Source organism: Streptomyces kunmingensis, from assembly GCF_039533535.1.
Classification (GTDB): domain Bacteria; phylum Actinomycetota; class Actinomycetes; order Streptomycetales; family Streptomycetaceae; genus Streptomyces; species Streptomyces kunmingensis.
Map to the genome: position 1 here is coordinate 1 of NZ_BAAATS010000051.1, position 44,128 is coordinate 44,128.

Annotated in this window: 38 protein-coding genes, 1 pseudogene and 2 CRISPR repeat arrays; of the genes and pseudogenes, 27 read left to right on the forward strand and 12 right to left on the reverse strand. The window is 68.6% G+C overall.

What is annotated here, in order from left to right; translation table 11 throughout:
* Window positions 1–202: 202 nt before the first annotated feature.
* Window positions 203–934, forward strand: a complete 732-nt coding sequence (locus ABD366_RS39930) for an HD domain-containing protein (protein WP_324775540.1) — start codon at window positions 203–205, stop codon at window positions 932–934.
* On the opposite strand, the gene ABD366_RS39935 is transcribed toward ABD366_RS39930, so the two are convergent.
* Window positions 848–1,741, reverse strand: a complete 894-nt coding sequence (locus ABD366_RS39935) for an HD domain-containing protein (RefSeq protein WP_411293871.1) — start codon at window positions 1,739–1,741, stop codon at window positions 848–850. The genes ABD366_RS39930 and ABD366_RS39935 overlap by 87 nt on opposite strands.
* A gap of 325 nt (window positions 1,742–2,066) precedes the next feature.
* Here ABD366_RS39935 and casA point away from each other — a divergent pair, with 325 nt between their 5' ends.
* From casA to ABD366_RS39970, 8 genes are read left to right on the forward strand one after another with little or no spacing between them, the layout of a single operon-like run.
* Complete coding sequence (casA, locus tag ABD366_RS39940; protein WP_324775544.1) at window positions 2,067–3,725, forward strand: type I-E CRISPR-associated protein Cse1/CasA; 1,659 nt, start codon at window positions 2,067–2,069, stop codon at window positions 3,723–3,725.
* Complete coding sequence (gene casB / locus ABD366_RS39945) at window positions 3,722–4,285, forward strand: type I-E CRISPR-associated protein Cse2/CasB (RefSeq protein ID WP_324775546.1); 564 nt, start codon at window positions 3,722–3,724, stop codon at window positions 4,283–4,285. Before casA ends, casB begins: the two co-directional genes overlap by 4 nt.
* A complete protein-coding gene (locus tag ABD366_RS39950) occupies window positions 4,282–5,598 on the forward strand; it encodes a type I-E CRISPR-associated protein Cas7/Cse4/CasC (RefSeq protein ID WP_324775548.1) in 1,317 nt (438 codons plus the stop codon). Before casB ends, ABD366_RS39950 begins: the two co-directional genes overlap by 4 nt.
* On the forward strand, window positions 5,595–6,470 hold the full coding sequence (gene cas5e, locus ABD366_RS39955; RefSeq protein WP_324775550.1) for a type I-E CRISPR-associated protein Cas5/CasD: 876 nt from the start codon (window positions 5,595–5,597) through the stop codon (window positions 6,468–6,470). Before ABD366_RS39950 ends, cas5e begins: the two co-directional genes overlap by 4 nt.
* Entirely contained in the window at window positions 6,467–7,198 is a 732-nt protein-coding gene (locus tag ABD366_RS39960) for a type I-E CRISPR-associated protein Cas6/Cse3/CasE (protein WP_324775552.1), read from the forward strand. Before cas5e ends, ABD366_RS39960 begins: the two co-directional genes overlap by 4 nt.
* A 56-nt stretch (window positions 7,199–7,254) precedes the next feature.
* On the forward strand, window positions 7,255–7,842 hold the full coding sequence (locus ABD366_RS43715; RefSeq protein ID WP_411293872.1) for a S1 family peptidase: 588 nt from the start codon (window positions 7,255–7,257) through the stop codon (window positions 7,840–7,842).
* Window positions 7,725–9,083, forward strand: a complete 1,359-nt coding sequence (locus ABD366_RS39965) for a caspase family protein (RefSeq protein ID WP_324775554.1) — start codon at window positions 7,725–7,727, stop codon at window positions 9,081–9,083. Before ABD366_RS43715 ends, ABD366_RS39965 begins: the two co-directional genes overlap by 118 nt.
* Window positions 9,080–9,502, forward strand: coding sequence for an effector-associated constant component EACC1 (locus ABD366_RS39970; protein ID WP_324775556.1), 423 nt, complete (start codon window positions 9,080–9,082; stop codon window positions 9,500–9,502). Before ABD366_RS39965 ends, ABD366_RS39970 begins: the two co-directional genes overlap by 4 nt.
* A gap of 250 nt (window positions 9,503–9,752) precedes the next feature.
* Window positions 9,753–10,269: direct repeats of the CRISPR family, unit length 29 nt; unit sequence CTGCTCCCCGCACCCGCGGGGATGGTCCC.
* A gap of 227 nt (window positions 10,270–10,496) precedes the next feature.
* Here ABD366_RS39970 and ABD366_RS39975 read toward each other — a convergent pair.
* The 3 genes from ABD366_RS39975 to ABD366_RS39985 are packed head-to-tail and all read right to left on the reverse strand — an operon-like array spanning window position 10,497 to window position 12,780.
* Window positions 10,497–11,585 (reverse strand): methyltransferase domain-containing protein, encoded by a 1,089-nt coding sequence (locus tag ABD366_RS39975; protein WP_324775558.1) that lies wholly within the window; start codon window positions 11,583–11,585, stop codon window positions 10,497–10,499.
* Window positions 11,582–12,559, reverse strand: a complete 978-nt coding sequence (tgmB, locus tag ABD366_RS39980) for an ATP-grasp ribosomal peptide maturase (protein WP_324775560.1) — start codon at window positions 12,557–12,559, stop codon at window positions 11,582–11,584. The genes ABD366_RS39975 and tgmB overlap by 4 nt, the downstream gene beginning before the upstream one ends.
* Entirely contained in the window at window positions 12,556–12,780 is a 225-nt protein-coding gene (locus ABD366_RS39985) for a hypothetical protein (protein WP_324775562.1), read from the reverse strand. Before ABD366_RS39985 ends, tgmB begins: the two co-directional genes overlap by 4 nt.
* Before the next feature lie 693 nt (window positions 12,781–13,473).
* On the opposite strand from ABD366_RS39985, the gene ABD366_RS39990 reads away from it, so the two are divergent.
* On the forward strand, window positions 13,474–14,763 hold the full coding sequence (locus ABD366_RS39990; RefSeq protein ID WP_324775564.1) for an NsdA family TPR-like regulatory protein: 1,290 nt from the start codon (window positions 13,474–13,476) through the stop codon (window positions 14,761–14,763).
* Here ABD366_RS39990 and cutA read toward each other — a convergent pair.
* Window positions 14,760–15,077, reverse strand: coding sequence for a divalent-cation tolerance protein CutA (gene cutA, locus ABD366_RS39995; RefSeq protein ID WP_324775567.1), 318 nt, complete (start codon window positions 15,075–15,077; stop codon window positions 14,760–14,762). The genes ABD366_RS39990 and cutA overlap by 4 nt on opposite strands.
* 443 nt (window positions 15,078–15,520) lie before the next feature.
* Window positions 15,521–16,342: a CRISPR direct-repeat array (repeat unit 29 nt; unit sequence CTGCTCCCCGCACCCGCGGGGATGGTCCC).
* Between the two features lie 226 nt (window positions 16,343–16,568).
* Between cutA and ABD366_RS40000 the strand changes: the two genes are divergently transcribed.
* On the forward strand, window positions 16,569–16,940 hold the full coding sequence (locus ABD366_RS40000; protein WP_324775569.1) for a hypothetical protein: 372 nt from the start codon (window positions 16,569–16,571) through the stop codon (window positions 16,938–16,940).
* A gap of 777 nt (window positions 16,941–17,717) precedes the next feature.
* A complete protein-coding gene (locus tag ABD366_RS40005; RefSeq protein WP_324775571.1) occupies window positions 17,718–18,734 on the forward strand; it encodes an NAD-dependent epimerase/dehydratase family protein in 1,017 nt (338 codons plus the stop codon).
* A gap of 1 nt (window position 18,735) precedes the next feature.
* Here the strand turns inward: ABD366_RS40005 and ABD366_RS40010 are convergent, their stop codons facing one another.
* A complete protein-coding gene (locus tag ABD366_RS40010) occupies window positions 18,736–20,061 on the reverse strand; it encodes a DNA-binding protein (RefSeq protein ID WP_324775572.1) in 1,326 nt (441 codons plus the stop codon).
* 426 nt (window positions 20,062–20,487) lie between these two features.
* Here ABD366_RS40010 and ABD366_RS40015 point away from each other — a divergent pair, with 426 nt between their 5' ends.
* The 6 genes from ABD366_RS40015 (at window position 20,488) to fxlM (ending at window position 27,334) form a co-directional block, all read left to right on the forward strand.
* On the forward strand, window positions 20,488–20,832 hold the full coding sequence (locus ABD366_RS40015) for an ATP-binding protein (protein WP_324775574.1): 345 nt from the start codon (window positions 20,488–20,490) through the stop codon (window positions 20,830–20,832).
* 148 nt (window positions 20,833–20,980) lie between these two features.
* Entirely contained in the window at window positions 20,981–21,427 is a 447-nt protein-coding gene (locus ABD366_RS40020) for a hypothetical protein (RefSeq protein WP_324775576.1), read from the forward strand.
* A 284-nt stretch (window positions 21,428–21,711) separates the two neighbouring features.
* Complete coding sequence (locus ABD366_RS40025; RefSeq protein WP_324775578.1) at window positions 21,712–21,888, forward strand: FxLD family lantipeptide; 177 nt, start codon at window positions 21,712–21,714, stop codon at window positions 21,886–21,888.
* Between the two features lie 75 nt (window positions 21,889–21,963).
* A complete protein-coding gene (locus ABD366_RS40030; protein WP_324775579.1) occupies window positions 21,964–24,987 on the forward strand; it encodes a lantibiotic dehydratase in 3,024 nt (1,007 codons plus the stop codon).
* The gene (locus tag ABD366_RS40035; protein WP_324775580.1) at window positions 24,984–26,126 is read left to right on the forward strand and encodes a lanthionine synthetase C family protein; all 1,143 of its coding nucleotides are present in this window, start codon (window positions 24,984–24,986) and stop codon (window positions 26,124–26,126) included. Before ABD366_RS40030 ends, ABD366_RS40035 begins: the two co-directional genes overlap by 4 nt.
* Window positions 26,127–26,140: 14 nt before the next feature.
* The gene (gene fxlM, locus ABD366_RS40040; protein WP_324775582.1) at window positions 26,141–27,334 is read left to right on the forward strand and encodes a methyltransferase, FxLD system; all 1,194 of its coding nucleotides are present in this window, start codon (window positions 26,141–26,143) and stop codon (window positions 27,332–27,334) included.
* A 210-nt stretch (window positions 27,335–27,544) separates the two neighbouring features.
* On the opposite strand, the gene ABD366_RS40045 is transcribed toward fxlM, so the two are convergent.
* A complete protein-coding gene (locus ABD366_RS40045) occupies window positions 27,545–29,332 on the reverse strand; it encodes a hypothetical protein (RefSeq protein ID WP_324775584.1) in 1,788 nt (595 codons plus the stop codon).
* A 213-nt stretch (window positions 29,333–29,545) separates the two neighbouring features.
* Between ABD366_RS40045 and ABD366_RS40050 the strand changes: the two genes are divergently transcribed.
* Window positions 29,546–29,698, forward strand: a complete 153-nt coding sequence (locus ABD366_RS40050) for a hypothetical protein (protein WP_324775585.1) — start codon at window positions 29,546–29,548, stop codon at window positions 29,696–29,698.
* 159 nt (window positions 29,699–29,857) lie between these two features.
* Here ABD366_RS40050 and ABD366_RS40055 read toward each other — a convergent pair whose 3' ends face one another.
* Window positions 29,858–30,817, reverse strand: a complete 960-nt coding sequence (locus ABD366_RS40055; protein WP_324775587.1) for a hypothetical protein — start codon at window positions 30,815–30,817, stop codon at window positions 29,858–29,860.
* Window positions 30,818–33,288: 2,471 nt separating this feature from the next.
* Between ABD366_RS40055 and ABD366_RS40060 the strand changes: the two genes are divergently transcribed.
* Window positions 33,289–34,356 carry a hypothetical protein gene (locus ABD366_RS40060; protein ID WP_324775589.1) on the forward strand — a complete coding sequence of 356 codons (1,068 nt, stop codon included), beginning with the start codon at window positions 33,289–33,291 and terminating at the stop codon, window positions 34,354–34,356.
* A 97-nt stretch (window positions 34,357–34,453) separates the two neighbouring features.
* Here ABD366_RS40060 and ABD366_RS40065 read toward each other — a convergent pair whose 3' ends face one another.
* The 4 genes and pseudogenes from ABD366_RS40065 to ABD366_RS40080 all read right to left on the reverse strand — a co-directional run bounded on the left by ABD366_RS40065 (window position 34,454) and on the right by ABD366_RS40080 (window position 39,234).
* Window positions 34,454–37,423 carry a helix-turn-helix domain-containing protein gene (locus tag ABD366_RS40065; protein WP_324775591.1) on the reverse strand — a complete coding sequence of 990 codons (2,970 nt, stop codon included), beginning with the start codon at window positions 37,421–37,423 and terminating at the stop codon, window positions 34,454–34,456.
* Between the two features lie 341 nt (window positions 37,424–37,764).
* Window positions 37,765–38,556 (reverse strand): hypothetical protein, encoded by a 792-nt coding sequence (locus tag ABD366_RS40070; protein WP_324775595.1) that lies wholly within the window; start codon window positions 38,554–38,556, stop codon window positions 37,765–37,767.
* 2 nt (window positions 38,557–38,558) lie between these two features.
* Window positions 38,559–39,005 (reverse strand): annotated as a pseudogene (locus ABD366_RS40075) (protein kinase domain-containing protein); the annotation flags it as partial.
* The gene (locus ABD366_RS40080) at window positions 38,902–39,234 is read right to left on the reverse strand and encodes a hypothetical protein (RefSeq protein WP_344443446.1); all 333 of its coding nucleotides are present in this window, start codon (window positions 39,232–39,234) and stop codon (window positions 38,902–38,904) included. The pseudogene ABD366_RS40075 and the gene ABD366_RS40080, both read right to left, overlap by 104 nt.
* Before the next feature lie 584 nt (window positions 39,235–39,818).
* Here ABD366_RS40080 and ABD366_RS40085 point away from each other — a divergent pair.
* The 7 genes from ABD366_RS40085 to ABD366_RS40115 all read left to right on the forward strand — a co-directional run bounded on the left by ABD366_RS40085 (window position 39,819) and on the right by ABD366_RS40115 (window position 43,678).
* Complete coding sequence (locus ABD366_RS40085; RefSeq protein ID WP_324771214.1) at window positions 39,819–40,319, forward strand: hypothetical protein; 501 nt, start codon at window positions 39,819–39,821, stop codon at window positions 40,317–40,319.
* Entirely contained in the window at window positions 40,316–40,666 is a 351-nt protein-coding gene (locus ABD366_RS40090) for a hypothetical protein (RefSeq protein WP_324771213.1), read from the forward strand. Before ABD366_RS40085 ends, ABD366_RS40090 begins: the two co-directional genes overlap by 4 nt.
* 92 nt (window positions 40,667–40,758) lie before the next feature.
* Window positions 40,759–40,989, forward strand: a complete 231-nt coding sequence (locus tag ABD366_RS40095; protein ID WP_324771212.1) for a hypothetical protein — start codon at window positions 40,759–40,761, stop codon at window positions 40,987–40,989.
* Window positions 40,990–41,723: 734 nt separating this feature from the next.
* Window positions 41,724–42,116: a DUF3846 domain-containing protein gene (locus tag ABD366_RS40100; RefSeq protein WP_324770792.1), complete on the forward strand. Its 393-nt coding sequence runs from the start codon at window positions 41,724–41,726 to the stop codon at window positions 42,114–42,116.
* Window positions 42,117–42,192: 76 nt separating this feature from the next.
* Window positions 42,193–42,624 carry a DUF6573 family protein gene (locus ABD366_RS40105; protein ID WP_324770793.1) on the forward strand — a complete coding sequence of 144 codons (432 nt, stop codon included), beginning with the start codon at window positions 42,193–42,195 and terminating at the stop codon, window positions 42,622–42,624.
* 5 nt (window positions 42,625–42,629) lie between these two features.
* Window positions 42,630–42,914, forward strand: coding sequence for a hypothetical protein (locus tag ABD366_RS40110; RefSeq protein WP_324770794.1), 285 nt, complete (start codon window positions 42,630–42,632; stop codon window positions 42,912–42,914).
* Window positions 42,915–43,099: 185 nt separating this feature from the next.
* Window positions 43,100–43,678 carry a DUF7178 family protein gene (locus tag ABD366_RS40115; RefSeq protein ID WP_324770795.1) on the forward strand — a complete coding sequence of 193 codons (579 nt, stop codon included), beginning with the start codon at window positions 43,100–43,102 and terminating at the stop codon, window positions 43,676–43,678.
* Window positions 43,679–44,128: the final 450 nt, after the last annotated feature.

Below are 44,128 nucleotides of genomic sequence, written 5' to 3' on the forward strand. Positions count from 1 at the left end.
AGCCGGACTACGAACTCACTGCCTGATCACATCATTCCCTTGAAAGGAACTGCACCCTTCTTCGGTGCGGGGCATGGTGAGCGCAGGGATCACCGCAGGTTAATGCCGCTTCGGGTAGGCAGCGCTTGTGGGTGTCGGCAGCGGACGGGTGCGTTCGCTTGTTTTGGTGTGGTGCGTCTGATTTCTGTGATCGTTACTGTGCATGATCGGTGGGGGTTCCGGGCGGACGCCGTTGTCGCGGCTGAGTGGTGCGGCGCGGTCGGCGTGGGCCAAGCATGACTGTGACGGCGACGGCTGGATGCCGTTGTGGCGTCACATGGCGGTCAGCGCGGCTGTTGCGGGTCTGCTGTTGGATAATTGGCTGCCTGCCAGTGTGCGCAGGGTGGTTGCCGCTGTTCTGCCTGGTGGTGACGCGGATGGGCGTGCGCTGGTGGTGTGGCTGGCGGGGGTGCATGACATCGGGAAGGTCATGCCGGCGTTGGTCTGCCAGGTGGAGCAGTTTACTGATGTGATGCGCGCGACCGGGCTGCGGACGCGGTCGCGTCGGGCAATGGGGTCCGATCGGCGGGTTGTGCCGCACGGTCTGGCCGGTCAGGTGCTGCTGGGGGAGTGGCTGGAGCAGTGGTGCGGCTGGGTGGCGCGGCAGGCGGGGCAGTTCACGGTGATGGTGGGCGGGCACGACTGGGCGCCGCCGGAGCCCGGTCAGGTGAAGGCGCTGTTCGAGCATGAGGAGTTGCTGCGGACGCCGGGCCGAAGCGGCGGACTGTGGTGGCAGGTGCAGTCGGAATTGCTCGATGCGTGCGCGGAGCGGGGGAGCGGCTGGCGTATCGGTAGGGGAGCGTTCCTGTCATGCCGGTCGGGCTTGATGAGCCACCACGGTGCGGGCGATGCGGTGCGCGCGGTGGGACAGCGTCTCCAACGGATCGTCTGGTAGTGCGTATCCGTAGGAGGGGTCACCGACCGGTAGGCGGGCGACTGTCCCGGTGAAGTGCCGAAGTCTCTTGAGGGATCTCACCCCTTCCCCGGGCTGGATCAGGTCCGGGACTCGGCCCGGTTCCAGTCCTACGTGACGGGCGACGTCGTTGACCAGCGCCTTTCTGATGGCGGGCCAGGGGCCGCGCCCGGCGGCGCGTGCCGCTACGGCGACCGTATCGCTGTGCCGTTCGTTGCCGTCTTCGAGGAGCATGGAGTGCACCGCGAGGTTGAGTCCGTGATGTGTGGGCGTCGTGCATCGCTCGCCGTCCTCGACTTCCGGGCAGTCGCATCCGAGCAGGCGGGGCAGCACCGCAGCTCCGATCCTCTCCACCGGCTCGGCGGGAAAACGCGATCGCAGTACGGAAGCGGTGAGACCCGATCGCTCCGCACCGCGCTGCCAGGACGGCCGTGCTATCTCCAGTGCGGGGGAGTGGACGCGGGAGCCGAGGCCGTTCATGTGCATCGGGCTTGCCTCACCCACCCGCCTGACCCCGGCCAGCAGCGCAAGGACTTGTCGCGCTGCCTGTTCCCCATCACAGCCCAACTCATCGGCAAATTGCGAACGGTGGGCGGCCGACAGCATCCGATCCCAGAGTTCGTGTGCCACCGAGGCATGGCACAGCATGTCGGCGATGAGCGGATTCCAGGCCGGCTCGCCTCGCCTGAGCAGAACTCCGTCGAAGTCCACGGAGCCCCAGCACCAGCGGTGTGTCATGTACGCGGAGTTGTTTGCCGGTTTCTCCATGCGCCTTCTGTAGCCCTTCATCCTGTGAAGTCCCGCAGCCCCGTCGTTCCCATGGGAGGGGCCGGCGTTTTTTGTGACCGGTGCCGAGAATGCCAGCCTCCGGCATGGTGACGTGAAACCGGGAGGTGTGTAGCAGGGCCCAGTTCGGAAAGGCCGTTACACGACCGTGCGAGGGTAGCGGCCCGGCCAAGCGGCGGCTGTCAGCTGCCCCCCGACATCGTCAACGCGGCGGCCAGAGCGCAGAGTTGACCGTTCCTGTCTGACCTGCCCCCACCTCGTGTTACGTTCCTGCTCCGGCCTTAGGGCCGACTGCACTGGGTACTGGTCGGGTTTATGGGGGAGTGCGGTGACAGCAGGCACCGAAAAGGGAGACGGCTTATCACTGCCGGCCCCCCGGATTAGCTGGGACCCGCGGAAGAACGAGTGCGTACCCGTCGTCCGGATCGACAGCTCGTACGACAAGGTCACGCTCGTCGAAGCCTTACGCGAGGCAGACGACCTGGCCGAAGTCGCCGGCAGTACGCCCGGCGAGACGGTTGCTCTGCTGGAGTACCTTCTGGCGATCCTCTACAGCCTCGGGGCGCAGCCGGAGGACTCCCGGCAGTGGGTCGAGCATGTGGCATCGGAACGCTCCTTCGTCGAATTCGCGGATCGGTTGGAGCAGTGCTGCGACAAGACAGCCGCGCAGGGGTGTGAGCATTGGGATCTCTTCCATCCCACCGCTCCTCTTGGCCAGAACGCTCTTCTGGCTCCCTACCTCGAGGAGTACGGTGCCGGCCCGGCTCAGCTGGTGATCGAACGGGTCGGTGACTACCACCAGTTCTTCGACCACCATCACCTGGAACACAGCACCCCGCTGCCCGCCGACGCCGCGTTCCGCGCGATGCTTACCCAGCATGCCTATGGTCCCGGCGGGCGGGCCCGTATCGCCGGCAGGGCCACGCTGGGTCCCGCGCTGACCAATCTCGCCCGCGGCCGACTTGCCGGACGCATTCGCGTCCTCGCTCTCGGCCAGACCCTGGGCGACACGTTGCGGCTCAACCTCATTCCGTGCGCCAAGAACGCCCTCGGCTCTGATCACTTCAACCGGACCTGGACCGTCTCGCCCGAGCCGCGCCGGACGTTCACGACCAAGCCGCCCGGGCGCACCCCCGCGGGGCCGGCCGACCTCCATTCCGTACTGGGCCGGTCCGTCCTGCTGCGCCCCGCGGTCACCGCGAGCGGGGACATCGTGGTGGACCGGGTCCTGCTCGCGGCAGGGGAGCTGCTCGAGGAGCTGGACCCGCACCACATCCCGGATGCGGTGTACGCCGTATCCGGCAAGAACGGCGAGGTGCGCCCCATACGGGCCACGGAGGCCAAGGAGTTCTGGCGGGAGGCGCATGCCCTGTACGCGGCCGTCGCCGACCGCCAGGTGGTGCCCGGTGGCCGGCCGGGTAGCGCGGCCGGCCTCTACGACCGCATCGCCCGGCTGCCCGGGCGCCACCTGCGGCTGATGGCGGTGGGACTGATAACCCGCCAGACCACCGTGGTCAGCTGGGTCTGTGACACCTTCCCCTTCGTGCCTGGCCGTGAGCAGGATCTGCGCTACGCCGCCGAGCGGGGCTCGGCCCTCGCCGAGTACGTGGCCGGTGCCTTGTCCAAGGCCGCATACGCCGCCTGGACGGTCGCCTACACCAACCCCAAACCGGCTGACAAGAAAGACCAGATCGCACGATTCGACGCAGGCCGGGAACACTGGGCCCATACAGCCGAGCACTTTCACACGCTCCTGGACAAGACGATCGCCGCAGCCGACGACGAGAAGCGACTGGACGCGGCCCTGCTGGAGTACGCCGCGGAACTGGCCGCAGCCGCCCGCCGTTTTCTGCTCCACCGCCTGGACTCCCTGCCCGCCAATGCACAGGGCAACCGCGCCAGAGCCCGCGCACTGCACCGACTGAAGTTTCTGCTGCACGAGGACACGAAGGCTCCCCTGGAGCTGGCGAAGGGCGACCAGTCATGACGGCTTCACCGGACGCACGCCCCACCGCGAGCGCGGGTGAGCAGCTCACCGCCTGGCTCATCTCCCTGGTCCGCTCGCGCGAAGTAGGCAAACTGGCCGATCTGCGCCGCCCGCACGCGGAGACCGAGGCCAGGATCATGGCTGGCTGGGTGGACCCCGCCAACCGGGAGACCCTGGAGCTCGTCGCCTTTCTCTTCGCCGTCTACCACCGTGGCAGCTCCCGGCCGTCGTACGGCAGCGGCAGCCTGGGCACGGCGCTGCGCAGGATCGGCAGCGGGGACCACCGCGGGCCCGCCGATCCCGGCGCTGCACGGTTGATGGAGCGTATCGCCGCCAGCCGTCGCCTGCCGGTGCGTCATCTCCAGCATGCTGTCGCCCGGCTGCGCTCCTGTGAACAGAAACCACCGGCTTGGTCACAGCTCACGGATGACCTGATCCGCTGGAACGACCGCCGCAGCAGAATCCGTTACGGCTGGGCGGTCGACTTCTACGAGCCGGCCCGGCAGTCTTCCCGCCGCGCCTTCACCCCACCGACCGACGCGGAGGACGACGCGCAGTGACCAGCCCCCTCACCCTGTCCGGGCCCCAGTACCTTTCCCTGCACCTGCTGGAGACGCTCGCTGCCGTTCTGCCGGTCCGAGACGAGAACGGCATGCCGAAGACCATCGTCTACGGCGGTGTCGAACGCCACATGATCACCAGTCAGGCGCGGCGCCGTGCCGAACGCGTCCATTCCCGCAACCGCGCCAACCGGGGTGAGGGCGCCCTGGCCGGCCGCACCATGGGGGTGCGGACCCGCGAGTGGGCGGTGTTCACCGCCAGGGCCCTGCAGTCCTTACACGGCTGGGAGTACGACGAGGCACTCCGCATGGCCCGAGGCGTTCTGGAAGGAACCGGGCTGAAGTTCAGCGACCGGGACAAGAAGACCGTCGCCCACCTCACCAAGGTCCTTGTTTTTGCGCCGCGCGACGCCGGCGAGCGGATCGCCGCGCACGTCGAGTCCGTACGCGGTGAGCTGGAGGACTGGCTCGGAACGTTCCTTGCCGCGCAGGAAGCGGCAGCGAAGAAGGCCAAGAGCAAGCGCGCCAAGGCCGCGGCCGACGACACAGCGGATGGCGAGAGCAAGCTGCCGGCGCTGCCGGGGGCCACCCGAGACGCTGTTCTCGCCGCTCTCGCACCCCGAGATGCCATCGACATCGCGCTGTACGGCCGCTTTCTTGCCGAGATCGCCGACTCGCCCAACGTCGACGGAGCCATCCAGTCCGCCCACGCCTTCACCGTCCACGAAGCCGAGCAGACCGACGACTTCTACGCCGCGGCCGACGACGCCAAGATCGACCGCAAGGCGAACGCGCTGGACTTCCTGGACGCCGCCGAAGCCGCCGAGCACGGGGGCGCCGGCATGACCGGCTACCAGTCGCTGATCTCCGGCACGTTCTACCGCCATGCAGTACTGGACCGGCTGCGGCTGCGCACCAACCTCAAGGCCGCAGGATTCGGCGAGGACGAGCTCGCGGAGGTTGCCGCCGGAGCCGAGGCCGAGTTCGTCACGGCGTTCGTCGACGCGTTCCCCGAAGCGAAGAGGAACTCCACCGCATCCACCGGGTCGCTGCCCGTCCTCGTCCTCGCTTTCGACGGCGACCGTCCCTTCAACTACGCCTCCGCCTTCCAGAAAGCCATCGACGAATCCGTCGAGAAGGCCCCCGCAGGCGAAGTCGCGGCCCGCCGTCTCCTCGCCCACCATGACTTCGTCCGGGCCCGGCGTACGGATCTTTCCGCCGTCCGCGCCCTCACCTACGACCTGGTCGTCCACGGCGTACTCCAGGAGCTTGGCATCAAGGACGTCACCTCCGTCGAAGGACTCACCGCGTGAGCACCCCGCACGTCCTGCTCGTACGGCTCGCAGGGCCCCTGCAGTCCTGGGGGACGGGTTCCCATTTCGGGGTCCGCAGGGATACGCACACCCGGCCCACCAAGTCCGGGGTGATCGGACTGTGTGCCGCGGCGCTCGGCCTGGACCGCAGCGAGAAGCTCGGGGAGTTGGCCCGGATCCGCTTCGGTGTACGGGCCGACCGCCCCGGCACGCCAGTCCTCGACTACCACACCGTCGGCCACGGCACCTACCCCCTGCGCCCCCGCGACCTCATCACCGACCACCGTCGCGCCAAGGCGGTGGCCGCCTCCCTCGACGCGGCCACCGGGCCGGCGTTCGGCCACCATGAACTGGCCGGATGGTACGGAGCGCCCAAGTACATCGAGACCGACGCCACCTCCGGCGTCCTGGTCTCCAAACAGCTCTCCCGCAACGCCATGATCACCGAACGCTGGTACCTGGCCGACGCCGCCTTCGTCGCAGGCCTCCAACACCCCGACCCCACGGTGCTCACCGAGATCGCCACTGCCCTCGAAACCCCACGGCAACTCCTGTGGCTCGGTCGCAAGTCCTGCCCGCCCACCGGCACCCTCGCCGGGCCCCTGTTGCACGCCACCATCGAAGACGCTTTCGCCCGCACCGCCCTGCTGCCTGACGAAGGAGCGGACGACGAGGAGACGACCGCGGCCGGCGGCCCGCCGTGTCCCGTCGCTTGGATCGAGGCCCCGCCCGGCACACCCGGTGCCCTACGCGTCAACGACCAGCCCATCAGCTTCGACAGCGAGACCCGCTCTCACGCCCCGCGCTACGAGAAGCGCCTGCGCATCACCATCAGCGACGCCAACAACCCTTGGGAAGGAGTCCTGCCGTGAGCTCCGCACCCGCCACCGTGACCAGCTCCCGTTTCGTCGCCACCCACAGCGTTCTCACTTTGAACGCGGCCCACCCCTACGTTGCCAAGTCCCTCGTCGACGCACACGAGATGCACCGCACCGTGATGAGCGGCTTTCGCGGGTGGGTCCCCGACGGCGAGCGCGACGCCCGCTCTCAAACGGGTGTCCTGTCCACCTGGACCGTGGACCTCAAAAACGCCCGTCTCGTCCTGGTCGTTCAATCACGCGTCCCCGCCGACTGGTCCCACATCCCGAACGCCGCACTTGCCGACAAGCCTCACACCCTCACCATCGACCGCACTCTGCGTACCGGCGACACCCTCACCTTCAGGACCGTGATCAACCCCGTCTACACCCGGCCCCGACGGGACCCCGAGACAGGCCGGACCATCGAGCGGGGCCGCCGCATCGCGCACACCCGCCCCGACCACGTCAAAGGCTGGTTCACCCGCCGCCTCCAGGCCATGGACGAACCCCGTAACGCGTCCGACGGGCTGCCCCGTATCGGCGCCACCGCGGACCCCGCCACCCTCGGCATCCGCATGCTGCCCACCGTGACCAGCGCCTCCGCCAAAGGACTTCGCGTGGTGCGGGCGGAGATCCGCGGCAGCCTCACGGTCACCGATCCGCAGGCGCTCTCCGCAGTGCTGGCCCAGGGGCTGGGGCATGCACGTGCGTACAGCTGCGGACTGATCTTGACGCGGTAGAGGAAGAGGGGGCGGTCAAGATGCTGGAGCGGCGCGCGCTGAGCGCACTCGCCGAGATGGCGACCGTTGTGGTGAGAAGCGCAGACGGCGCCGGCCCGGACCAAGGATTCCGAGGGACGGGCTTTTACGTGGCTCCGCGTACGGTGCTGACGGCCGCTCACGTGGTGCGTGGACAGACGGATCTGGCGGTGCATTCCGTGGCACGCGAGGAGACCGGGATCTGGAAAGCCCGCGTGCGCAGCGCCCTCGACACGCAGGAACCGCCGCAAGGAATCATCCCCGTCGAACAGGACCTGGCCCTGCTCGAACTCGTCGACGATCCCGGCGACCACGAATGTGCCTGGCTGACCGATCGGGCTGCCTGGCACGGTGGCCGTCTGGCCGGATACGCCTGCGTGAGCGAACCGAGCACCCGGCAGCCCGTCCTGTGGAGCGCGACGCTCGAGGTGAACGCCCGCACCGGCCCCTACGGCTGCGTTTCGCCCCCGCCGTTGACATCCCACCGGGCAGCAGCGGAGGACCCCTGGTGGATCCCAGCACCGGGGATGTCGTCGGCATGCTCAAGGCCCGCCGACAGGGCGGCGGCGGCCTCGGAGTCCTCCTCGCAGCCCTCCGAGGCTTCGGCCCCGAGTACCAGCGCATGATCACCGAGCACGACCGCTGGCACGGCACCCGCCCACTCCAGGTGACCACCACCACCTGGACCCGCGAACAGCAGCTCATGGTCCCAGCCGCCAACAGCCGGTTCCATTCCGACGGGTGGACCCCACAGGACCGGCGAACCGCGCTCCACCTGCTGGCCGAACTCCCGCACCCCGAGAACTCCGCCACCGTCGCCGAACTCGTCCTGAAGGCAATGGACGGGCAGCCAGCCCTGCCTGGCCCCACCGGCAACACTCCTGCCCTGCTGACCTGGCGCGACGGGCACGGGCTGCTCGGCGAAAGCACCGTGCCCCGCCCCGCCGCACTCCACCTGCGTTACCTCTGGCTCGTCGCCCAACACCTCAGAGCCTGCAGCGGCGCAGAAGCACTGCTCGACTGGATCGACCAGCGTGCCCAGTCCCTCGACGACCTCGGACTCCTGCGCCGCCTCCAGGGCCGCACCGTGCGACCTCGTGCTGCACATCCGGCCGAGGCACCTGCCCCCCAACCGTGCTGGACCTCGGGTGCTGCAGTGCTCATCGGCGTCTCCTCCTACACCCACCTCCCCGACGTCCCCTCCATCCGCAACAACCTCGACGATCTCGCGGCCCTGCTCACCGCGCCCGAGTTCGGCATCCCCGAGGACCGGGTCAAAGTGATCGCCGACCCCGCCAACGACATGGAAATCCACGACGTCATCGAGGACCTTGTCGAACAGGTCGACCCGTCCCACGGCGCTTTCCTGCTCTACTACGCCGGCCACGGCCGCAGCCACCCCGAGAACGGCAGACTCCTGCTCTCTCTCACCGGCTCCCGCCAGCACAGAGCCCACTCCTACTGGGCCTTCGACAAGATCCGCGATCACATCTCCGAATGCGGGCTGCCCATTCGCCTGGTCCTGCTCGACAGCTGCTACAGCGGTTCCGCCCTCGACACCCTCTCCGGACTGACCGACTCCTCGATCGCCATTCGCGGCACCTACGTCATGACCTCCTCCGGCCCCACGGAGCCCTCGGCAGTAACCGCCGGCCGGAACACCGCCTTCACCGCAGGCCTTCTTACCGTCCTCCGCGACGGTGTCGCCACAGCCGGCCCGGTTCTGGACGCCGAGACCGTGTACGAAGCCATCCGCACCTACTGCGCGAACCGAAACCTGCCACACCCCGACCGACAGATCCGTTACGACGGAGACCGCATCCCGCTCATGCCCAACAGAGCTCACCACCCCCAGGAGTCACGGTGACCGATCGCCCGGCCCTCACCCTCACCACCGTCGACGGCGCCCCCGCCCCCGACGCGCTGCGCCGTTTCCTCACCCGTGACCCCGCCCTCCAGCGCGTCGGCCGCACCACCTGGCAGCCCCTCGCCCCGCCCGACCCCGGACAACTCGACGCGGGTCTCGACATCCTCACCCTTGTGATCACCAGCGCACTCGCGCTGCCCTCCGCCCTCGACACCATCCGGCGCTGGTGCACCTCAACGGGCAGCGACGACACCGCGATCTCCGTCAGCGGAGGAGGCATCTCAGTCACCGTCAGCGGGGCCACGACGCCGGAACAAGCAGTTGCCCTGGCCGCGGCGTTGACCTCAGCCCTCCAGCCGGTGCCGGACCAGGCAGGAACGGTGACCGACGCGGACCCGACGTCAGGGGCAGAGGCCTGACAGTCACCCGCGAAACGTGATGGGCTTGGCGTGCCCTCGCATCCAATAAATCCGTGCCGCGATGCGCAAACGGCACTTTGCGGTAGACGATTGCTAGGAGCCGGACGGCAACGTCTCCCGCGCCGAGGCTGTCCCCACCTCCGTGAGAGACGGCCGGGTGAATCCAACGATGCGGCCTGGGAGTTCTCCTGCTGCCGTGAACTTGCGGGAATGGTCCGCGGTGACGAATGGCGAGCTTGTCCGGTGACTCCTGCTCCCCGCACCCGCGGGGATGGTCCCGTTGCGCTGCACGCGCTATCCATCGACATGGACTGCTCCCCGCACCCGCGGGGATGGTCCCGAACTTGTCATATCCCGGGCCGCCCAACGAGGCTGCTCCCCGCACCCGCGGGGATGGTCCCTCCGCCGCCGCGCCGGATGCCACCGGCCGACGCTGCTCCCCGCACCCGCGGGGATGGTCCCCTCCGGCGATGGACAGTGGGCCGCCGGGCACCCTGCTCCCCGCACCCGCGGGGATGGTCCCGCCACCACTCCTTCGACGAACCCGCCGCGGATCTGCTCCCCGCACCCGCGGGGATGGTCCCGGGCCGGGCCACACGGTCGGGGTCTTCAGCATCTGCTCCCCGCACTCGCGGGGATGGTCCCACCTCGGTCGGCATCGTCATCACCGATCACCACTGCTCCCCGCACCCGCGGGGATGGTCCCCGCGCCGTCACCGACCAGGTGCCCGGCGCACCCTGCTCCCCGCACCCGCGGGGATGGTCTGGCGGCCAGGGTGGTGCCGGGCGGGGTGAAGCGCTCGCGCGGGACCTTGCATCACGGCCTCGACCTTGCGGGTGGTGATCCAGTCCTCCGTCACAGAGCTGGTCGATCGTCGTGTTGCACAGGCGGGTGGGTGCGCGGCGTGGAGGCAACCACGTCTGGTCCGATACCGCGCGCGGTCAACGATCGCCGCGGCGGCGAGGATGAGGCCGCAGCTGGGCAGGGGGTGTCTCAGTGGGCGGGGGTCGGCAGGTGCCAGCTCGGTCCGTTGACTCCGCTGTAGGTGACGTGCTGTCCGGTCGGGTTGATGGTCAGCTCGAAGTCCTCGCGGGCGATCTGGTCGGGCAGCACGCTGGACACCGTCTCCACGGTGTTCCAGATCCGGCGCGGTCCGCTCTGACGCACTTCGCCGGATGCGTGCGCGATCGCGGTTGCGCCGTCGGGCGTCCAGATCCCCACCGCTTCAAGGCGCCCGGCCTTGTCCTTCCACGAGCACGTCGTGTGTCCCGGTAGCGCGAGTGAGAGGACGAACTTGAGCCGCTCCAGTACTTGGTGGGGCGCGACACTGGTTGGTTCGGGCGGTGCTGCGCGCACCTTGTCGAAGGCTGGCGCAGTGTCCGGGCCGCGTACGGACATGAAGAACGCTGGGATCGGCAGGAACTGGCCCACCGCGTGCTGGGGGTCCGTGACCGTCAGGGTGATGATCCCGTAGCCCAGCGGGGCGACGATGCGGGTACCGGCATGGCTCTGCTCCAGCAGGGCGGGCGGGATGTGGGTCAGGCCCACGGTGGCGATGATCCGGTCGTAGGGAGCGCGGGCAAGATAGCCGAGCATGCCGTCACCCGGACGGATCAGGGGGCGTTGCCCGGTCAGTTGCAGGCGCCGGATCGCGGCCTGGACAAGGTCCGCATCGGGCTCGATGCTCACCAGTTCCCTGTCACCGAGCTGGTCGCACAACAACGCGAGGTTGTAGCCGGTGCCCGTGCCCAGCTCCAGGACACGGTGCCCGGTGCGTACGTCAAGGGCTTCCAGCATCGCCAGCATGATCGACGGCTGGCTCGACGAACTGGTGGGCACTCCCTGGGCGTCGAGTTGCGTGGTCAGCGCCTCATCGCTGTAGACGCGCTCCAGATAGCCGCGATCGCCCCGGTTCACCGGCTCCCACGCTCCGTCGGCCTGCTGTGTGTAAAAGCGCGGTACGAACACGTGGCGCGGCATGCGGACGAACGGCTTATGCCAGGGCGCGTCGGCATCGGGGAGAAGCGCGTCGGCGAATTTCTGACGCAGGCCCACTGCGATATCGGTGTCGGGCCGGTTCACGAGGGTGCTCCTTGGAGGTAGTCGGCGTGCGCGGCGGCAATCGGCAGCCCGGTGCGGTTCTCCACCCACCCCCAGGTGCCGGCCGGGTTGTTCTCGAAGAACACCCACTCGCCCTCCGGCGTGACGGCGAAGTCGAAGCTGCCGAACACGATGCCGTAGGAGGCCAAAAAGCGCCGTACGGCCGTGGCGACGTGCTCGGGCACTGTGCACGTGTCGTAGGTGATGTGCTCGTAGTCGGTGCGCCAGTCGACGCCGGCCTTCTCGGAGCTGGTGTGCAGCGTCCCGCCGAAGATTCGGTCGCCGACCGCGACCAGGCGCACCTCGTGGGCCTTGTCGATACGCTCCTGGAAAAAGTGCGCGGTGAGGCGGATCGAGTCGTCGAAGGCGGCCGGGTCCACGACATGGGTCGCCACCATCAGATCCCGGTCGCCACCAGCCTTCAGACGGCCCCCCAGCACCGGCTTGCAGATCACCTCGCCCTTCATGTCCTTGGCGAACGCGCGCGCCGCGTCGGGGTCGTTGGTGATGATGCTGCGCGGCACCCGCAGCCCGAGACGGGCGGCGGCCACCAGCTGCTGCGGTTTGTGCGAGGCGATGCGGTCGTGGTGCGGGTTGTTGATCCACGGCACCGGCAGGGCCGCGAGCAGGTTGAGCATCGCCGCATCCGCCTGATCGCGGGCCCAGTCGTTATAGGGCTGGGGCACGGTGCCGACGATGAGCGGACGCCCGGGCCGCCTCCAGTAGACGGCCCGGACATCGGCGAGCCACGCCGTCCGGCGCCCGTCGTCCAGGACCCCCGCCCAGCCCCCCTCGTTCGCCGCGTGCGCGGCGGACAGCGTCAGGCGCTGTGGGAAGTCGGCGACATCGAAGCGGATGACCGGCACGCCGCGCTGGTTGAGCTGGTCGACCACCATGTCAGCGGCCGCATCGAGCTGTTCAGCGACGACGAGCACCGGGCGGGTGGCCCCGGTCATGAGGCGGAGGCGTAGTACGGGTCGGCGGTGTCGTCGCCCTTGCCGTCCATGTTCGTGTCGGTGCAGGAGGCGGCCTGCGGCATCGTGTGCCACGGGGTGCCGTCAGGCTGCTCGTTGAGCTGACGCTCCGGATTCCAGACCACACCGTCCAGGGACGTGGTGGCCAGGCACGGCGGCGCCGCCGCCTTCGCGGCGAACGGGATCGTAGCGGTCGCTGTCATGGTTCCTCCATGGGGAGTAGAGAGGGGGCAGGGCCCGCCGCCCGGTGCCGCATGCCGTTCGGCATCATGCCGGGGCGGCGGGAGTCTCAGAGGCTGTGCAGCAGGGCGACGGCGAATGCGCCGACGGACGCAGCGGTCAGCACGGTCGTGATGAGCGCTTCCAGCAGGCGCACGCGCAGTGGCGGGTAGCGATGCCTCATGAGGCCGGGCCCAGTGCGTCGGCCAACGCCTCAGCAGCGCGTACGAGGCGCATCACGAGCATGTACAACTTGTAAGTCCGAGTCGTTGGACGTCGGATTGGTCGGCACGTCCACGATCCGGTACGCCACCCTGAATGCGCCCAGCGTCGTGCGGGTCTGGTCCAGGTAATCCTCACGAGAACCCTCTCGCACTGAACCAGCACCAGGCGATTGGTGGGGGCAGACGTCAACTCCTGCACGGACCGTGCGATGTGGCGCGCCGCGGAAAAGTCGATGGCTCCCTCGGGTGCGGGTCTCACGTCGGCCTGGTCCTGCTTGCGCGGTGAGTTCACGGCGCTCACGGTGATGTCCCTTGCTCGAACGCTGGGTGACATCAGGATCTCGCCGACCCTGTCTTCGCGCTTCCCGTCAACGGGTATCCCCATCATGGGTAGGCTTTGCGATCACTTCTGAAGTGCAATGGGTCCTGTCCGCAGGCGCAATGAGGCACCCGATGAACGAGTACCGCCCTCCCACAGCATTGCCGCGTGAGGCCTTGGAACTGCCGGACATGCAGGCAGCTTTCAAGACGCACGACTTCGGCACGGTGTTCCGCTTGGCACGTCTCCACGCACAGATCAGCTACTCCAAGATCGCGGCAGAGTGTGACATCAAGCCGGAACGCGTGGGGTCCCTCGCAAAGGGACGCGGCAGCATCACCTCGTTCGAAAAGATCGCTGTCATCGCGGACGCTCTTCGCATCCCAGGGCGCCTGCTGGGTCTCGCCGACCGCTCGTGGGAGGCGAGTGGCACAACGCGAGAGGGAGCAGTTGCAGTGCGACGCAGGGACTTTGTCAGGAAGAGCACCGTCACGGCAGCGGGCCTCGTGGGTCTCGTCCCCCTGGAAGTGGGCCAGCGCATCGGCGTGCATGACGTCGAGCAGCTCAAGAGCCGTGCAGCGCGCTTGCGACGCCTGGACGACACTCTCGGTGGAGGCGACACCTTCAAGCTGTACCTGAGCGAGTTCCAGTCGACACGCGTCCTGATGCGCGATCACACCTACAGCGAAAACGTGGGCAGGATGCTGCGGTCAGTCATGGCCGAGCAGGCACAGCAGGCCGGGTGGGCTGCCTTCGACGTCGGCCGGCACCCCGAGGCCGCGGGTTTGTACGAAGCCAGCAAGACGGCTGCTCGTGAAGCCGGCGACATGGCACTGGAGGGCAACGCGTACGCGTTCCTGGGCTATCAGCACTCCGGAGGGGACCGGAGCAAGGCCGTAGCAACGGCGATCCAATCGTGCCGCACGGCGGGTCCTGAGGCCCCTGCTGGTGTCAGGGCGCTGCTCCACGAAAGGCTTGCCTGGGCGCATGCGGTTGCCGGCCATCCCCGTGACGTGGCGGCAGCGTTGGAGATTGCCGAAGAAGCCCTGCGGGAGCGGGGTGGCGATCTGGTACCCGACTGGGCAGCGTGGGTGGACACCGACGAACTGGAGATCATGAAGGGCCGGTGCTGGACGGAGCTACGCCGCCCACTGCGCTCGGTGCCTGTACTGGAATCGGTTCTGACCCGGTTCGATGACACGCGAGCCCGGGACAAAGCGCTCTACCTGTCCTGGCTGGCCGAGTCCTACTTGGCAGCGGGCGAAGTGGAGGGCGCGGCGACGACGGCTGGGCGTGCACTGAGCCTGTCGGCCGGCATCGCATCGGTGCGGCCCCGACAGCGGCTGCACCGCTTGTTGGATTCGCTGCGAACTTACTCGAACGTGTCCGAGGTACGAAAGTTGTTGGAGCGGATCGAGGGTTAGCCGAGCGTCTTGTCAACCCAGTCACGGTACTCGTCGGAGAACTCGGTGAAGGCGACGGCGTTGATCTCGGGCCGGTCCCAGGGGTGGTGCTCGCGGATCGCGCTCTCAAGCTGCGGGTAGCGGTCGGAGCGGCTCTTGAACAGGATGCGGTATTCCTCGCCGGTGCCGAACTCTCCGGCGTGCCAGAACGCGGAGACGACAGGACCGATGATCTGCGCTCCGGCGGCGAGCTGGCCTCGCACGATGGGTTCGACGAGCCGTATCGCTTCGTCACGGGTGGCTGTAGCGGTGGCGACCTGAAGGTAGTCCGTCATGGACGGCAGCGTAGACATCAGCATGCCTGTGTGGGAACGCCGGGACTCACCAGCTCCCTTCGATCCTGAGAACTACTTTCGAGCTCCCTGCGCATGACCCCAGTTGTGATGAAAACGCGCGCGAGCAAACGTGGCACATGCAGCGACACCGCGTGACAGCCTGGAGTTGCTGCAAATGTGAGCGGTGGCGCAGAGTTGGGGGAGACATGGCAGTTGCAGTGCCGAATGTGACATCGGCGCATCGGATGCTCGTGGGTGTGGTCATCGAGCGAGTTGGGTGGTCGTCGGCATCGGGTTCGCGGGTTCGTACGCGGCGGTCCGCGAGTTGGCTCTGGAGAAGGACTTCGAGAGCTCGATGACGCCCTCTTTTGAGTTGTATGTCGGAGTCAGGGAGAGTGCTCAAAAACCGGGCCCGGCCGTACGAAAACCCCAGGTCACTCAGCCTGCTCCCCGCGCCCGCGGGGATGGTCCCCCGGCGGCGGACTGTTGGGCCAGCTCCAGCGCCTGCTCCCCGCGCCCGCGGGGATGGTCCCGAGAGTGCCGCGCGGCGCGGGCAGCGGCCGATCTGCTCCCCGCGCCCGCGGGGATGGTCCCCTCGACTCCCGGTTGTTGCTGCGCGATGTCGTCTGCTCCCCGCGCCCGCGGGGATGGTCCCCACCTCAGCACCCGGCATGACCGACCCTGCCGCTGCTCCCCGCGCCCGCGGGGATGGTCCTGTGTGCCAACATGCTCAGACCGTCACCGAGGGCTGCTCCCCGTACCCGCGGGGATGGTCCCGGCCCCGGGGTATGGCCATCAACCGCCAAGGGCTGCTCCCCGCACCCGCGGGGATGGTCCCTCCAGCCGGTCCTCGGGGACGTCGCTGTCGGGCTGCTCCCCGCACCCGCGGGGATGGTCCCGACGTGGTCGGCGGGACCGTGCTCTTGCGGGACTGCTCCCCGCACCCGCGGGGATGGTCCCGAGGTGGCGGCCACCCGCGCCGAGATCCGCAGCTGCTCCCCGCACCCGCGGGGATGGTCCCACCGGCGGGCGCACGATCAGCGACTCGGTCGGCTGCTCCCCGTACCCACGGGGATGGTCCCAACTGTGTCCCGAAACGGACACCACAGACACCCTGCTCCCCGCGCCCGCGGGGATGGTCCCACCGGCGGTGTCCTCCCCGGCTACACACCCGGCTGCTCCCCGTACCCGCGGGGATGGTCCCGCGTCTGCGGATGAATCCTCAGGTTGGACGGGCTGCGCCCCGCACCCGCGGGGATGGTCCCAGCGACTCGTCGTACTGCGCGTGGCCGTAGTGCTGCTCCCCGCCCCCGAACACGGACGGCCCCCTGCTCCCCGTGCACGCGGGGGATGGTTCCTCGGTAGCGTCTTGAACGCCGTCTGGCGGCAACCCCGTTGTGATCGCCGCCAGCGGCCCGGCCGGTATCAGGGCCCAGCGGGACGAGGGCGATCATTGGGCGAGCACGACTGGACCGTGGAACAGGGAATCCCATGACTTTGCAGGAAGGCCAGCGGGTCAAGCTGGCCGCTGATCTCCGTCTGACCGACCCGATCGAGGTGTCCGGGGTGGTCATCGGCATCCTCTCCCTCGCCGCCGACGCCGAAGGAACCGTGGCAGAAGTCGTCGAACACGTCCGCGAGGACGCCGATGTCCGTGAGTACGAGCGGCTCAAGTCGCTGCTCGACTCCTATGGTGATGGCATGCCCCCGGAAAGCAGGAGGCAGCTGGAGCAGAAGGTCGGCGCACTGCATCCGGCGTGGGTGGCGTTCCAGGAACAGGGGCCGCTGGTGACGGTGCAGGTCCACTTCGACAACGGGCTCATTCTGGGCGCGTCACCGCAGGACCTTTACGTCCCCGTGTGAGAGCGGTGGCGAGGGGGCGCGTCCTTGCTGAACGGACACTGGGCCCGGAAGTGTGTCTGTCCGGTGGCAGATGTCCTGTTCTGCCTTGGCGGTCCTGGCGGCTGCGACAGACTGCGGCTATGCACGCGTGTGAGGCCCGCGTCGGACTGGACGACGCGATCGCCGGCATCACGCGGACGCGCCCTTCGTCGCGATCTGGCCTGAGATCGGCACTCCGGACCTGCAGGGCGCGGTGGATGACTTGCTGTTCGCGTCCTCTGCCTCGCAGGGCATCACGGAGGGACCGGTGTTCCGGTATGTCCTCCGCAGCAGGAAGATTGCTTTCGCGGAGAGGCGGCGAAGACGGGCATCAGCCGCGGCGGCTTCTGTGAGGCCAGACCGTCAACGAGCGCGTGCAGTACTGGTTCGATGCGGCATTACCGGTCAGCGACGGCCGCCCCGTGAGTTTTCAGGGCATCCGCGCCGGCGCCGCCAGCGACCTCGCGCAGTAGAAGGTGTCCGATGAGGACCTTGAGCGGGCTGGGCGCTGGCGGCCGGGCTCCCGCATCCCGGGCACCGTGTATGTGCGGCCCGTCCGGGAGGGATATGAAGAACGACCCGTTCGACAAAACCCTGCCCTTTACAGCAGCGTGACGCGCTGTCAAACAATTGGCCGAGCTCTGGGTGAGCGGGACCGGTCCGTGTCCCCCGGACCCACTGATGTGGCCGAGCGCACGAGGACTTGTCGGGTCTCGGGGTCCCTTCCGCTGGGCAATCAGGCGCGGCAGGATCTCGGGCATGAGGATTCTTGTCATGGGCGGTACCTGGTTCCTTGGGAAGCGCATCGCAGAGGGTGCGCTGGCGCGCGGATGGTCCGTCACGACCTTCAACCGGGGTCGCTCTGGCCGTGATGTTGCCGGTGTTCAGCCGGTTCACGGAGACCGCACAGATCACGGTGACCTGCAGCGTCTCTCTCAGCTTGGGCCGTGGGACGCCGTCATCGACACGTCCAGTTCGGATTTCCCGCCCCGTGATGTGCTCTTGTCGGCCACCGTCCTTCGCGCCGCGGTGGGGCGGTGGGTGCACATCTCCACCGTGTCCGTCTACGAGGGATGGCCGCACCAGGCACTCACGGATCAGTCCACTTTGCTGGACTGCCCAGCGGATGCGGACGGATCGTATGGACACACCGGCACGGATGGCAGCCCGACGGTCTACGGATTTCAGAAGGCCGGCGGGGAGCGCGCCGTGCGCGAGATTTTCGGTGACGCCGCGGTCTTCCTCAGGCCTGGCGTCATCCTGGGGCCGGGTGAATACGTGGGCCGACTGCCCTGGTGGTTGAACCGGGCCAAGCGGGGCGGAAAGATCCTGGCGCCCGCACCGAGCAGTCGGCGTATTCAGCCCGTCGATGTCCGTGACGTTGCCGCGTTCGCGCTCGACCAGGCCGCTGGTGCCACCAGCGGCGGATACAACGTCACGCACCCGGACGGCATCACCTTCGCCGACTTCCTTGGCGAGTGCCTGACGGTCACCGGCGGGGCCGGGGAACCCAAGTGGGTGGAACCCGACGAGCTGGCCGACCACGGTGTTGCTCAGTGGACTGAACTCCCGTTGTGGCGGACCCACGGAGGTGTGTGGTCGGTCGACTCGAGCAGAGCCGTGGCCGCGGGCCTGCGTTGTCGTCCGATTACTCATACGGTCCGCGACACCTGGGATTGGTTGGCGGCAGACGAGCGTCCGGTAGATCATCCGAGGTGGGCAGAACACGGGATCGCCCCTGAGAAGGAGGCGAAGATCCTCGCCTCCCTGGCCTGACTCAGGCCTCGAGCTGGAGGAGCGCGGAGCGGGTGCTGAGTTGATGGGTGCTTGCGCTGCGGGTGAAGTCTTCGACGCGGTCGCGCAGCTCGCGTGGCAGCGTCGAAGCCCGGTAGGCCGGTTGCGCGAGGAACTGCTGGATTTGGCCCGTGCGTACGAGGACGCCGGTCACCCTCTGGTCCCCGGGGATGTTCCACAGCGGTGTGAGTGCTTCGGCGGCTCCCTCGACGTCGTTCGCCAGGAGTCGGGCCATGGCGAGATCAGCGGCGGCGCCCCCAAGGACGTGCGCCGAACGGCTGCTCTGTGGGGTCTGCCTGATGAGGTGGATGGCCCGTCGCGCGGACTGTTCGGCCTGGTCCGCATCATGGATCAGGAGCGCAGTGGAGCTGCTGGACATGGCCAGTCGGGCTGGAGGGAAGCCGAACTCGCCGCCGACGCCGTCGTGCAGGTCGTCGCGGGCCCCGCCCTCGATCTCCAAGGAGCGCAGCTGGGCCTGCCGGGAGGCGTCCGTATCACCGAGGTATCCGTGCGCGCGTGCCTCGATGGCCAGAAGCCGGCGCCGGGCGACGTCGCCGAGGCCGCCGTATGTCTGGGCGCGCCGAGCCTTGCGGACGGCCTCGCCGGGCATGCCGGTGAAGTACGCGATGTACGCGAGGATGCCGTCCGCGAATGCCCGCAGCGGTTCGAAGCGGGCGCTCTCTCCGTAGAGGTCCGTCGCGCGGGCCAGACGGCGGGCGTTGTCGAAGGAACCGAGGTCGAAGGCTGCGGAGGCGAGCAGGGCCATGGTCTGGCCGGTCAACTCGAGGAGACGCTGCTGCTGAGTGGGGATCTGGGTGCGGTCTCGCTGGCCTTGCAGTTGTTCCTGGAGCGCGCGGCCGCGCCGAAATGCTTCCATCGGTGGGAGTGAAACGTAAGCGCGCGCGAGGGACGTCACGTCGTCGGTGAGCTGGTCGAGGCTGGTGTCGGAGACGGACGCCGCGGCAGTTGCGCCGGCGTCGTCCTGAGCGTCGTGTGCAGCCATGTTGATCTCGTACTCCAGATTGGACGCGGGTGCCTGGGGATCATCCGCGTGAGGGGGGCTGAACAGGGCCGCGACGTCACAGCCGAACATGGCCTTCAGCACGCGGCGAGTATCTGCGGACAGTGAATCGGGGCGGGCCTTCCCTGCCTTCCAGCGGAAGACCGTCCGTTCGCTGCAGGTCGGGTTGTTGGCGCCCTTCCCGACGACCTCGTCCGCGGTTCTGCCGAACAGTTCCACGAAGTCGGGGGCGCCCAAGTTGCGCCTGTCGCACAGGGACTTGAGCAGAGTCTCGGGTTGTTCTGTCACATCGCCCCCAGATATCGCGCCTTGGCCTGTTGACGGGCCGCCTCCGGATCGATCCCTTTCGTCGAAGGGGATACCGCCGTCACCGTTCAGTGCAACCCATCCTGCACAGATGGCAGTTGGCTAGCAGCCAGATGGCAGACCGCCGCCCGGTTGGCGTGAGAACGGCAGCTCTCTGACATGGCGATGGCACCGCGTAGAGGACCACGCTGATCAACACCTCAATGAAGGTGTCCAAACGCACACAGGACAGTGATCACCGCTGTGCTGGCGGGCCAACCCCCAGAGGACGTGATGACCACGACATCCGTACGGACGCCCCACGCGGACGTGCTCCGTGACCGGGACGTGATGAGTGAGCGAATCACAGTTCAGCCCCGCAAGCAGGGCGTCGGTCTCCGACGCGAAGATGCGTGCCGCGTTGGCGCCATGCGCAGGATCGCCGCCGCACGGCTACGTCACTGCGGCCTGGAAGCCCTGAGCGACGAGGTCACACTCGTCGTCTCCGAGCTGGTCACCAACGCGCTGCTGCACAGTGGCACCGCAGAGGTCGGCGTGACCATGGCCATCCAGGACGGCTTCCTGACGATCACCGTCACCGACGGCATGTCAGGCGCAGCAGTACCCGGACTTGCGGACGGCGACGCAGAATCCGGGCGCGGCCTCGACATCGTCGAGTACGTGGTGAAGGAGCACGGTGGGGCCTGGGGCACCTGCGAAGCCGGGGCCGAAACCTGGTGCCGTTTCGCTCTGCCCGAGGAGGCAAGCCGATGACTCCGCCTGCCCTCGCGCTCGGGTGCCCCCTCCTCCTGACCGAAGGAACTGCTGCGATGGACTCGCCCCGGTCACGCTGCCGTTCGGCGCTGAGGTGATGCAGCACCTGGCTCAGTCGGCCGGCGCGGCACGAGAGCCTGCCGCAGATATGGCGGACCTCGCAGAAGTGATTCAGGCGCTCATGGCTGTCGAAGCCGGCCGCGACATCATCATGCGTCTCGGTGGCCACCTTTTCGACGTGGTCATCACCGGCTCCGGTTTCCGAGCTCGTGCTGTGGTCGCTCTGATGGATGGGATTCAAGGCGGCTGCGGCCCGGTGATCGAGGACCCCAGGAACCGGTGGTTCTATTGGCTGGTGCCGCCCGGGTCTGCCGACCGGTGGGAGTCGCACACCCATGCGGTGTGTCTGGGCTTTCCGCACACGATCACGCTGCCGTCCGTGAACCGTCGTATGCCGCCGGGTCCGTACTGGCACCGGCCTTCGGCGAGTGACCGTCTTGTCCCGTTGGGTCCGCTGTGTGAGGCCCTTGGGCAGCTTCGGCCCGAGCCGACGCCCCACACCACGCTCGCGGCCCGGCTCGGCATAGCCCTCTGAGCACCGTGCTCGCCGCCAATTCCCCCGGGCGGTGGGCACGGGTCGATGGCCTGCTGTCGAGCGGATCCGGCTCGGCAGCAGGCTCCGCGATGAACGGTGCGACGCCCCTGTGAGTTCTGCCCGGGGGCCTGGATGTCGTGAAGCCAGGCCGCCGGGCAGGCGTGACACCCCGCAGTACTGCGGTGCCCGCGTTGTGGGCTGCACCGGCCATGCGGCAGCACGCAACGGGGGCCCTGCGGGTTCCCCCGCGCCTCCTTGGGCGGTCCGACCACGAAGGAGTATTCGTGTCGATTCCAACAGTTGAGCAGCAGCCGGCCGTGTCCCTCGCGCCGCCGGTCCCGGCCGACGACGAGTGGGAGCTGCAAACCACCATTACCCGAACCCCGACCCCGATCGTCGAGGCCTGCGGCACCGGCGACGGCTGCGCCCCCACCTGCGCCTCTTCCTGTATTTCCAGCTGATTCACCCCCGGCGCGGGTGGGGGCGCAGTGATTTCCGCGTCCCCACCCGCGCATCACCGACCGAGGACATCGTTGATGACGACCCGACTGTCTTTCCGTATGTGTGGTGACGTTCTGGTGCTGCGGGCCGCCGCCGTTCCGGTGCGGGCCCGCCCGGTGGAGTGGCCCGATACCGACTCGCCGGGAGCGTGCCGCCAGTGGCTCGCGAAGGTGTGGAGCGACGAGGCCTTCGTCCTGCCGCTGCGCGCGGCGTCTGCGGGCCTGGCCGGCTTCGTAGAGCAGCGGATTCTTTGCGACGGCGGCGATGACGTGCCGCTGAGGCGCCTGCGCAAGGTCACTGATTCGGTGGCCAGGTATCTGCTGCGGGCGTCGGCCAGGGCGACACCGTTCGGCCTGTTCGCCGGCGTCGCCCTGGCGGAGTGCGGGCCGATCTCCGCCGTGATCGGCCCGGGCTATCAGGCCCTCGCCCGCCGTGACGCCCAGTGGGTGGACCATGTACGCCGGGACCTGCAGCGCCGGCCCGATGTGCTGCCTCACCTGACCCTTCAGGTCAACAGCCTGTCCTTCCTGCGCGGCGACATCGTCAGTACGCCGCGGGCGGGCGGGCGGCTGGCGAGTGCGCCGGTCACCCGCCCCCTGGCCGCCCTGCTGGAGGCGGCGGTGGAACCGGTGCCGGGCCGCCACCTCATCAAGCTCCTCACTGCGGCCGGCGGCACCTGGGAGCAGGTCGTGGGCCTGATCGCCAAGGCTCTCGCCGACGGATACCTGACCAGCAACCTGGCCGCGCCGATGACTGCGGTCGACCCGGCCCGGCACATCGGGCGCATTCTGCGGCCGCACGCCGACCAGCTCGACCGGGCGACCCTCAACGTGCTCGACTGCCTCAGCGATACGGCGCTGCTGCTCGCCCTCCATGACGAGGCGACGGACGCTCAGAGGGCCTACGTTCTGCGGGGCATGGCGGAGGCGAGGATGCGGGCCGTCCCGTCCGAAAGCCGGAGCCGGATCAGTCTCGACCTGTGTCTGGATGCGCAGGTGGCCGTTCCGCGCCGGGTCCTTGACGAGGTGGAACGTGCCGCAGACGCGCTGGTCCGGCTGACCCGCACCCGAGGTCCGAGCCGCGTGTGGGCGGCGTACCGGATGCGGTTTGAGGAGCGCTACGGCGCCGGGGTCCTGGTCCCGGTCTGTGAGGCCGTCGATCTGGCCGCAGGTGTCGGCCTGCCCGCCGGCTACCCCATGTCGATGGAGTCCGAAGCGCCGCTGACGGTGCTGGCGCGCGATGAGCAGCTGGCGGCACGGGCCATGCAGGCAGCCGTGACCGGTGAGCGCGAAGTGGTGCTCACCGAGGAAGACCTCAACGACCTAGCCGCCGACGAGCCGGAACAGCCGCTAGCCTCGCACGCGGAGATCGGGTTCAGGATCCGGGCCACCAGCCAGGACGCCGTCACACGGGGGGACTTCACGATCGATGTGCGGCCGGCGTGGGCGGCCGGTGTCCTGTCCGGGCGGTTCGCCACGGTGCTGGGGGGCCGACTGGCGGAGTCCTACCGGACGCTGCCCACCATGACCCACGGGGCGCTGCCGGCCCAGCTCTCCTTCACCCCCGTCTTTCCCCACGCGCAGAACGTCGCGCGGATCCCCGCTTTCCTGCCCTACGTCATCCCCGTCGGGGAGAGCCATGAGGCGACAGCGGACCTGATCGATATCGACGACCTCGCCGTGATCTCCACCGGCGGGCGGATGCATCTGGTGAGTCTCTCCCGGCGGCGGATCGTGGAACCCAGCGTGTTCCACCCTCTCGCCCTCGAGAAGCAGGCCCCGCCCCTGGCCCGGTTCCTGGCCATGCTCGGGCGCGGATTCGCCACCGCCTGGACCGCGTTCGACTGGGGGCCGGCCGCCGCCCGCCTGCCGTATCTGCCCCGGGTGCGTTACGGCCGCGCCATTCTGGCCCCGGCCCGCTGGCAGCTGTCGGCTGCGGCGCTGCCGTACGGCCCGTTCGATGCGGCCTGGCACAAGGCGCTGAGCCAATGGGCCCTCACCTGGCACTGCCCGCCCCGGCTGGAGCTGCTGGACGCCGACCGCACCATGAGCGTGGACCTGGCCGTCCCCCTCCACGCGCGCCTCATCCACCAGCACCTGCGCCGCCACCGGCTGGTGCGGTTCGCCGAGGCCCCGACCGACGAGGAACTCGGCTGGATCGGGCACGCCCACGAGTTCACCGTCCCGCTGGCCGCGACCGGCCCCCAGGCGCCGCACCCGGATCTGTCCGCCGTGCCCGTCGTCACGAACCGCCCGGCCCACCCTCAAGACTCTGAGCAACGGTGGCTGCAGGTGAAGGTCTTCACCCACCCCACCGCCATGGACCAGATCATCGGCCGGTTCCTGCCACGGCTGGTGCAGGACCTGGGCACCGGGCGGGTCTGGTTCGTGCGCTACCGCTCGCCGCAGGAGAGCGACCATCTGCGGATCCGAGTCCCCGCCACCGGGCCGGACGGCTACGCGGCCGCCCTGCGCACCGTCTCCGCCTGGGCGCGGCAGCTCACCGTCGAACGGCTCGCGTCCCACCACCTCTTCGACGCCTACCGGCCCGAGATCGGCCGCTACGGCACCGGGGCCGCCATGGACGCCGCCGAGGACGTCTTCGTCGCCGACACTCTCGTGACCAGCTACGCCCTCACCGACGTGCCCGCCCTCGACCGGGAAACGGCGTGCGCACTCAGCATGATCGACATGGCGGAGGGGTTCCTCGGCACGCGGCAGGCGATGGAGTGGATGGCCGCAACTCCGGCCCCCGGAACGGGGCGTCGCGAGGTCACCCGGCAGACCGTCGGCCAGGTGAACGCCCTGCCTCTGCTGCACGCGTCCGACCGCCTCGCCCACGTGCTGGCCCAGCGGCGGGCCGCACTCGGCGCCTACCGCGACCAGGCCATACGGCAACGGGGCTCCGGCCCGGATGCCGGGCATCTGGGCCCGCTCCTTGAATCGCTGCTGCACATGCTCCACAACCGCCTGGTGGGGCCCGACCGGGACAGCGAAGCCGCCTGCCGGCACGCGGCCCGCCAGGCCTGCCGCTCCCTCCTGAGAAGGCAGGACACGTGAGCCACGACAACTTAGGCGAGGGCCTCGCCGGGACCGCCCTGTACGAGATGGTCGCAGCGCGCGCCCGAGAGGACTGGGCGGCGGCCCACGCCGCGGCGAAAGCCGTCACCGCCCGGCCCGTCACCGCCCACCCGCAGGAGGCGAGCCTGTACCACGGTGCGCCGGCCGTCGCCTACGTCCTGCACCTCGGCGGCCACCGCGCCTACGCGCGCGCCCTCGCCGAACTCGACGCCGAGGTCACCGCGATCGTCACCGACCGCCTGAACGCCGCCGCACGCCGCATGGACAGCACGATGCCGCCGACCCTGCGCGAGTACGACCTGATCAGCGGCCTCACCGGACTCGGCGCGTATCTCCTGCACCGCGGCCGCGACACCGTCCTCGACCAGGTCCTGCACTACCTGGTGCGGCTGATCACCGAACCCCTCACCGTCGACGGCCACCAGGTTCCCGGCTGGTGGGCCGCCACCGGCCCCAGCGGCACCCCCGAAACCGGGCGGTTCGCGCACGGACACGCCAACTTCGGGATCGCGCACGGCATTGCGGGCCCGCTCGCACTCCTCGCCCTGGCCCACCGCGCCGGCCACACCGTCGACGGCCAGGAGCAGGCCCTGGCCGAAGGCATCGCCCACCTCACCGCCTGGGCCCAGCCCCTCACCGGCCACGGCGTCGGCTGGCCGGGCATCCTGCCGCTGAACGCCTACCGCCGGGGTCCCGTCCCCGGGACCGAACCGGCGCGGCCGTCCTGGTGCTACGGCACCCCCGGCATCGCACGCGCCCTGCAACTCGCCGGCCTCGCTCTGCACGACGCGGACGCCCGCCGCCTCGCCGAGCACACCGTCCTCGGAACCGTCACCGACTCCCGGCAGCTCGCACAGCTCGCCGACCCCTCGCTCTGCCACGGATGGGCCGGGCTGCTGCTGACCGCCGACCGGATCGCCTCCGACGCAATCGCCCCCGACCTCACCGGCGAACTGCCGGCCCTGCGCACACACCTCAGCAACCACATGGTGCAGCACGCCATACCCGAAAGCGCCGGACTCCTCAGCGGCAACGCCGGCGTCCTCCTCACGCTGCACACCCTCAGCACCAACCGCCCCAGCATCCCGGGGTGGGAGACATGCCTCCTCCTCAACTGAAAGAGAACGAGACTGTGAGCCAGACCAAGGCCGACGAACTCCGCAACGCACTGGTCGACGACATCCTCACCCAGCGGCATCTGCCCGCCGCAGTCGAGCGCGCCCTGCGCACCGTCCCCCGCGAGACGTTCCTGCCGGGCATCAAACTTGAGGACGCCTACACGGACCAGGCCGTCACCATCAAGGACCACCCCGACGGCGGCCCGCTCCCGCTGTCCTGCGCGTCGGTGCCCTCCGTCGTCGCGATGATGCTCGCCCAGCTCGCCGCAAAGCCCGACGACAACATCCTCGAAGTCGGCGCCGGCACCGGCTACAACGCCGCACTCCTCGCCGAACTCGCCCACGAAGGAAAGGTCACCGCCGTCGACATCGACGCCGACGTCGCACTGCACGCCCGCACCACCCTCAACGCCGCCGGCTACGAACGCGTCAAAGTCCTCGAACGCGACGGCCTGCTCCACGTATGGGAGAGCGCGCCGTACGACAGGATCATGGCCACCGTCGGCGTCTGGGACATCCCGACCACCTGGTGGAGCCAACTCCTGGACGGCGGACGCCTCGTCCTCCCGCTGCGCTGGCGCGGACAGACCCGCTCCGTCGCCCTCACCCGCCACGGCGACACACTCGTCTCCGATGCGATGGAACTGTGCGGCTTCGTCCCGATCATCGGGCAGACCAGCGAGAAGACAGCCCTCCTCACCGCCACAGGCTCCGTCCGCGTGCACTACGACGCCGACCAGGCCGTCGATGCCAGCGCCCTCGCGAACACCCTGGCCCACGCTCCCTGCCGCGGGGCCTGGTCTGCCCAGCGGATCGGCAAGGGGGAAACGTTCGACGGCGTGTGGCTGCGGGCCACCGCCAGCGATGACCGCGTGTGCCGCCTCGAGGTCACCCCCGAGGCCGTACAGCAGGACCTGGTCCGCAAGCCCGCCATGCCCAGCCGCAGCCCCGCCCTGATCGACGGCGACTCCCTCGCCTACCTGACCTACCGCCGTGAAGACGCCGACCCGCAGCGCCCGTTCCAGCTCGGCGCGGCCGCGTACGGACCGCACGGCGAAAGCCTCGCCCAACACCTCATCGCGCACATCGAAGCGTGGGGAGCCGACCGCACCGCGCTACCCCGAATGACCATCACCCCGGTCGAGACAGCACCTCCGACGGGCCATACGATCGAAAAATGGGAAAGCCGAATCACGCTCGCCTACTGAGCCGCCCCGTCTCGGCGCTCATCGGTACGAACGAGGGCGCCGAGGCGGTTCAGACCGCGCGAGGTGTAACAGATCGAGGCCGTTGCCGTTCCAGGGGTGAAGGGGGGTGCGCATCACGTCACCCCCCATCGCGGGCCGTGGCAGCTGCCGTTGGAGGAAGGCAGGTCAACTCGCGCCTGTTCTGCAGCGTGTGACTGGAAAATAGCCCGTTCAGGACGTGTGCGCCCGGGCTGGTGCACCGTCCAGGGAGTCGAGGAGCTGACCGAAGGTGATCTCCTGGTCGTCGTAGTCGAAGGTCACAGCGGCGGCGAGCGCCGCCCACCGGTCGGTGCTGCGCCCGCAGCGCTCCAGCAGGATCTGCAGGGCGATGTCGGGTTCGTGGCCGGCAAGGATCTCGTCGGCGGGGATCTGCAGCAGATGTTCCAGGGTGCGGTAGCGGGACTTCACGACGGCGCGGTAGACCTCGGAGCGGGAGAGGATCTCACCGGTGGCGGGGGAGTCGAGCCAGGACTGCAGGACGGCCGCGGGTTCGGGGTGCTTGCTGAGCTCTTCGTCGTCCAGCAGCCGCACCACACCGTCGGCCTCGCCTTCGGGTACCTCGGCGGCGGCTGCCGCGGCCACAAGCCAGTCGGGTACGTCGGCTCCCTCGGCGATCCAGGCCAGTTCGGCAGGGTGCAGGCAGTTCAGGACGTCCGCGACGGCGATGCGTGGGGTGTGCGGGTTGGCGGCGAGGGCGGACAGGGCCTGAACGCGGCGGTGCTCCCAGTGGCGTTCCAGGAGCCGGGCCGGGCGGTCGTGGTCGGGAGCGGAGTTGCCGAGGATGCGGCGCAGGGTCCGGCTCGAGGTGGGGGAGACGACGGCCGGTTGGTCCAGCCGGGCGAGCTGCGCGCAGGCGGCGGCGAGGTGGTCGGGGTTGGCGCTGAGGAGGGCCAGGTCCTCGGCGAGACGGAGGACCCGGCCGTCGAACTCGTAGTCGTCCTCCTGCTTGTCGGCCCAGCTGAGCAGCTGGCCGCGGGCGACGAGAGCATCGGCGGTCGCGTGCAGCTGGTCGGCGGCGAGGCCGGCCAGGCGTGGGTTGTTGTAAACGCGCTGGGCGATGTGGTGCAGGCTCCGGCGGGCGGTCACCCGCGCATGGGGCAGGTCGGCCAGTTCGGGCAGGCACAGCGCCGGAAGGCAGGCACGCAGCAGGTCCTCGCTGAGCGCGGGCGCCGGGTCGGTGCGGAGTTCCTGGCCGGCCGGGGCAGCAGCGTGGGGCCGGGCCTCCTGGAAGGCCTGCGTCTCGGCACAGTCCAGCAGGAGGTGCTGAACTGCCGCCCCGAGCGAGGGGTGCGCGGTGAGCTGCGCCCACCGCTGGGGGCACCGGGCCAGCATCGCCCAGCCGGTGCGGCCGCCCAGCTGCAGCGACCAGTCCTTCGGATACGTTGACAGGGCCTCCCAGCCCTCTTCGGGCTCCGGGTGAAGCAGGTAGGCGGCAAGCGGGGTGAGGCATGCCTCCAGGACGGCGTCGAACAGCTCGGGTGGCACGGGCGGGGCGGGCGCGGCATTTTTGGGGCGGGTGTAGCGGTCGGGATCCCACTCGTCGATGACCTTGTCTGCCTCGTGGTAGGACAGGCGGGGCAGGAGCGCGATGGCCGCCTCGACTTGACCCGGGTGCCATGCCAGCGCGGAGACCAGCCCGGCCCAAATTCGGCGATGCCGCAGGATCGCGGGCACGTCGGCGACGGTCACGGTGCCGTCGGCCGCCAGGGCGGCCAGTGTCCTCTCGTCGGTGTGCAGCAGAAGCTGGCCGCGCAGCCGCTTGGCGGAGGTCCGGGCCAGCAGCGCGGGCAGCGCCTCCTTAAGGGCTTCCTCCCGCCACCGGTCGGCCTGGGCGTCGAAGCCGTTCCGAGCCATCGGCGGAGCACACAGGGCCCCGATCACCGTCTTGAGTGCTTCCTTGGGGAGGTCCTCGCTCATCGCGAGCTCCCGCCACAGCGGGTACGTACGCGCATTGACCATCCTCGAGTCCCCTCCCACACCTGACCCGGCGTCATTACCCGGTCGCCATCCGTGAAAAGACCGTACGGCCCGCCCGGGCATGGACGGGCGTGATCCACGAAGTCGCCATGCCTCATGCTCCGCCCGGGGCGCGGCAAGTCAGGAACGAGGGATGAGTTCGGGCATGGAGGAGACGGCGGTGCGAGGCCACATCCCCGCGTCGGGAACCCGGCCGTGACCGACCTGGCCGTGCTCTGCCTGATGGGCCGCGTGAACGCGGTCCATCAGGGCGGTCAGGGCGGTCGGCTCGAAGGTGGCCCGGCGACCTTCGGCCGCTTCGTGGATCAGGACGCTGGCGCTTTTGCAGCCGAGGTGCGGAGGGTCTGATCGATCGCGGCGGGTACCAGAGCCTCGCAGGTGGTCAGGCTGGAGGCGGCCACGCGCTCAGAGCCCGCCGCGTGAGGGGCAGTTCCTAAAGGCTCCACGCCATGACGGCCGCCTGATCGATCCGGCGGCCACCCCTTGTTCGTCGGCAGGCAGTGCTGATCAGGTGTCGGTGTCGTGGGGGAGGCCGTCGTCCAGGACGATGCGGATGGTCTTGCCGTGCCCGCCGACGTTGGCGAGTTCGGAGGCGATGCGGTCGTAGGAGGTCACGGCCATGGCCCAGTCAGCCCAGTCATCTTTCAGCGGGGTGGTGGTGGAGCGCGTGTTCCACAGTTCGATCAGCAGGGCGATGAGGGAGCGACCGGACAGGACGGTCCGGATGCGCCCTTCCTTGAAGTCCTCCACGGCCGGCGGGGTGCGGAAGTGGCTGTGGTCGTTGGCCAGGGCGGCAAGCCATTCCCAGGTGTCTCGGTGCGCGATCAGTTCGGCGGAGGCCACGCCGGCGGCCCTCAGCAGGAGGACACCGTGTTCAACCCGAGGGTCCTCCGCGCCGGTGGATGTCTGCGGTGTGGTGCCGGAGGGCTGGGCATGGGAAGTACCCGTGCCTTGAAAAGTGGCCTCAATGGCGTTTTTGAGAGCGAGGTCCGGTTCCTGGCTCGGGGCCTCGGACTGCGGCTGGCGCTCAACGTTCTCCACGGTTCCCCCCTGGGTCTTGGTGTCGGATGAGACGGCGGCCGGATGCGCTGCGGCGGGACTGGTGGGGCCGGAACCGGCCTCCGCCGACGGCACGGGCTCCTCGTGACGCGTCTGCGCGGCATCGCCGGCCTTGTCTGCCAACGTGAGGGGGCGCAGGACGTCGACCAGGTCCAGCAGTTCCCGAAGTTCGGCCCGCGTCTCGCTCAGGTCGCTGATCATCCGGTCCTGGCGTCGGCGTACCTCCCGGTTCTCCTCGCGCAGTCCGGTGATGCCCCCCTCGATCTTTTCGAGGACCTTCTGGCGGCTCTGCGTGACCTCGCCGTGCAGCGCGGTCAGCCCGACCGTCGGGTCGTCGAGACGTTGGAGTTGGCGCTGTATCGCGGTGAGTTCCTTCATCGCGTCATCGAACGCGTCTTTCCACCCCATGTGCCCCCCTGATTACTCCGATCCGGACGATCGCTCGTTACTGCCCACAAAGACTCCGCGTAACGCGATGGTTTCCAGTCCTTCCCTGGCCAGGAACAAGATCGGGTCGTAGGAGGCGTGGACGACACCACGCCGCCGCCGGATCTGCGACATCACGGTCACCGTCAGCCCCACCGACGCGGCCGCGGAGCCAGCGAGGACGACCATCTCCGTCGATAAGGTGAAGGCCGTGTATGCCTGAAGGTTGAATTCACCGACGGTGAATAACGCAATTTACGGTTCTGCCACGCGGAATTCGCGCCTGCGGTGAACCTGGAGGTGGGCCACACCGAGGGCCGTCTCTCCTTTTAGCCTGAAAAGCGAACTGATGAACACGCGCCGCATCCCCGAGTCCCCCGCGACCGACCGGACACCATTGCGCCCCCTGCGGCGCTCATCCCTTTCGGGCGTGGGGGAGGAGCGGCCGGGGTGAAGGCCGTGGCGAGCGCGTGAAGGAGCCCAGCGGGCGACCGTCGGCTGTCTTGGACGCGCTCTGACCGTTAATTCCGCACCCAGGGCGGACCTTGCTGCCGTAGACAGGGCGGAGGCACGCGACGCTGCGCCCATAGGCCACCTCGTGACTCCCCGGATCGCCCTGAGCACAGGGGGTATGAGCATCATCGGGGCCCCGCTGACAGTGATGCACCATCGATGAGCACGTCTACTTTTCAGGGCGGGCCCTTGGCACAATGCATCAATGGATCTAGGGGGAACAGCATCAATCGCTGCGGCAGCAGCGGTAGTTGGAGCAGGGCTTGGTGCCTTCGGAGTGATCCGTGCAGCCAGACACGCAGGCGGTTCGCAGCGGCGCTCCCAGCACGAGCACTGGCGCAGGCAGACTCGGGCCGACGCTTACACCCAGTTCGTGAGTGCAGCCCAGGAGCTTCCGCCAGCGATAGCGGCACTCCAAGGCGCCGGGGATGCCGCGACGCCGGACCTGGTTGAGAGAGCCGCTGAAGCGCGACGGTTCATGGCGGACCTCTCCAAGGCCGTGAGCGCCGTGGCAATAGCCGGACCAGGCAGTGTCGCCGCGGAAGCCAGATCAGTGACGCAGGGCTATGGGTTCATCCTTCGCAGCGCTCTCGTGAGCCTGGGGATCGAGCCGGCCCGGCGTGGCGATCCACCCGCATTCACCCCGGCGCACTGGCCGACTTTGCGTGTTTTTCGAGAGCTGGCCCGATCAGCCCTGGATGATCCGGATGGTGCTCTTGAACTGCACTGATGCCTGCGCGCCGCGTACTGGTGCCCGCCTGGCCGCTCGGCCGAAGAGACGCAACAGCACACTTATGCCTCGCCTCTGCTCGTCGCCTGAGCCCGCCTCGTGAGGTGCCCCGGCCGGACGCCGGAGCCCGCAGGCCCACTGCGAGGGGGTTGGTTGCCTGCCACAACATCCGGCACACGATGGGTACCGCGATCTGTTCCCGTATCTGGTCCACGATCGGTACCAACATCCCTCAGTACCCGCCACGCTCAAGCACGGCAAAAACCCCAGTTCAAAGCGTGTTTCGGTGGCCGGTGCGCTCTCTAACAACCCCACACACGCACCCCCGGCCCCCTGGCAGCAGGCAGAAGAGAAAGAAGAAGCAGGCAGCAGGTCGGGCCGACGGCGCGCGCTGGGGGAGGGGTTCGGTGCCATTGTGGCCGCGTCGGCGAAGCCTCCGCGACCGAACGGACACCACTGCGCCCCTGCACTCTCATCCGATCTATGGGCGCAGCAGCGCCGCGAGGAGAAGGCCATGGCGCAGCACGCGAAGGAGTCCAGCGGGCGGTTGTCGGCTGTCCTGGACGCGCTATCCATCGACGCGATGTTCGGGGATGTCGGGGGCCGGGGGCGCTCGCAAGTCGGCCGCCTGGGCGGCCGGTGACGGGAGGAGCGCACAACGGGACGCTGCTCCGACGCACTCCTTGAGATCGCGTGTACGTCACGGAGGAGTACCTGCACCAGCGATACCCCGGGAACGTTGTGCTGCTCGGCGGCCCGGGAGGTACGGCATCGGCGCCGGCAGCCGGAGACTGTCGAGCGCATTTTGCGGGCAACCGGGCCGGACGGACGTGAGCCTTTGCCAACTCACCGGCGAGGAGGGGGAGTGCGCAGAGGCGTATCTGGGGCGATGCGCTTCGGCGGCCGGTGCGGTGGACCGCGCGAGAAGGAGGTTGGCCGGCGCCCAATCCCGCCGGGGCGGGGTGGCCAGGGCGCCGGCCTTCGAAGACCACACACCTGAAGGAGACCTGCAGGGCGTGACGGTGTCGAGTCTAGCGGCGGAGGCGGCGTGCGGGCCGCATCTTTGCTGCCCGTGACGTAGGCTCCCTAGCCTTGTTCCGACGGTGCCGTTGGTGCCGGCCGTATCGAAGGCCCCGCTGCCTCGCGGCGTTATTGCTCCGAGTCACGCAGGGGTCTTCTGTGCGGCGCTGACCTGAAAGGGGAGTACCGGGTGATCCGTGCGGGCCGCCTCGGTTTCGTGCAGAACAGTGCTGATCTGGCTGTGGCGATGGGTTTCACGTCGGTGAAGTCGTTCCGCAACCGCAAGCCGTATGAGGCGGACGGGTTCCCGGCTCCGATCAGTGCGCCGGAGGCCAAGGGAAAGTTGTGGGACGGTGAGCAGACTGCAGCTTTCCTCGCCGGTGCCCCGGTGCCGGCGCTCTCGGACGTCGATGACGAGGAGGACTTGCTGGAGCGGACCGAGGCGGCCGCGTTCTTGGACGTCGCCCCCAAGACCTGGGACTCCTACAAGAGGGATCCGCGGATCGCGCCGCACCTGGTGACGGTGGCCGGTGTGGAGCACTGCCCGCGTGGGGTGCTGCGGGCCTACCGCGAGCAGCCGTCGTCGGCGGCTGGCGAGGTGGGACACCGGCCCAAGGGCAGTGGCGACATGGTGCCCCGCGACCAGCTGCACGCCCGCGTCGGGGAGCTCCTGGACGCCGACCCCGCCCTGACGCTCGCCCGGCTGACCGAGGAGCTCGGCATCGCCAACTCCACCGCCACCCGTGTCCTGCCCCGCCTTCGCGGCGAGCGCATCGCCGACCTGTGCGCTGCTCACGAGGACCTGACGCCGGAACAGGCCGCCGAGGAACTGGGCTACCCGGCTGCCGTCCGCAAGGCGGCCATCGCGTACGCCGGCACGGTGCTGCGCGGGCGCCGGCTGCGTGGGTACGTCCAGGGCATCGCGGACGCGCTCGTCATCGAGGGCCTGGCCGAGGAGCAGGATGTCGCCATGGTGCAGGTGACCGCCGACGTGGTGGCCGCCGCGCTGATCCTTTCCACCAGCGCTCCGGTGCCGGCGTTGGTGTGGGACGAGCGATGGGGTTGGCGTACAGCTACCAGCCGCCGCCACCCGCTTGGCCGGGAAACCGGCATGCCCCCTGAGGGCAGGGGCACCCGCTATCTATGCGGGTCATTGCAGCCGTCGGCGAAGGACGTCTGCGAGTCTCTGTGTGACAGTCGGCAGGGTAGCCATCAGCCGCCGCAGCTCTCGGCACGCGCATCTTCGGTAGCACGCTGAGTCGGAGGTTCTGGGCCGTTGCGGACCATCCCGCAGTGGCCGGAACGCTGTGCGGGGGAGCGGCAGCTCAAGCGGGGCCGGAGGGGCAGGGACAGCACTACGGGTGCCACTCTGAAGAGATTCCTCCGTCGGCCGCCCACCCGAATCTCTCCAGCAGGCTGGCCTGTCTATCCCTCCCCGCTGTGCGCAACAGGGTTATGGCGGTATGCGTGGCAAGCCAGCCCGGGTCGAGATTGGACTGCGAAGACGCGAGTCGTGCGGCGTGTTCCAAAGCCCGCACTGCCTCATCGATTCGGCCAGCATTGGCCAGGAGGTTCGCAGTGTTCACGAGAGCATCGGAGAGTATCTCGGCAGGCACGCCTTGAAGCCACTCGACTGCCTCGTCGAGTCGGTCAGCCCGACTCAGGTGTTTCGCCGCCCGGTAGTGCGCGTTGAGGTCACCGCCCTCAGCGGCCTTCCGAAACAACGAAAGGGCCTCGTCTAGCCGTCCGGCGGCAGCAAGGTGCTCGCCGGCTTCGCTCAGCGCCTCACTCCGACCTGCTCCGCTCGCCTGCCAGTAGATCTGGACGGCCTCATCGAGCTGTCCATGGCGAAGAAGTGCTGCAGCGGCGGTCATGAGGTAGAGCGGTTCGGCCGTCCATTGATACGCGCGCTGCGCAGTCTCAGCTGCCTCCCGGTTCTGCCCGGCTTGGACGTACCGGTGGATTGCGTCGTCCATGAGTATGGCTGTGGGCCCGAGGACCTCCGCGGCCGTCTTTGAGAGCTCGTCAGCCTCCCTGTCTCTTCCTTGTAGCCTCAGATCACTGATCGCCTTCTCCGACAGATACATCGCCACGTGCCGGGGCAGAGCGGCCATGATGGTCTCATCCAGAGACAGCGCGTCGGGCCACGTAGACAGGCCGGGCAAGGTCATGTCTCCATGCTGCTGCGCCTTCTTGTACCAGTCGACGGAGTCAGCAAGGCGTCCTGCCTTGACGAGCCGGTCAGCCATGACCCGGAAGGCCACGCTGTCACCCGCCAGGCCGCCTTGCTCGTACCACTTCGCCGCGTCATCCAAGTCGTCCTCACCAAAGAGGACGGCGGCTATCGAACGGAACGCGTGCGGTCCGTCTCTGCCTGCGCTTTGTGCCGCAAGGTCCCACGCCTCCGACCATCGACCGTGCTCAGCTAGAAGCGTGCTGGCGTGCTGCAGGGCGTACGAGTGTCCGGCGGCGGATGAGCGTTTCCACCACTCGACGGCTTCATCCACCCTGTCCGGGTAGGCGGCGAGGAAGTAGCCGGCTATGTGCAAATTCATGGGATCGTTGTCGCGGGTCAACCAGGGCAGCGCATCGTCGATACGCCCCCGATGAGCAAGGCGGCGGCCGATTTTGCGGCCTGCCATGAAGTCGCCCTGCAGGGCATCTTCCTCCAATGACGAGTGCCTTCTGAATGAGGACGGTTTGGTGGCACGGCTCTTGGCCCACCACTCCTGCGCGGTCTCCTCCAAGCCGGCACGCACCAGTCGTTGGGCGGCTATGCCGTACGCGAACACCGCACCTTGGTCCGCGGACTGCTGGAACCAGTGCAAGGCCTCCTCGATGAGCCCTGCATCAAACAGCCGGTCCGCCGCATCGAGCAGGGCTCCGGCATCCTCGGATACCACCGCAAGCCGGTGCGCCACCTCGAGCAGATGCCGCGATGCTGCCTGGCGGGAGAAATCCGCAGCAACGGTCCCTCGAAGATGCTGCACCGCTGCCTGCCAAAAGAGCCCGGGCGCCGGGGTCCTTCGAGTATGGCCCAGCTGTTCCAGGAAGTCGGCCAGCCTGTAAGCGGGAACGCTGCTACTGGCAATACCCCCGCGAGGACGCCGCACCGGCGACAACGCCCCCCGCGCGCCTCGAACTGGCTCGCTGACCAACGCCAAGGCATGCTCCAGCCAGTTCTCAGCCAGAAGGTCCCACTCACTGTCCGTCAGGTAGCCTTCCGCCGCGCTGGCCAGAAACGGAAGGGGCAATGCCAACGGATGTCCCACCCGGCGGGCATCCATTGCCGCCTCAAGCAACGCCCGGACCCCTGGCGAAGCTTGTACAAAACGCCCCCGCAGCTCCGGTGCCCCTGCCAGATACTGGGCCACCATCCCGTCTTCAGCCCGCGCAGCCGCAAAAGCCAGCACCTGATCCGCGCCTCGCTTCATCGACTCCACCGCGGCATCCTCAAAGCGGCCTGGCACGGCAACGCAACGGCCGGCCAACAGCGCACGCGCTTGCGGGTGGAGATCGGTTTCCCGCAGATGCACTCGCGGTTCACGAACGAGCGGCTCGTGATACTCCGGCCAAATCGTGCCCAGAACCAGCACCGGGCCTCGTGACTCGTCGCCCAACAGCGAACGAAGCCCGGCGGCGACCTGCTCACCCACACGCGGATCGAGCAAGTAGTGCTGTGCCTCGTTCAGCCACACAACAGTCCGCGGACCCACACGGGCTACGTCACGAAGAGCCGCGTCAGGACGGTCGGGGTCGATCGGATGCCACAACAGCCAATCCGATGGGAGACTCTGGAGCACCTCCCAGCACGCGCGAGTCTTACCAGTCGAGGAAGACCCCACCAGCACAACCATCTGGCTGATTCCCTCGACGGCTTTCCGCGCAACAGCCCGCAACGCATGGTCGTGCGCGCGTTTCACATAATGAGGAAGGTGCGGTGACTGAACGGCAGATGCAGAGGTGCCAATCGAACGGTGTACCTCTAAGGCGTAAGGATTCAGCCCACCAATACTGCGGCCCAACCGTTCTTTCTCTTCGGGATCCGGCGCTGGCAGCGGTTCACTTGACTTATCAATGCGGGTGCCACTCGTCGCCGCGCGATGCAAGCCCAGGAGAACGTTCGGATCCAGTTTCAGCGCCCCTGCGAGACGCACCAGGGTGTCGGGCGATGTCTCCCTGCCATTGAGGGCCTTGCTGACCGTAGTTCTGCTCAGACCTGTCCGGCCGGCCAGCCGTACAAGCGTCCATCGCTCCTTCGCCCGTGCATCTGTGAGCATGTGGCGCAACGCATCCCGCGCGCCCTGCGCCTGTTCGTTGTCCATGTCCCCTCCCGTGCAGCCGTGTACATCTTCGTACAGATGGACGAGGCTGCACCCAGGAAGCCGCAACATCGCTGACACAACCGGGTGTCTATCGAAACGGAGCAGCGGTGACCTACAAGTACGTCGCCCTCGCGGTGCTGTTGAACCTCTTCTGCGCCAGTGCAGTCGCAGCTGCAGCTGGATTCCTGGCGCGAGTGGAGGGGAGGGACCACATCCAGGCCGTGAAGCAGGCGTCGTCAGCTTTTATTGCTACTGCCGTCTTGGGTGTCAGCATCACTGCGCTATTCACGTCAGCGGCAGGAATTTAACCGCTGCAGAATGGAAAGTGCGACGTCCCTCCCTCAGGTGCGCCAGCTTCCGTGCGGGCGGCGCTCTGGCATGGTGCTGGGGTAGGTGAGACGTCGCTGTGAGGCCTGCGCCAGCCAGTTCGCCCACTGGCTGATGAAGGGGTCGAGGTTGTCGGCTTTAAGGGAAGTGAACGGCCATGCGACTTGTCGCAGGTGCGCACTGCTGATTGCGCTCCGGGCGTCCTGCTCGGGAGGGAGGGCAAAGGGCTCACGGGCGGGGCGGGGACGGCTCCTGCCCACTATCGGGTTCTGCATGAAGGCGGTTTCGAACCAGCGGAACTGCTCCTCTGCCTGGGCGTCGCAGTACCAGAGGGAGTGACTGCGCCCCTGGTAGCCACGGTGGTCCGCTGAAAATCGCAGTTGGATGAGTGCGTAGGCGACAACGTCAAAGGGCGCGGCGGGCATGTCTTCAAGTCGCCACAGCTCGGGATGGGCAAGAGCGGCGCGGGAGAAGTGCAGCTCCGCGTCCCCGAGCTTCAGAGTCCAGCCGCCGTCCCGTTCTCGGAAGTGGACGGCGGCCGGCGCGGCCTCGGCCAGCTCAGCCAGGAGGGACTCAGACAGTCGAGTCAGCAGGAAACGGGCACTGTCGAAGAGCTGCTCACGACGCACCGTCTCGGTGCGGTGGGCGGAGTAGCGCCGCTCGTCCTCTGCCTGCCGCGCAGTTGCGGCCCGGTTCGCCTCGGCCAGGGCCGCCAGCCCGCCGCAGGCGGCGTGGCACGCATCTTCTGCAGGCGGGCCACAATGTTGTCCGAGGTCGGCCGCGCCTGTGAGGCGATAAGCAGGCACTCCTCGATGAGCCCGGCCAGCTGGCTTGGACAGCCTGTCACGCGAGGGCGGGGTGCGTGCAGATGCTGATCACGGAAGTCGGGCCCGACGAAAGGCAGGGCGCCGGACAACAGTTGGTAGGCGATGACCCCCAGTGCGTATACGTCAGATGCGCTCGTCGCCCGTTCGAGTCTCCAGCGCTGCGGTGCGATGTACGGTACTGTGCCGGCCCCCTTCTAGGTATGCACCGCTGTGGTGGCGTCCGCAATGCGCGCCAGACCAAAGTCGGCCAGGCGCCATGTGCCCTCCAGCAAGAGGACGTTCTCCGGCTTGAGATCACGGTGCACAGTGTCACCGTCCAGGCTGCTAAGCGCGATCGACGGCCACGTCCAGCAACACCGTGATGGTCTCTTCGACGGACAACGAGCCGCCGGCGTCCGTGAGGTGCTGGGCCAGGGATCGGTCCGCACGAGGCATCACGATGGCCCACTGGCCCATGTGCTCACCGCTATCGAGCACGGGGATCACGTTTTGGGCACCCGGCCGGGGAAGGGACAGTTCGCGGTCCGCACCAGGACTCTGGGCAAACGGTTTCACTACGGCTGGCATCCCGTCATCCGCCTGAGCTTCGAAGACCTTTCTGAAGCCGCCCTCGTCCCCGAACTGAGCACCCAGAGTCCAGTCGCGCTTCAGCTGCACCTTGCCGCTATGCTGCCTCACTCTTCATACGGGTGGGCTGAGTTGGCCCTGCGCTTCATGATGCAGCAGAGGTCTGACAACGAGGTCTCTCGCCTAGCGCAAGACGCATCGCTTGCTGCAGGCAGAGCCGACGACGGCAAACGCTACCTGGGCGCAGCATTTGGGGTGGGGGGAGGGCGCGCGGCGACGGCACCGCCGGGCGGTGCGGGACCGCCGCTCCGCGGCGCCGCCGCACCTGGCCGCGTGCCCCGTCCAGGCGCTCCGCGCCGGTCGGGTGCGGGCGCTCCGCTCCCTCACGCGCTGCGGGCGGCGGCGGTTGGCCCCGGCCGCTCCGCGCCCGGTCCCGCGCTCCGCGCCGCCGACTCCCTTGCCGCTCCCGCGCAGAGCGCGGGAGCGGGCCCCGACGGCCCCGCCGCCGCGCGCCCTCCCCCCACCCCAAATGCCGTGTGACCTGCGGAAATTGATGCTCTAAGCCTGGCGTTTCCCGCCCCAGTGGGGGCGTAAACGCGGTAACCTTGTCTTGTTCGGGTTCGTGGCCGACCCCGACACCGAAGACCATCCGCACCTGCATGAAGGGGACACCTGTGTCCAAACTCTGCTTCCATCGCCGACGCGACTACCACTGCGACGGCGAAACCTGCCGCTACGCCAGCGAGTTGGAGCCGGGCGACAAGCTCGGCGTCCTGGACGGCGCTCTCATGGTCGTCCTGGATGCTCACCCCGCTGAGAGTGAGGAGGGCTGGATGTCCGTGCTGCTCGACGGCTCCCTGGACGGCCCCACCCTTATCGCCCACGACTCCATCCTCCCAGTGCGTCCGGCCGGGGGCCTGCGCCCCGACGAACTGCCCGCGCTCGACCCGAACATCGAGGTGCGGGTCAAGGTCGAGGTGACCGAAGAGGTCATCTACGAGGCGCACCTCACCCTTACCGTCCCGGCGTCCGCGACCGTCGACGACGCGGCCCTGCTGGCTCACCTCGGCGAGCACTGGTCGAACTACGAGCACGTGATCGAAGGCGGAACGGGCACCGTCAACGACCAGATGCTGACCGGCGCCCGGATCGTGCGGCAGGGCGTGACGGCATGAGTGCATCCAACCTGTTCGACGAGAACCGCGCCGCCCAGCTGGTCGACGCCATGCAGACCGCGCTGGACCAACTGCGCGAGCTCACCCAGGCGTGCGACGCTTTCGTCGGCACCTGGGTCGGCACGGGTCTGGCAAGCGAGCTGGTGCCGCACTACGACTGCACGCTCACCTGCGAAGAGGCCGAGACCCTCGCCGACTTGACCGGCGTCTACGGCTACGCGGACACGGCCGAAAACGTCCTCAGCGAGCACGCCGAGCACGACGAGTGCGGCGACACCCACCACCAGTGCCCCGACTGCACCAACGACGACCAGGCCGCCGCGCCCAAGGCCGTCACCAAGGCCTGACAGCGGCGCACCGAGCCGACCGGCACCGGCCGCCCGCAGCACCACGCCCGGGCGGCGCCGCCCGCCCCGGCCTCGCCCGAAAGGTCCCACGCATGCCGCAGTACGCCATCACCTGGACCATCGACGTGGACGACGCCGACGACCCGATCGACGTCGCGCGCCAAGCACTTGCCGTCCATCCCTACTACAAGCCCACCTCATGGGCCACGGTCGTCACCGTCACCGACGGCGCGGACGAGTACCTCGTCGACCTTGACCCCCACGGCATCGGCACCGAGCACGCCGCCCCGACGTGCACCACCCGCCCAAGCTCCGGCCCCTGAGGCACGGCCCCGGCCGCGACGCATCGCCCCCGCCGCGCCGCCTCGGGCGCGGCGGCGGGCGCGGAAGGTTCCGCATGGCCCTCTACGACCACCTCACCGCCCGGCCGCCTGAACAGCCGGCTGCCCGCGCCGCCGCCCACCGACCCGACAAACCCGTTTGAAACACCGCTGATTGGGAGCGGGGCGTGCAAGCATGAGGACGTCGGCCCGCTGGTCTCCCCCCGTAACCTGCGGGCCGACGCACGTCCGCAGCCAGACGCCCAGGCGCGCAGCACTGGGCGCACCGCCGCAGCCCGCCAGCAGGCCGCACAGGGCGCACCACGCCCCTTTCCCAGGCCCGGAGGGGGCGCAGCACGGCACGTGACGGACGGCCGGTGCAGCGCTCCGCGCCGCACCGGCCTGGCCGCGTGCCGACCGGCCGCTCCGCGCCCGCCCGGACCGAGCGCTCCGCGCCCTCACGCGCTTCGGACACCGGCTGACGCTCCCGGGCCGCTCCGCGCCCCGCACCGCTCGCTCCGCGCAGCCCGGACTCCTCGCCCACGGCGCAAAAGCGCCGAGGGGCCCCGACACGCCCCGCGCTGCGCCCCCTCCGGGCCTGGGACCTAGAAAAACACGCCGGGAGGGGAGGCGATAACCCATCCCTATGGGATCAAGTGCGGTACCCTTATCTCGATGGTTGGTCCTGTGGCCAGGACCCCAACACGAAGACCACCCACCCAAGTTCAGGGAGAACCATGCCCACCCACACCACCACAAGCTTCGCGCTGCTCATCCGCACCAACGGCGAGTTCCGCCTCCTCGACTGGCCCGCTAACGACAACGACCACCTGAAAATCCTCTACGCGGCATGCGACTGCGACCACATCGACGCCGTCCGCATCACCGAGTCCCTGACCATGTGGCTCGACGACGAAGGCCTGCTCAACGGCTCGATCGCCAACTACGGCGCAACCCGCCTCTACGCCCTCCACCGCCCGCCCCACCAGGCGTACTTCGGGCACGCCCTGTTCACCGGCGGCACCGACGCGCAGGGCAACACCCTCGGACTCACCCCGGACGAGGCCGCCCACCTCGTCGAGCAGTACCTCACCGCCGGACGCATCCCCGCCCAGCGCACCCGCAGCTAACCCACCCCACCGCCGGGGCGGCGCTGTGGCCGTGCCGCCCCGACCCCTTCGAAGACCCACCCCAGAAAGGGCCCCCATGACCCACCACGAGTACACCCCCGAACAGGCAGCGGCCGACGGCGTGTACGTCGCCCACCCGCTGACCCGCGCCCAGGCCATCGCACACGGCCTGTTCGTCGAGGCCCCACGCACCCTCAGCCACGAAGCCGGATTCCGCGTCCCCGTCGCCCTCACAAAGGCCGCCTGGGAAGACTGCGTGGCCTGGACCGACGCCGACGACCAGCAGCAGCACACCGTCCAGGACGAGACCGGCCGCCTCTGGGACGTCCTGCTCATGTCCCGCCTCGCCATCGCCCGCAGCAAAGGCATCCACGCCCACGTCACGCTGCACCGCATCAAGCGCGACGGCACCTCCCGCACGCCCCAACTCGCCCGCCTCGTCATCGAGATCGGGCCTGGCGACCAAGCCGAGCCGGTCATCACGATCATGCTCCCCTACGAGGGCTGACCGCCATGGACCCCAGGCAACTCACCTACACCTTCATCTGTGACTGGCTCAATTACATGACCCAGATCACCGACAACAAATTCGTTGTCGTCGCCGAGGGAACCACCTACGAGGAAGCCGTTGAGAACGCTGCAAAAGCCATTCTCGACTTCTTCCCCAACGTCGCCGAATACGCCACCCCAAAAACCCTGTGGGACCACGAACGCGGCGTCGTCCGCCTCACCGAGTTCTACGGAAACATCAGCGGCTACCTAGTCGACCGAGACACCTACGACTACATCCGAGCCTGACCCACACCGGATCACCCACACAGCGGGAGGCCCGCACAGGGCCTCCCGCCCCCTCCAGCCAAGCGGCCCGGCCACCACGACGCCGCCAGGCCCCTCTCCGCGCCGCGCCGGCGAGTTGAGCCGCCCTCAGGGCCCGCGCTCCTCCCCGCCCTACAGCGCGCGCTCAACACCCCCCTGAGGAAACAGTGATCCCGGTCAAGAGCACCCAAGAACAGCGCACCGACTACACCCGCGCGATCACGGAAAAGTGGCACACCGCCACAACCGACCAAAAGCGCCAGGGACGCGACTGGTACACCACGGCCCACAATCTAGCCGTAGAAATCGCGGGAGGAGACGCCAAGAAAGGGGCGGGCGTACTCGCCGCACTGTCCGCCAACAAATCATGGACCGAGAATTGCCGACTCGCCCGGAAAGCCTTCACCGAAGGAACCGCAGCCGGGGGACACGTCCGCGACGCACTTACCAAAGCGAACCGCATCATGGCAGGCACCGACCCGAGCGAAGTCCTCCCCATACACCTAAAAACCGGATACTTCTACCTCTGCATTGCGGACCCGGAAAACACAGAAGCAGTAGTGATCGACCGCCACGCGCACGATATCGCGGTGCGCGAGATCTACGGACAACGGGACCGAGGATTGGGCGCACTCGGACGGTACAACCTGCTCGCCGACTGCTACCGGAACGCCGCCCATGAAATCGGGGAGATTCCCAGCAAGGTGCAGGCAGTAACCTGGGTTTCCCACATCGAACGGGAATGAGGGACAACCCAAGAGCCGATATCCTGCCGCGCCTCCGGAGGTTTTCTGGGGTGCGGCAGGAGTCCATCATTCAGCCGAAGCCAGGAATGACACACCCACTGAAGGTGCCTGACGCACCGTACTGAAAGTGTGTGACGGAACGTCAAGTCTGGTCCTATTCGGGAGATTGGTGTTACGGTCTGAGTCGATAATTAAGCTGGCCACCAACTTTGACACACTGCAGTATTTCTGATGCCGTGTCAGGTACGACAGGCGCTCCACTTCGCCTCGCAGGTGCGCCGTTGCCGGATCGCGGAGCGATCAGGCTCCTGAACTGCGCGGAGCGCTGGTCAGGAGGGGCGGCGCGGAGCGGCGACCCCACCCCGCGCGGAGCGCGGGGCTTGTCCGGCGCTTGCGCCGGACCCGCCGCGTAGCGGCGGCGCGTCGTGTCTGCGGAGCAGACCGCGCGGC

Coding starts and splice junctions, on each gene's coding strand:
- ABD366_RS40005 (WP_324775571.1), top strand. CDS start 17,718: ATGAGGATTCTTGTCATGGGCGGTACCTGGTTCCTTGGGAAGCGCATC.
- ABD366_RS39935 (WP_411293871.1), bottom strand. CDS start 1,741: ATGAAGGGCTACAGAAGGCGCATGGAGAAACCGGCAAACAACTCCGCG.
- ABD366_RS40090 (WP_324771213.1), top strand. CDS start 40,316: ATGAGTGCATCCAACCTGTTCGACGAGAACCGCGCCGCCCAGCTGGTC.
- ABD366_RS40105 (WP_324770793.1), top strand. CDS start 42,193: ATGACCCACCACGAGTACACCCCCGAACAGGCAGCGGCCGACGGCGTG.
- ABD366_RS43715 (WP_411293872.1), top strand. CDS start 7,255: ATGGCGACCGTTGTGGTGAGAAGCGCAGACGGCGCCGGCCCGGACCAA.
- ABD366_RS40110 (WP_324770794.1), top strand. CDS start 42,630: ATGGACCCCAGGCAACTCACCTACACCTTCATCTGTGACTGGCTCAAT.
- ABD366_RS40015 (WP_324775574.1), top strand. CDS start 20,488: ATGCGCAGGATCGCCGCCGCACGGCTACGTCACTGCGGCCTGGAAGCC.
- ABD366_RS40000 (WP_324775569.1), top strand. CDS start 16,569: ATGACTTTGCAGGAAGGCCAGCGGGTCAAGCTGGCCGCTGATCTCCGT.
- ABD366_RS39990 (WP_324775564.1), top strand. CDS start 13,474: ATGAACGAGTACCGCCCTCCCACAGCATTGCCGCGTGAGGCCTTGGAA.
- ABD366_RS40055 (WP_324775587.1), bottom strand. CDS start 30,817: ATGGGGTGGAAAGACGCGTTCGATGACGCGATGAAGGAACTCACCGCG.
- ABD366_RS40020 (WP_324775576.1), top strand. CDS start 20,981: ATGGCGGACCTCGCAGAAGTGATTCAGGCGCTCATGGCTGTCGAAGCC.
- casB (WP_324775546.1), top strand. CDS start 3,722: ATGACGGCTTCACCGGACGCACGCCCCACCGCGAGCGCGGGTGAGCAG.
- ABD366_RS39930 (WP_324775540.1), top strand. CDS start 203: ATGATCGGTGGGGGTTCCGGGCGGACGCCGTTGTCGCGGCTGAGTGGT.
- ABD366_RS40065 (WP_324775591.1), bottom strand. CDS start 37,423: ATGGACAACGAACAGGCGCAGGGCGCGCGGGATGCGTTGCGCCACATG.
- ABD366_RS39985 (WP_324775562.1), bottom strand. CDS start 12,780: ATGACAGCGACCGCTACGATCCCGTTCGCCGCGAAGGCGGCGGCGCCG.
- ABD366_RS40045 (WP_324775584.1), bottom strand. CDS start 29,332: ATGGTCAATGCGCGTACGTACCCGCTGTGGCGGGAGCTCGCGATGAGC.
- tgmB (WP_324775560.1), bottom strand. CDS start 12,559: ATGACCGGGGCCACCCGCCCGGTGCTCGTCGTCGCTGAACAGCTCGAT.
- ABD366_RS40095 (WP_324771212.1), top strand. CDS start 40,759: ATGCCGCAGTACGCCATCACCTGGACCATCGACGTGGACGACGCCGAC.
- ABD366_RS40030 (WP_324775579.1), top strand. CDS start 21,964: ATGACGACCCGACTGTCTTTCCGTATGTGTGGTGACGTTCTGGTGCTG.
- cutA (WP_324775567.1), bottom strand. CDS start 15,077: ATGACGGACTACCTTCAGGTCGCCACCGCTACAGCCACCCGTGACGAA.
- ABD366_RS40100 (WP_324770792.1), top strand. CDS start 41,724: ATGCCCACCCACACCACCACAAGCTTCGCGCTGCTCATCCGCACCAAC.